Below are 56419 nucleotides of genomic sequence, written 5' to 3' on the forward strand. Positions count from 1 at the left end.
TCTGGTCGTAGACCTGCCTCAGGACCGGCGCCATCTTCTGGCTGACCCGGCCGGCGACGATCATCAGGTCGGCCTGGCGCGGTGAGCCGCGGAAGACCTCCATGCCGAAGCGGGCCAGGTCGTAGCGGCCGGCGCCGGTGGTCATCATCTCGATGGCGCAGCAGGCGAGGCCGAAGGTGGCCGGGAAGACGGACGCCTTGCGCACCCAGCCCGCGGCCTGCTCGACGGTGGTGAGCAGGAATCCGCTCGGCAGCTTTTCTTCGAGTCCCATGTCTTTAAAGGCCCCTCAGTCCCATTCCAGGCCGCCGCGCCGCCATACGTACGCGTACGCGACGAAGACGGTGAGCACGAAGAGCAGCATCTCCACGAGCCCGAAGATCCCCAGGGCGTCGAAGGTGACGGCCCAGGGGTAGAGGAAGACGATCTCGATGTCGAAGACGATGAAGAGCATCGCCGTCAGGTAGTACTTGATGGGGAAGCGCCCGCCGCCGGCCGGCGTGGGGGTCGGCTCGATGCCGCACTCGTAGGCGTCGAGCTTGGCGCGGTTGTACCGCTTCGGACCGATCAGCGTGGCCATGACCACGGAGAAGATCGCAAAGCCTGCCCCGAGGGCTCCCAGTACGAGGATGGGCGCATACGCGTTCACCGCTCCTCGCTCCTCTCAGTCGGCGCTGACTGCTGGCGGTTGCACGGGGCTCACGTCCGCCTCATCCGGTCCCACGAGCCCCGCTCGTCCCGGGCGAAGATCGAGAACATGTGAAGCAGGTCACAAGCCCAACTGCCTCGCATCTTATGCCTGCCGCTCTGTGATCTGCGACACGGGGTATTCCACAAGCTTTGTGATCTCCACCACCTGACGAAGGATCATGAAGCCGGATGAGGGGTGATCTTCGTACGCGAAGCGTTCAGTTGATCACCAGAAGTGACATTTTCGCTCGTCGTCGCAGGCCGGAGGGGTCGTCTCCATATCAAGAGGCTTCCGACACATGCAAATTGGTGCTGAGCGGGCGGGGCTGATAGAGGGGCGCGTTCACACATCAGAGGGAGGGGTGGGGCGGGGTGTGGACGGGGGCCCGAGCGTGTGCGCGCGTTCACCGGTCGCGCACGTGCGGGACGCCGCGGTTCCGGTGACCGTTCCGTGACCTCCGCCACACCCACGAAGGTGTCGTGAGAACCGGGCTTGGCCAACGACCCTCACCGGTGGTACGTGCGGGGCAATCCGGACGTAATGATCAAAGGCCGTGATCAAGGGCTTGATCACGACAGTCCGCAATGTCCGTTAGGGCGTCAATAAAGAGCGACACGCCCGGGATTACGGGGTTCGGTTGAGCAACTGTGGCGCACCACACGTTTCTTGAAGATATGAAGGAGTCCCTGGTACCGGTTGTTCCCATGTCCCACACCGCTCACATACGCAGCCACCGGAAGCCCCGCCGCAGCGCGTCGACCCTCGCGATGCGGGCCGGAGTCGCCGGTGGTGTCCTCGGCACCCTGGCGGTCGCCGGGGCGTCCGGCTCGGCGAACGCGGCCGAGCCGGTGACGCAGACGCTCGAACTGCCCACCCTGACGGCCGACCTGGCCGTCCAGGCCGCCCAGTCCGCGGACGCCACCCAGCAGGCCGCCGCGAACTACCAGTTGCAGGCCGAGCGTGACGCGGCTGCCGCAAAGGCCGCGAAGCAGGCCAAGGCGGACCTCGCCGATGCCAGGCAGAAGGCGGCCGAGGCCAAGAAGAAGGCCGACGAGACCGCCCGCAAGGAGGCCGCCGCACGCGCCTCGCGCACCGCGGAGCGGACGACGCTGTCCACCACGGCGGGCAGCGGCACCACGACCACCTCCACCTCCACCTCCACCTCCACGTCCACCGGCACCTCGACCTCCACCGGCACGTCCACGGCCACCGGTTCGGCCGCGTCCGTCATCGACTTCGTCCGGGCGCAGGTCGGCAAGGCGTACGTCTCCGGCGCCACCGGCCCGTCCGCCTACGACTGCTCCGGCCTGGTCCAGACTGCCTTCCGGCAGGTCGGCATCAGCCTGCCGCGCGTCTCCCAGGACCAGTCGACCGCCGGCACCCAGGTCTCGCTGGACAGCCTGCAGCCGGGCGACATCCTGTACTGGGGCAGCGCGGGCAGCGCGTACCACGTCGGGGTGTACGTCGGCGGCGGCATGTTCGTCGGCGCGCAGAACCCCTCCACCGGCGTCGTGGAGCGCCCGCTGTCGTACGACCCGCCCACCGGCGCGGTGCGGGTGCTCTGAGCGCCTCCCGCACCTCTCACCACGCGCGTGAGGGCCGCAGCCCCTTCCCGGGGGCTGCGGCCCTCACGTCGTCCCCGGGTCCCCCCGGGGCGGGCCCAGGGACGGCTCACGCCTTGGGGGCCACCCTGCTCAGGCCGTTGATGATGCGGTCCATCGCGTCGCCGCCCGTCGGGTCGGTGAGGTTCGCCAGGAGCTTCAGGGTGAACTTCATCAGCATCGGGTGCGTCAGGCCGCGCTGGGCGGCGATCTGCATGACCTTCGGGTTGCCGATGAGCTTCACGAAGGCGCGGCCCAGGGTGTAGTAGCCGCCGTAGGTGTCCTTCAGGACGCGCGGGTAGCGGGTCAGGGCGATCTCGCGCTGGGCGGGCGTGGCCCGCGCGTGGGCCTGGACGATGACGTCGGCGGCGATCTGGCCAGATTCCATGGCGTAGGCGATGCCCTCGCCGTTGAAGGGGTTCACCAGGCCGCCGGCGTCGCCCACGAGCAGCAGCCCGCGCGTGTAGTGCGGCTGGCGGTTGAAGGCCATGGGGAGGGCGGCGCCCCGGATCGGGCCGGTCATGTTCTCGGGGGTGTAGCCCCAGTCCCGCGGCATGGACGCGCACCACGCCTTGAGGACCTCGCGCCAGTCCAGCTCCTTGAAGGAGGCGGAGGTGTTGAGGACGCCGAGGCCGACGTTGGAGGTGCCGTCGCCCATGCCGAAGATCCAGCCGTAGCCGGGCAGCAGGCGGTCCTGGGCGCCGCGCCGGTCCCACAGCTCCAGCCAGGACTCCAGGTAGTCGTTGTCGTGGCGCGGCGAGGTGAAGTACGTGCGCACGGCGACGCCCATGGGGCGGTCCTCGCGGCGGTGCAGGCCCATCGCGAGGGACAGGCGGGTGGAGTTGCCGTCGGCGGCGACGACGAGCGGCGCGCGGAAGGTGACCTCGCGCTTCTCCTCGCCGAGCTTGGCGGTGACGCCGGTGATGCGCCCGGTGCGGTCGTCGAGGACCGGCTCGCTCACGTTGCAGCGCTCGTACAGGCGGGCGCCGGCCTTCTGGGCGTTGCGGGCGAGCTGCTCGTCGAAGTCGTCGCGCTTGCGGACGAGTCCGTAGTCCGGGAAGGAGGCGAGATCCGGCCAGTCGAGCTGGAGGCGGGAGCCGCCGCCGATGATGCGCAGGCCCTTGTTGCGCATCCAGCCGGCCTCCTCGGAGATGTCGATCCCCATGGTGACGAGCTGCTTGACCGCGCGCGGGGTGAGGCCGTCGCCGCACACCTTCTCGCGCGGGAACGCGGTCTTCTCCAGCAGCAGGACGTCGAGGCCGGCCTTGGCGAGGTGGTACGCGGTCGTGGAGCCGGCTGGCCCCGCGCCCACGACGATCACATCGGCGGTGTGGTCGGAGAGGGGCTCGGTCACGGCGGGATCTCCCCCAGAGGTTGGAATCTGCGTGCCGACCGGCACTGGACACGGGCAGTCTATTCAGCAGAATTGATCACCCGGCCGAAGGGCTGCCCTGTGAACCGGCCTCTCCCCGCGGTACGGCTGCGCGTCCCCACGCACGAGGACGCGGTCGCCTGGCACCGGGTGTTCGACGACCCGGAGGTCATGGAGTTCCACGGCGGCGGGCCGGCGGCGCTGTCGGTCTACGAGGACTGACCGCGCGCCAGCGGCGGCACGACGCCGAGCGCGAGCCGGTGCTCTGCTTCCGACTCGCCCTCGGTGACATTCAGTAGTCATTTGTCACGGAAAGACACCGAACCCTTCCGGGTGGGCCGGGCGGGAGTTACCCTTCCAGTACCGCAGGGGGTGACATCTGTGCGTATACCACCCGAAACACCCGACGTGCGCGTCCCGCGTCTGGTCGGTCTGATGGCCGTGGACGCGCGTGAGGCGGCCCGGGCGCACGGCCTGTCGCTCACCGCGCCGGACCGCCCGGACTTCCACCGCGCCGTCGTCGACTACGTCGTACGCCAGTATCCGCAGCCCGGCGCCGTAGTACCGCCGGACTCGATGGTGTACGTGTACTTCGACTTCGGGGAGGGCGAAGGCGGCGGAGGGATGCGGGAACCACGCGTTCCGCGGCCCCCGGCGGGCGGTCCGCCCCGCGAACTCGGCGAGCCGGGGGACGCGTTCGAGATGATCGGGCGCTGAGCCGCGCGGGAGCGGCTCAGGCCTCCTTGAAGCCCCGGTGCAGCGCGACGACACCGCCGGTGAGGTTGCGCCACGCCACCTTCGACCAGCCGGCGTCGCGCAGCCGACCGGCGAGGGCGGGCTGGTCGGGCCAGGCGCGGATGGACTCGGCGAGGTAGACGTAGGCGTCCGGGCTGGAGGACACCGCGCGCGCGGCCGGCGGCAGCGCCCGCATCAGGTACTCGGTGTAGACGGTACGGAAGGGCGCCCAGGTCGGGTGCGAGAACTCGCAGATGACGACGCGTCCGCCGGGCCGGGTCACCCGGTACATCTCCCGCAGGGCGGCGTCCGTGTCCTGGACGTTGCGCAGGCCGAAGGAGATCGTCACGGCGTCGAAGGTGTCGTCCTTGAAGGGCAGCTTCGTCGCGTCGCCCGCGGTGAACGGCAGCCAGGTGTGCCGGCGCTTGCCGACCTGGAGCATGCCGGTCGAGAAGTCGCAGGGGACGACGTACGCGCCGGTCCGAGCGAAGGGCAGCGAGGAGGTCGCCGTGCCGGCGGCGAGGTCCAGGACCTTCTGCGCGGGGCGCGCGTCGACCGCCTTCGCGACCTCCCTGCGCCAGCGCCGGTCCTGGCCGAGCGACAGCACGTCGTTCGTCAGGTCGTACCGTTCCGCCACGTCGTCGAACATCGAGGCGACTTCGTGCGGCTGCTTGTTCAGGGAGGCGCGGGTCACCCGCCCATTCTTGCAGCCCGGTCCCACGGCGGGAGCCCCGGCTCGCGCCGGAGGCCCCGGCGGCGGGCCCCGGTCCGGCGCGGGTCAGCGGCGGCGGTACAGCAGCCGGCCCTCGATGACGGTCGCCACGCAGGTGGCGGCCCCGCGGGCGGCGAGGGCGGTCTCGTCCGGCACGTCGAACACGGCGAAGGTCGCGGCCCTGCCCTCGTACGGCAGGAGGGGCGTGAGGACGGCCCCGGCGAGGGGACGCCGTCCGGCCAGCGGGTCGAGGGTCGGCGGCCCCGGCGGCTCGGCGGTCCGCTCCCGGCTCGCCAGCCCCGCCCGGCGTACGGCGTCCGCCACGGCCGGGCGCCGCAGCGGCCCGGCCACGGCCACGGTCCCGTGGGCGAGCATCCGCTGCACCCCGCGCCGGGCGCTCGCGCCCCACCGCGCGTCGGTCATGCCGAGCGCGGCCAGGGCCGCTTCGCCGGTGAGCGGCTCGGTACCGAGCGTGCCGGCCTCGCGCGGGTCGGGGTGGTAGGCCCGCTCCAGCAGTTCGGGCCCGTACGGGTTGAGCAGGCCGGGCGTGATCAGGCCCGGCCAGCGGCGTACCCGCGCGGCCGGGTGTGCGGCGGCCAGCTCGTCGTACGGGCCGACGGCCGCGATCGTCCGGCCGTCGGCGAGCAGCGCGCCCCCGGGCAGGGGGGCGCGGTGGGGGTCGCCGGTGACGAGGAGGTCCGCGGTGTGGAGGGTCAGCACGGCAGGCTCAGTTGGACGCCAGCAGCTTCAGCTCGGGGTGGGCGGTGCCGCCCTCGATGGCCGTGGAGGAGATGTGGGAGGCCACGCGGTCGTCGGCGGGGTCGTTCGCCGGGTCGTCGTGGACGACGAGGTGCTCGTAGGTGGTGGCGCGCTGGGCCGGCACCCGCCCGGCCTTGCGGATCAGGTCGATGATCTCCAGCCGGTTGGAGCGGTGCTTGGCACCGGCCGAGGAGACCACGTTCTCCTCCAGCATGATCGAGCCGAGGTCGTCGGCGCCGTAGTGCAGGGACAGCTGGCCGACCTCCTTGCCGGTGGTGAGCCAGGAGCCCTGGATGTGGCGGACGTTGTCCAGGAAGAGGCGGGCGATCGCGATCATCCGCAGGTACTCGAAGAGGGTCGCCTGGGTGCGGCCCTTCAGGTGGTTGTTCTCGGGCTGGTAGGTGTACGGGATGAACGCGCGGAAGCCGCCCGTGCGGTCCTGCACGTCGCGGATCATCCGCAGGTGCTCGATGCGCTCGGCGTTGGTCTCGCCGGTGCCCATGAGCATCGTCGACGTCGACTCCACGCCCAGCCGGTGCGCGGTCTCCATGATCTCCAGCCAGCGTTCGCCGCTCTCCTTGAGCGGGGCGATGGCCTTGCGCGGCCGTGCGGGCAGGAGTTCGGCACCGGCGCCCGCGAAGGAGTCGAGGCCGGCCTCGTGGATCCGGGTGATGGCCTCCTCGACGGAGACGCCGGAGATCCTGGCCATGTGCTCGACCTCGGACGCGCCCAGCGAGTGGATCACCAGCTGCGGGAAGGCGTCCTTGATGGCCTTGAAGTGCTTCTCGTAGTACTCGACGCCGTAGTCCGGGTGGTGGCCGCCCTGGAACATGATCTGGGTGCCGCCGAGTTCGACGGTCTCCGCGCAGCGGCGCAGGATGTCGTCGAGGTCGCGGGTCCAGCCCTTGGCGGTGTCCTTGGGGGCCGCGTAGAACGCGCAGAACTTGCACGCCGTGACGCACACGTTCGTGTAGTTGATGTTCCGCTCGATGATGTACGTGGCGATGTGCTCGGTGCCGGCGTACATGCGGCGGCGCACGGCGTCGGCGGCGGCGCCGAGGGCGTGCAGGGGCGCGTCGCGGTACAGCTCCAGCGCCTCTTCGGGGGTGATCCGCCCACCGGCGGCGGCACGGTCGAGGACGGACTGGAGGTCGGCCTTCTCGGTCACCGGCGTCCCTTTCGCAAGGTTTTCGTCAGGGTTGTGGACGGACCGAACCAGCCTACGCCAGCGGGTTTCCCGCGCTGACCTCAGGCCGCGTACGCGCCGATCAGCGCTCCGGCGAGGGTGCCGGCCAGGAGGAACGGGCCGAACGGTACGGCGGTCTTGCGGTCCGCGCGCCGGGCCAGGACCAGGGCGCCGCCGTAGAGGGCGCCGAGCAGGAAGCCCGCGAAGGTGCCGAGCAGCACGGTGGGCCAGCCGTACCAGCCCAGTACGGCGCCCGACCCCACGGCCAGTTTCACGTCGCCGAAGCCCATGCCGGCGGGATTGATCAGGTACAGCACGCAGTAGCCGGCGCCGAGAGCGAGGGCGCCGTAGAGGGCGGTGGGCCAGTGGCCGGCGTGTTCGGGGAGCAGGGCGGCGAGGCCCAGCAGGGCGAGGGCGGCGGCGGCGAGCGGCAGGGTCAGCGGGTCGGGCAGCCGCCGCACCCGCAGGTCGACGGCCGCCAGCAGCACGCCGACGGGCGCGAGCAGCAGCCAGACCGCCAGTTCGGGCCGGGTGCCGGTGGCGGCGGCGAGGGAGGCGCAGACGAGGGCGACGGCGGTGGCGAGGCGCGGCGCGGAGGGGGCGCCGGCGTACGGCCCCTCGCCCGCGCCCTGTTCGGCGCACCTCGCGCGGCCCAGCCAGCCGCGCAGGGGGTGGCCGGCGGGGCAGTGGGTGCGCCAGGGGTCGCCGGGCGGGACGGCGAAGCGGTAGGCCGCGCGGGGCAGCAGCGTGCCCGTCAGCGCGCCCCACCCCCCGGCGCCGAGCACCAGCGCCCCCGTGGCCAGCTCCACGTCACCCTCCCCCGTCGCCCTGCCTGCCCCGGTCCCTACCCGGTTCGGGCGGCCGGCACCGCTCGCGCGACCGGGGACCCGGTGGGTCCTACGGCTGGAGCAGCTCGACCTTCACGTCGGCGGGGAAGCCCGTCGTGGGGCCGACCCGGCGGGCGAACTCGGCGACGGCCGCCAGCTGCGGGGCGCCGAAGCTGAAGTCGAGGGTGGTGAAGTACTGGGCCAGGGTCTCCTCGTCGAAGGCCTCCCAGCGCGCGGCCTGTTCGGCGACCTTGCCGACCTCTTCCAGGGAGAGATTGCGGGAGTCGAGGAAGGCCTCGTGGACCCGGCGGGTGATGAACGGCTCGCGCTCCAGGTAGTCCCGGCGGGCCGCCCACACCGCGAAGACGAACGGCAGTCCCGTCCATTCCTTCCACAGCGCGCCGAGGTCGTGCACCTCCAGGCCGTAGCGGGGGCCGTCGAGGAGGTTGGCGCGCAGCGCGGCGTCGCCGATGAGCACGGCGGCCTCGGCCTCCTGCATCATCAGGCTCAGGTCGGGCGGGCAGGTGTAGTACTCGGGCTCGACGCCGTACCGCTCCGACAGCAGCAGCTGCGCGAGCCGGACGGAGGTGCGTGAGGTGGAGCCGAGGGCGACGCGGGCGCCGTCCAGCCGGTCCAGCGGGACCTGGGAGACGATCACGCAGGACATCACCGGGCCGTCGCAGCCGACGGCGATGTCGGGGAAGGCGACCAGCTGGTCGGCGTGCTTGAGGAACTCGACCAGGGTGACGGGGCCGATGTCGAGGTCGCCGCGCACGAGTTGTTCGCTGAGCTTCTCCGGCGTGTCCTTCGTCAGGTCGAAGTCGAGGAGGGTGCCGGTTCTCGCGAGCCCCCAGTAGAGGGGCAGGCAGTTCAGGAACTGGATGTGGCCGACGCGCGGCCGGGTGCGAGAATTGTCCACATCGCGACACTAGACCCCGTGCGTCACGGTGCCGGGACCGACCCCACCGCCGAACGGCGGACCGCCCGTTCAAACCTCCGGGTGAAGTGATCTTGGCCTCTATTGCTTTCGGCGGCCCGCGTGCTAGGCTCGCCGCAAGTTGCAGTTTGGTTTCCCTTGCAGTACAGAGCCTGCGGAGCATGTGACCGCGGGCTCTCGTCGTATTCAGACGAATGCAGTTGTGCAGCACCGTTTCGCACGTGCAGGTTCTGGAGCAGGGCAACCCTTTTGAGCCCAGGGAGGGCTTATGGCTACCGGAACCGTGAAGTGGTTCAACGCCGAAAAGGGCTTTGGCTTCATCGCCCAGGAGGGCGGCGGCCCCGACGTCTTCGTCCACTACTCCGCGATCAACGCGCAGGGTTTCCGTTCGCTGGAGGAGAACCAGGCGGTCTCCTTCGACGTGACGCAGGGCCCGAAGGGTCCGCAGGCGGAGAACGTCACCCCCGTCTGATCGCTCCCTGATCGCAGAACCTGAGTGCAGTACCCAAGGAGCCCCGCGCCTTCCGGCAACGGGGCTCCTGCCTTTTCCCGTTCATTCCCGGTTCACCTTCGCCGGGGCCCTGGCGCGTGCCGCTGGAACACGCGGTCCGGAATCCGGGCTCTTCGGTGCACCGTCAGCCGGCATCGACCCGCGACCGGGCCGAGTCGACCACGAAGACGTACGCCGGCCACCTCATCGCCGACCGGAGCCGCCCGCACATGGGTCGGTCAGTCGGGCAGGCGGTCCAGGAGCCAGGTGCAGAGTTCCTCGGTGACCTTGGTGTGGCGTTCGTTCTGTGACGCGCAGAGGAATTCGTCGACCGGGGCCTGCTCCGGGTCGAGGGAGCCGATGTCCGCGTACAGGTCGTCGTGGGTCTCCAGCCCGCGGATCCCGATCGCGCTCACCGCCGGGACGAAGCAGTGGTCCTTGATCGGGTTGTCGACTCCGAGACCGATGATCTTGTTGAGCGCGTCGGCGAGGATCTGGAAGCTTTCCAGGGTGCCGCCGGGGGCGCCGTCGATGTCCGGGAGTCGCTCGGCGATGACGTCGCTCTTCTGCAGCGTGATGACGCGCAGTGTCGCCGCGAGCGTGTCGCTGCCGGTCGGCGTTGTGCGCAGATCGGTGCCGGTGATGCCCAGGCCCTTGCCCTTGACCGCGGTCGTGCCGGGCTTGATGCCGTTGCCCGTGCCGTTGCCGGTGCCGTTGGCGACCGCGAGGATCCGCGGGATCCGCGGCCAGCCACCGACCTTCTCCAGTTCGTCGAGGAACTGGGTGCGCAGCGGGCTGACGCCGGGCTTGTCCGACCAGTTCTCGATGTGCCGCCACAGCAGCTGCTGCGCGGCCGGGCTGTTCATCTGCTGGGAGAAGCGGCTGTCCAGCTTGCGGATGTAGTGCGCGAACGCCTGCAGAGAGATCGGGATGTGGGCGCCGTTGTGCGGGCTGTCGTAGGAGAAGTACACGCCGACCTGGTGGTCGATCCGCTGCATCTCCATCTTGGCGAGCGCATAGCGGGTCACCAGCCCACCCATGCTGAAACCGCCGACCATCAGACGGGTGCCGCCCAGTCGTTCGGCCATAGCCCGGTGGATCGCCGCCGTGGCCGTTTGCGCGTTGTCGAGGATCGACGCGCTGCGCTCGTCGAAGCCGATCAGGACGACATCCCTTCCGCGACGGCGCAGTTCGCCGATCAGCGGGAACTCGGCGTTCTCCAGGCCCGCCCAGAGGTCGTCCAGCGAGCTCGGGCCGCTGTTGAAGCCGTCGGCCATGATCACCGGCCGGACGAGGCCCCGGTTGCGCTCGCCGTAGTACACCCAGGCCGTGCCGCCCGGGAGCGGCCATGTGTCGTCGGGCTTGGGCGCGGGCGCGACCTGCTCCTTGGGCGGAGTGGCGGCCAGCGCGATCGGCGCGGCGGCCTTGAACGCGTCAGTGATTTCGCGCTCGGTGGGTTCGGGCATGCGTTTCCCCTGACCTGGGACAGAGATTGGGACACGGCGCCGCCCCGCGGCACCACAACCATCCTGAACCAAGCGAACACTGACATGTCAAGACATGACCGGGCATATCACTCGCAGGGGTGGCGCCCGCGTGGTTCACCAGGGGTAATCCACAGACGAATGACGGACCTTCGCCGGCGGCAGCCCGATCATCCACGCGCTCGCACGCTCCTGACACGCCTGCCTGCGGGCGGGCGACCGCCGCCACGGTCAGCTCGCCGGACAGTCCGCGATGCAGGCTGACACGGCGCCGACCCGCTCGTCGGCCCAGGCGTGCTCCAGCAGCGTGCGGAAGGTGGCGGGCTCTCGACCGATCAATTCGGCCAGGGTCGGGTCGACGGCGGTGAACTCACCATTCCGCGCCGCCGCGAAGATGCTCAGCATCAGGTCGGCGATCGGGGCGGGGGCGCCGTGCGCCAGGGCCTGCTCGCGGAAGGCATCGCCGGGAACGACGGTGCGGGTGAAGGGCCGACCGGTGGCCTGGGCCGCTATCTCGGCGACGGCGTCGAAGTCGAGCGCCGCCGGACCAGTGAGCGGCGGGGTGGGCCCCTCGAAGCGGCCCTCCTCGGTAAGGATCGCCGCGGCGGCCTCGGCGAGATCGTCGTGGCCGGTCCAGGCGACGGGGCCGTCGGCGGGGAGGGCGATGTCGCCGGTGTGGCGGGCGGACTCCAGGAACTGCAGGGCGCTGGCGGCGTAGAAGCCGTTGCGCAGCGCGGTCCAGGGCAGGCCGGTGGCGCGCAGCAGGTCCTCGGTCCGGGCGTGGTCACGGCATGCCTGGAAGCGGGAGTCGTGGGCGGCACCCATCTGGCTGGTGTACAGGATGCGGCCGACTCCGGCCTTCACGGCGGCGTCGATCGCGGCGCGGTGGCCGGTGACGCACTCCTCGCCCGTGCGGTCGAGGGAGACGAGCAGCAACTGCTCGGCGCCCTCGAAGGCGTGGACGAGTGAGGCCGGGTCGTCGAAGCTGCCCTGCCGGACGCGGACGCCGCGGTCGGCGAGGTCCCGGGCCTTGCGGGGATCGCGGACGCTGACGCCGACGCGGCCGGCGGGGAGGCGCTCCAGGAGGCGCTCGACGGTGCGGCGGCCGAGTTTTCCGGTGGCTCCGGTGATGATGATCACGGGGTTCTCCAAGTGATGTTTCCAATGGAATCAATTCAACGATAACATCGAAACTAACACTGGAATCAAACTTCCGGTACCATCGATACATGCCTATCCGCGACACCACCGACAGCCCCCGCCGGCGCATCATCGAGGCGGCCATCGAGCTGCTGGAGAGCGGCGGCCCCGACGTGGTGAGCACCCGCGCCGTCGCCGCCGCGGCCGGGATGCAGCCGCCGGCCATCTACCGCCACTTCGGCGACAAGGACGGGCTGCTGGAGGCGGTTGCCGAGCACGGCTATGCGCAGTTCCTGGAGAGCAAGCGCGCGCAGCTCGACCCCGCGCCGGAGGACCCGGTGGAGGAGCTGCGCCGCGGCTGGGACATGGTGGTGGAGTTCGGGATCTCGCGCCCCGAACTGTTCGCCGTGATGAACAGGGCCACCGGCTCGGCGTCGGACGCGGCGCACCGCGCGGGCCTGGAGATCCTCCGCGGCCGGGTGCGTCGGCTGGCGGCCGCGGGATGGCTGCGGGTCGACGAGGAACTGGCCGTCCAGATCATCCAGGCCACCGGCCAAGGCGGGGTCACCACCTGGCACTCCACCCCCGCGGAACGCCGCAATCCGGCGCTGCTGACCGTCCTTCGCGAGTCAATGGTCGCCGCAGTCACCCGCGCCGAGCCGACGGTCCCTGCCGCGGAGTCCGGCCCCGCCCCAGCGGCCCGCGCGCTGCGCGCCGCCCTCCCCGACGACGCCGACGTCCTGAGCGACGCCGAGCAGCGCCTGCTGCGCGAGTGGCTCACCCGCCTGGCGGCGGACGGTGGCATGCCGCATGCCTGACCCTCCGTCAGTCGACCTCGTGCAGGTCGAGGAGCGCGAGCATAGATCATTCACCAAGCGGCGTCCGCTGAGATGAGGCCGTGGGAGATCACACGGCTCCGGCTGACATCCCCCTATCCACGACGCGCCGCCAACCTCGACCACCTCTTCACCGCCCACCGTCGACAACGCTTGCGGTCACTACATCTAGGACGCCCGCCAGACCGTCAGGTCCCCCTCGACGTAGCCGATCTCCGGTACAGCGGTCGACTTCGTCTGGATCACGAACAGGGCGATGTCCCCGGAGGGCTGCTTGACGCAGATCTCGCTGCCGGCCGTCGCCCCGGCCAGCGGGAGGCGGTGGCTCGTGGCGTGCTTGAGGATGACACGGCACTCATCGAGGGTGGTGCCGTGCGCACCGAACATCTGGACGAGCACGCTGGTGCCGCTCTCCAGCTCACAGCCGGCCATCTCGCAGTCGAAGCGGAGGTCGCCCTTGCGGTGGTCCAGTTCGGCGGCCGGGTCGTCGAAGCTCAGCGAGTTCTTCCGGGTCAGGTCCCGCAGGGGGTAGGAGTGGGCCACCGGCGCCGTGGCCGAGGCCGCCGCCCCACCGCCGCCGCCCTTCGCGCCCGGCGAGGGCCCTGACGGTGACTTCGGTGACACCGACGGGGACGGCCTGGTCGACTCGACCGAGTCCGACGTCGACCAGGGCCCGGAGCCTGACCCGGATTCGGCGGCCGTCCCGGGGCCGTACCGGTCGGCCACCGCGTCCCTGACCGCCCACACCAGACCCGTCAGCGTCAGGGCCCCCGCCACCACCGCGGCGGCCGTGACCAGCGCGGTGCGCCGCCCGCGCGCCTTCCGCTCCCCTGGCGCCGGCCGCGGCGTCCCGGCCAGCGGCAGCGTGCGCACCGCGGTCGGCTCCGGCACCGGAGCCGGGACCTCGACCTGCGGTCCGGTGACGTCCCGCCACACGGCGGGCCCGCCACCCCCGTCGGCGTCCGCCCTCAGCCGCCGCCGGCACCACTCCAGCACCTCCGCCGTCGTGGCCCGCCGAGCCGGATCGGCGGCCAGGCACCGGGCGAGCAGCGGACGCAGCGGTTCCGGCAGCAGCGACAGGTCGGGCTCGGAGTGCACGATCCGGTACAGGATGTTGACCGCGGAGCCGTCGCCGTACAGCGGCCTGCCCAGCGCCGCGAACGCCGCGGTCTGCCCGAGCGCGAAAACATCGGTCGCCGCCGTGACCTCGCCCCCGGACGCCTGTTCCGGGGCCATGAACGACGGCGTGCCGATCGCGCCTCCCGTCGCCGTGTACGCGGTCCCGTCCGCGGCCAGCGCGATGCCGAAGTCGATCACCCGCGGCCCGTCGGCGGCCAGCAGCACGTTCGACGGCTTCAGGTCCCGGTGCACGATCCCCGCCCCATGGATCGCCTGGAGGGCCTCCGCCACGCCCGCCATCAGCCACAGCACCGCCGGTACGGGCAGCGGCCCGCGCCGGGACACGGCCTCGGTCAGGGAGGGTCCCGGCACGTACAGCGTGGCCAGCCAGGGAGGTGTGCCGTCCGCGTCCGCGTCGATCAGCTCGGCCGTGTAGGCGCCCCGCACCCGCCGGGCCGCGCCGATCTCCCTGCCGAACCGCCGCCGGAACTCCGGGTCGTCGGCCAGCTCCGGCCGTACGACCTTGATCGCGACCGGACGGCCGCCCCGGCTGTGCGACAGGTAGACCCGGCCCATACCGCCCGCGCCGAGCCGCGCGGCGAGCCGGTAACCCGCCACCACGGGTGGGTCGTCCGCCTGGAGTGGCTGGAAATCCTCCGTCGCGTGGCTCATTCGCCGCACTCCCCCCGTCCCGACGCCCCCTGCCGATCGACAGAAGCCTAAGGGCGGTGTCAGCGGAGCCCGCTACGGTCCCTCCCCATGACCGGTACCGACTTCCTCACCGCCACCCGCACCTTCTACGACGCCGTCGCCGAGGACTACGCCGCCCACTTCCGCGACCCGCTCGCCGACCGGCCGCTGGAGCGGGCGCTGCTCGCCGCGTACGCCGAACAGGTCGGCCCCGGCGGCACGGTCGCCGACCTCGGCTGCGGCCCCGGCGCGGTCACCGCGCACCTGGCCGAGCTGGGGCTGTCCGTCTTCGGCCTGGACCTCTCCGAGTGCATGGTCGCCGTCGCCCGCCGCGACTTCCCCGGGCTGCGGTTCGAGCAGGGCTCCATGCTGGACCTCCCCGTGGCCGACGGCACGCTGGCCGGGGCCGTCTCCTGGTACTCCAGCATCCACACGCCGGCGGCAGAACTCCGCGCGCTGTTCGCCGAGTTCCACCGCGTACTGGCCCCCGGCGGCCTGCTCCTGCTCGCCTTCCAGACGGGCGAGGCCCCGCTGCGGCTCGACCGGCCCTGGGGGCGGCCCGTGGTACTCGACTTCCACCGACGCCACCCCGACCGGATGGCCGAGCTGCTGACCGACGCCGGGTTCGACCTCCGCTCCAGCACCGTGCGGCAACGCGAGGAGGCTCTCGCCGAGTCAGCCCCTCAGGCGTTCCTGCTCACCCAGAAGAAAGGCTGACCAGGCGGCGGGCGTGACGGTGAGGTGAGCAGCGGCGGGCCGCTTCGAGTCACGGATGTGGATGGCGGTGGGGTGGGGGGCGACCTCCACGCACTGGCCGCCTTCGCCGTCGCTGTGGCTGGACTTGCGCCAGTTGTAGGCGAGTTCGAGGCACTGGCCGCCCTCGCCGCTGCTGTAACTGCTCTTGAACCAGCCCAAGTTTTCTATGATCATCACTCTCCCAGCATCTCCTCGATCAGGGCCAGGGACTCATCCGGGGTGAGAGCCTGCGCCCGGATGATCCCATAGCGAGCGCCGAGAACACGGACCTCTTCCCTGTCGGTAATCAAACGTGGGTAGCCGTGACTCTCCATGTAACCCACCTGCTCCTTCCCCTTGGGCGTCAGCAGGCTGAACGAGTTGTCCAGAGAGGGGTGTTCATGTCGATTTGTTGGCATCACCTGGAGCTGCACATTGCGCATACGCCCGATCCGCAGCAACTGACGGAGCTGCTCGGCGTGCACCTCTGGGCCGCCGATCGGGCGCTCCAGCACGGCCTGCTCCATGATGAAGCTGAATTCCGTCAGCGGCCACTGCTCGAAGGCTTGTTGACGTGAGAGCCGGTCCGCTACCCGCCTCTCGATCGTCTCCTCATCCAGAGGCGGGTGTCGCTGAGTGAAGACCGCGCGTGAATACTCCTCGGTCTGGAGAAGGCCCAGCACACCCATGGTGCTGTAGTCGTGCAGGGAGACCGCCTGCGCTTCCAGCGCGGCATACCCCCTGTACCACTCAGGGTGTCGCGTCCGCGCCTTGGTCATCGCCTCCTCGACCTGCGGAATGACCTCCTTCAGCAGTCCCCCGGCGCCCAGGACCTCGTCCGCCCGCTGCAAGAACTCCGGCCGAGGTGTCCGCACCCCTCGCTCCATCGCGGAGATCTGGTCGGGACCGAAGTTCACCAGGCTGCCGAACTCCCGTTGGCTGAGCCCTGCCCGCTCCCGCATCAGCCGCAACTGCTTGCCCAGCACGACGAACACCGCAGTCGCCCCGTTCTCCTCCGCGGGTGTCTCCGGCCTCCGCTCCTGTTCCTCCAACGCGCCACCTCCGACGAGCCGTACACCAACAAGCCGCACCCGTACGACTACGTACAGTCGCCGAGTCACCCCTGGTCAGCGTAGGGAGAACCGGCCACGCTCGGTGAGGTGAACGCAGAAATCTCCACCCCCGCGACCGAACTCGCGCAACGGCTCAGCGCGACCCCCCGAGGGGCCCGGCTCGCACGCCGGCTGACCGGTGGTCAGCTCGCCGCCTGGGGATACCCGTACGACGGCGACCTGAGCCACACCGCCCAGCTCGTCGTGGCCGAGCTGGCCGCCAACGCCGTCACCCACGGTCGTGTCCCCGGACGGGACTTCGAGCTGCGGCTCGGACTGCTGGCCGAGAGGGGCACCCTGCGTATCGAGGTGAGCGACACGCGGGGGGACCGCACCCTGCGCTTCCTGGACGGGGGCCCGCTGGACGAGTCGGGGCGGGGGCTAGTGGTCGTGCAGGTACTGGCGACGCTCTGGGGCGTCACGGAGCGGGAGGTGGGCAAGACGGTCTGGGTGGAGCTGGCGCTCAGCGCGCGTACAGCTCCTCCACCTCGGCCGCGAAGTCGGACAGGACGCGGTCCCGGCGGAGTTTCATCGACGGGGTCAGGTGGCCCGCCTCCTCGGTGAAGTCCACCGGGAGTATGGCGAAGCGGCGGATGGACTCGGGGCGGGAGACCATGCGGTTCGCCTCGTCGACCGCCCGCTGGAGGACCTCGGTCAGCTCCGGGTCGCCGACGAGGAGTTCCGGGGGCACCGGGTGTTTGCCGATCATCTGGCGCCAGTGCGTAACGCCGTCCGGGTCGAGGGTGATCAGGGCGGCCACGTACGGGCGGGCGTCGCCGACCAGCATCACCTGGGAGATCAGCGGGTGCTGGCGCAGCCAGTTCTCCAGCGGGGCCGGGGCCACCGACTTGCCGCCCGAGGTGATGAGGAGTTCCTTCTTGCGGCCGGTGATGGTGAGGTAGCCCTCGTCGTCCAGCTCGCCGATGTCGCCCGTGGGCAGCCAGCCGTCGCGGGTCGCGGGGACCACGCCGCCCGCCTGCGGGTCCCAGTAGCCGCGCAGCACGTGGCCGCCGGCGAGCAGGACCTCGCCATCGGCCGCGATCCGTACCCGGGTGCCTGGCAGCGGCCAGCCGACCGTGCCCAGGCGGGGTTTGAGGGGCGGGGTGACCGTGGAGGCGCCGGTCGTCTCCGTCAGGCCGTACCCCTCGAAGATCTCGATGCCGGCGCCCGCGTAGAACGCGGCCAGGCGCCGGCCGAGCGGGGAGCCGCCGCAGATGGCGTACCGGACGCGGCCTCCCATCGCGGCGCGGATGCGGCGGTAGACGAGGGGGTCGTAGAAGGTGCGTTGCGTCTTGAGGGCTCGGCCCGGACCGCCGCCGGTGCCGGTCCGGCGGGCCTCCAGCGCCTCCCCGTAGCGCCGGGCCACGTCCGCCGCCCGGTCGAACACCGCCGCTCGGCCGGTGGCCTCCGACTTGGCCCGCGCGGAGTTGTAGATCTTCTCCAGCATGTACGGGATCGTCAGCAGGCACGTCGGCCGGAACGCGGCCAGGTCCGGCAGGAGGTCCCCCGGGGTCAGGCTGGGGCTGTGGCCGAGGCGGACGCGGGCGCGGACGCAGGCGACGGCCACCATCCGGCCGAAGACGTGCGACATGGGCAGGAAGAGCAGGACCGAGGGTTCCTCGTCCGGGGACTTGAAGACCGGGTGGAGGAGTTCGATGGCGTTGTCGACCTCGGTGAGGAAGTTGCCGTGCGAGAGGGCGCAGCCCTTGGGGCGGCCGGTGGTGCCGGATGTGTAGATGAGCGTGGCGAGGGTGTCGGGGCCGAGCATGCCCCGGCGCACGGCCACCTCCCCGTCCGGTACCGCCTCGCCCGTTCCGGCGAGCCGGGCCACGTCGTCCCGGTCCATCACCCACACATGGCGCAGGTCGGGCAGGTGCGGGCGTTCGGGGCCGATGGCGGCGGCCTGCGCGGCGGTCTCCGTGACCAGGGCGACCGCGCCGGAGTCGTGCAGGATCCAGCGGGTCTGGAAGACGGAGGAGGTGGGGTACACCGGGACCGTGACCAGGCCGGCCGCCCAGGCGGCGAAGTCCAGCAGGGTCCAGTCGTAGGTCGTCCGGGCCATGACCGCGATCCGGTCGCCCGGCACGAGGCCCTGGGCGATCAGGCCCCGGGCGACCGCCTGCACCTCGGCGGCGAACCGGGCCGCCGTCACGTCCGTCCAGCCGCCGCCGGCCTGTCTGCGGCTGAGGACGACCGCGTCGGGGGCCGCTTCCGCGTTGTCGTACGGCAGGTCGGCGAGGGAGCCGTGGGTGACCGGGGGCGCGAACGGGGGGACGGACGCCTCGCGTACGGCGCCGTCCAGCCGGCGTATCTCCGGTGCCACGAGGACCGGGTGGCCGTCGTAGTCGACGGCGTGGACGGGGGTGCCGGAGGAGGCGGGGGCGTGCGGGTACGGCGTGGACACGAGCGGCTCCTCTGGCGTGCGTGCACCTGCGGTCGCCCCGGACAGCAAGGCGTTACCGCTGGTTAGGCAGGTGATCGTACGGGCCTGCTGTGAGGGGGTTGTGCGGGTCCGGGGAGAATCCGGGGCCGGGAATGTGCAGCACCGGGGGTTATGTGAGGCGCGTTCAACTTCGCGCATGCGCGGCTCGGGGAGCGGGTGGCCCAGCTCTCCTTACCTCCGGTAACCTTACTCTCGAGTAAGGATCAGGACCGAGACGGAGCCCGCTGGAGGCCTGTTGAGCGCCGTCACCCTCACCACCGCCCCCGCACTCGGCCCGCTGCTCGCCCGCGGTGCCCTGCACTCCCCCTTCAAGCGCCCCGCCGCCGACGCGGCCTTCCCGCGCACCCGGCTCGTCCTGCCCGGCCAGCGCGTGGACCTGGTCAGGCTGACCGCGTACGAGCGGGTCTGCGGCTTCCCCACCGGCGAGCCCGACCTCCCGATCACCTACCCGCACGTCCTCGGCTTTCCGCTCGCCATGCGGCTGATGAGCGGCCGGGACTTCCCGCTGCCGCTGCTGGGGCTGGTCCACACCTCGATCGAGATCGTCCGCACCGGTGCGCTGCCGGCCGGCGGGGAGTACGAACTCGCCGTGTGGATCCAGGGACTGGCTCCGCACCGGCGTGGCACCGAGGCGACCGTGGTGACCGCGCTGCGGTCCGGCGGGGCCCTGCTCTGGGAGTCCCGCAGCACGTACCTCGCCCGGCATCCGGCCCGGCCGGGCCTCCCCTCCGGTGCCGCTCACCCGGCTCCCCTCCCCGAGGGCGGGGCGCTGCCCGTCCTCGCCGAGTGGCGGCTCGCCGAGGATGTGGGACGGCGGTACGGTGCCGCGTCCGGTGACCGCAACCCCATCCACCTCCACCCCCTCACCGCCCGGCTCTTCGGCTTCCCCCGCGCCATCGCCCACGGCATGTGGACCGCCGCGCGGTGCCTGGCCGCCCACGGCACGCCCGACGCGGCCGTCGTCCGGGTCCGCTTCCGGGCGCCGGTACCGCTGCCGGGCACGGTGGCCTACGGCGCCGACGGCACCGGCCGCTTCGCCCTCCGGGCTCCGAGCGGCGAACCCCACCTCACCGGCGAGGTCCAACCCCTCCCCTGACCCCCGGGGGCGCACACCACCATCGCCGGGTGCGGGCACGCTGTGGCCGTTCGCGCAGTCCCCCGCCCCTGAGGCACGCTGCACCCGACCCACCCGAGGGGCGCGGGGAACCGCGCGACGAGCCACGACGCACCCGCACCCGACAACGGGGCGCCACTAGGAGTCGGCCGGGGGCGGACTCCAGGGGTGGCCCCGCATCAGGTTGGACAGGCCCGCCCAGGCGAAGTTCATCAGGGTCGCCGCCGACTGCCGCGCGCTCACCCCGGGTGTCGCGTTCGCCCACGCGGCGAGCGACTCCGCCGCGCCGACCAGCGCCTCCGCGATCCCGGCCACCTCCCGCTCGGGCAGATCCGGATCCCGGTGCGCCTCCCGCGCCGCGACCACGACCAGCCGGGTCACGAACGCGACGATCTCCGCACGCATCGCGGCGACCTCGGCCGCGAAGGGCTCACCGTGCGTGCGGGCCTGGAGGTGCAGCACGGACCAGCCGTCGGGATGCTCGGCGGTGTGTGCGAAGAACGCCCGCAGCCCGTCCCAGAGCTGCCGGTCGGCGGGCAGGTCCGGCCGGACCCCCGCGCGGACGGCCGCCGTGAGCGCGGCGGCCTCACGGCGGATGCAGGCGGTGAAGAGGCATTCCTTCGAGGTCAGGTACAGATAGACCAACGGCTTGGACACGCCGGCGAGTTCGGCGATCTCGTCCATCGAGGCGGCCATGTACCCGCGTTGCCCGAAGATCCGTACGGCCGCGTCGAGCATCTGCTGCTCCCGCACCGCCCTCGGCATCCGTTTGGTCTTGACGCCACCCATGAGCGCAAGACTAGTTGGGCGCGGCTGCCCCGCCCTGTGCCCGGGACGCGTCGTCGGCCAGATCCTCCTGGCTGCGGTTGGCGTCCAGGTTGGCCTTCATCCGGTCGACCTTGTGCACGATCTGCACCGAGGCCCGCTCGCGCTCCTTGCGCAGCACGACCCAGCTGACCGGCGCGGAGACGACGAGGGCGAGAAGCAGGACCCACAGGACGTTGGAGTCGCCGAAGCCGCGCGGGAAGATGCCCGAGTAGACGGCTCCCCAGACGACCAGGAGGCAGCCCGCGAAGATACCGAGGCGCATCAGCGTGTAGCGGAGCATCTCAATCCACTCGTCCGATTCCAAAAGGGGTCAGCGTCCAGTGAAGCACGACGCGTGGGCGGTGCCGCACGGGGGTCGCTGTCAGCCGAGCGGCAGCAGCATGATGACGTCGTCCCGGTCGTCGCCGGGCGCGACCCGGATGGCGTCGGGCACGCGGCCGACCTCCTTGTAGCCGCAGGAGGCGTAGAACCGTTCCAGGCCGAGGCCGCCCCGGCAGGTCAGCTGTACCGCCTCGATGCCCTCCATGCCCCGGGCCGCGTCCGCGGCGGCGGCCAGCAGCTCGCGGCCGTGGCCCCGGCCCTGGTGCCGGGGGTGGACCATCACCGTGTACAGCCACAGCCAGTGGGTCATCAGCCGGTGCGTGTTGCGGGTGAGGAAGGCGGTCGCGGCCACCTCGCCGGTCCCGTCGTGACCGACGAGCAGTCGGGTGCGGCCCTCGGCCATCTGCACGAAGTGCCGTACCAGCTCGGGCCGTACCTCCTCGGGGGTCACCGGGGCGACGAAGCCGACGGCCCCGCCCGCGTTCGTGACGTCCGTCCACAGGCCGAGGATGCCGTCACGGAGGGCGGGGGTGACCGGCGGGTCCAGGGTGAAGGTAAGGGGCATGAGGCAATGGTAGTCATTACTTGGTCCCCGCCCGGGGGCGGGGACCCGGTACCGCGGGGGTCAGAGCCGCATCGGCTGGGGGGACTCGCGGCGCGCCGGGTCCGGGCCCTCGTACTCGCGGATGATCTCGTAGCGGGTGTTGCGCTCCACCGGGCGGAAGCCCGCGTCCCGGATCAGGTCCAGGAGGTCCTCGCGGGTCAGCTTGTTCGGCGTGCCGTAGTTGTCCGCGTCGTGCGTGATCTTGTACTCGACGACCGAGCCGTCCATGTCGTCGGCCCCGTGCTGGAGGGCGAGCTGCGCGGTCTGCACCCCGTGCATGACCCAGAACACCTTCACGTGCGGGACGTTGTCGAAGAGCAGCCGGGAGACCGCGAACGTCTTCAGGGCCTCCGCGCCCGTCGCCATCCGGGTGCGGGCCTGGAGGGTGTTCCTGACCTTTCCGTCCCGCACGTCCACGAAGTCGTGCTGGTAGCGCAGCGGGATGAAGACCTGGAAGCCGCCGGTCTCGTCCTGGAGCTCACGCAGCCGCAGCACGTGGTCGACGCGGTGGCGGGGCTCCTCGATGTGGCCGTACAGCATGGTGCACGGGGTCTTCAGACCCTTCTCGTGCGCCAGGCGGTGGATGCGGGACCAGTCCTCCCAGTGGGTGCGGTGGTCCACGATGTGCTGCCGGACCTCCCAGTCGAAGATCTCGGCGCCACCACCGGTGAGGGACTCCAGGCCCGCGTCGATCAGCTCGTCGAGGATCTCCGACGCCGACAGCCCGGAGATCGTCTCGAAGTGGTGGATCTCGGTGGCCGTGAACGCCTTCAGCGAGACGTGCGGGAGGGCCGCCTTCAGCTCCCGCAGCGACCGCGGGTAGTACCGCCACGGCAGGTTGGGGTGCAGGCCGTTCACGATGTGCAGCTCGGTGAGGTTCTCCGACTCCATCGACTTGGCCAGCCGGACGGCCTCCTCGATGCGCATCGTGTACGCGTCCTTCTCGCCCGGCTTGCGCTGGAACGAGCAGTAGGCGCAGGACGCCGTGCACACGTTGGTCATGTTCAGGTGCCGGTTGACGTTGAAGTGCACCACGTCACCGTTCTTGCGGGTCCGCACCTCGTGCGCGAGCCCGCCCAGCCAGGCCAGGTCGTCCGACTCGTACAGCGCGATGCCGTCCTCGCGGGTCAGCCGCTCCCCGGAACGGACCTTCTCCTCCAGCTCGCGCTTGAGCCCGACGTCCATGCCCACACCTTTCTCCGACAACCCGGCCAACGGTATCCCTAGACCTCTTCCGGCAGCTCGCCGACCCGGTTCTCCCACTTCGTGGAGAGCACGATGGTGGTACGGGTGCGGGACACGCCCCTGGTGCCGCTCAGCCGCCGGATCGTCTTCTCCAGGCCGTCCACGTCCGGCGAACGCACCTTGAGCATGAAGGAGTCGTCACCGGCGATGAACCAGCAGTCCTCGATCTCCGGCAGGTCCCGCAGCCGCTGCGCCACGTCCTCGTGGTCGGCGGCGTCCGACAGCGAGATGCCGATCAGGGCGGTCACGCCGAGACCCAGCGAGGCCGAGTCCACCGTCGCGCGGTAACCGGTGATGACACCGGCCGCCTCCAGCCGGTTGATGCGGTCGGTGACGCTGGGGCCCGACAGGCCCACGAGGCGGCCCAGCTCCGCGTAGGAGGCCCGGCCGTTCTCCCGCAGAGCCTGGATGAGCTGCCTGTCCACCGCGTCCATGCGATCGAAGCCTTCCGGTGAATGTTCCTGAAGTGATGAGAGGTACGTACGTACTGCTACTTGTCCGCCGTGCCGCCGCCCAGCTCGCCCCGCCAGCGCCGGTACAGGCCGTGTCCCACTCCCGCCGCGTCCAGCACCCGGCCGCCGACGAAGTCCACCAGGTCCTGGATGTGGGTGGCGCCCGCGTAGAAGGCGGGCGAGGCCGGGACGACCACGGCGCCGGCGTCGTCCAGGGCCACCAGGTGCCGCAGCGTCTGCCCGTTCAGCGGGGTCTCCCGTACGGCCACGACGAGCGTCCGGCGCTCCTTCAACGTGACGCTCGCCGCGCGCTGGAGCAGATCCTTGGACAGCCCGAGCGCCACACCCGCCACACAGGCCGTGGAGGCGGGCACGATGAGCATGCCCTTCGCCGGGTACGACCCCGAGGACGGGCCGGCGGCGAGATCACCCGCGTTCCAGTACCGCACCCCGCTGACGTCCACGTCGAACGTCTCCGGCTTGCCGTCCGCGCCGCGCGCCAGCCAGGCGCGCAGGTCGTCCTGCCAGTGGGCGTCCCGGAACGAGATCCCCGTCTCGTCCAGGAGCGTCAGCCGCGAGGCCCGGCTGACCACCAGGTCCACCGCTTCCCCCGCGGCCAGCAGCGCGCGCAGCACGGCCGCCGCGTACGGCGTCCCGGAAGCTCCGGACACCCCCACGATCCAAGGCGCGCGCTGCGTTTGTCCTGCGTTCACACCTTGAGCGTACCGGCGGACGCGAAAGGGCTCAGGACCGGTGGTCCCCAGGCCCCTCAGACCGTGAGTCCACGCACCAGCAGATCCAGCAGCGCGCACACGAACAGGGCAATGCCGATGAAGCCGTTGACCGAGAAGAACGCCCGGTTCAGCCGGGACAGGTCGTGGGGGCGCACGATGCGGTGCTCGTAGACGAACGCGGCGGCGACGATCAGCAGGCCCAGCCAGAAGAAGGCACCGGCGTGGGTGGCGACGCCGTACCAGGCGAACAGGGCCGTCGTCACCGTGTGGCAGGCGCGCGCGCCCCAGATCGCGGCCGGGACGCCGAAGCGGGCCGGCACCGACCGGACGCCGATCTCACGGTCGGTCTCGACGTCCTGGCAGGCGTAGATCAGGTCGAAGCCGCCGATCCAGATGCCCACCGCCAGACCGAGGACGACCGCGTCCCAGGACCACGAACCGGAGACGGCCAGCCAGCCGCCGATCGGGCCCATGGCCTGGGCGAGGCCCAGGATGGCCTGCGGGAAGTCGGTGAACCGCTTCCCGTAGGGGTAGACCACCATCGGGATCACCGCGACCGGCGCCAGGGCCAGGCACAGCGGGTTGAGCAGGGCCGCCGCGCCGAGGAACACCACCAGGGCGACCAGGGCGCCCGTCCAGGCGTGCTTCACCGACATCGCGCCGGTCACCAGCTCGCGGTGGGCCGTGCGCGGGTTGCGGGCGTCGATCTCGCGGTCGATGATCCGGTTGACGGCCATGGCGAAGGTGCGCAGGCCGACCATGCAGACCGTGACCAGGAGCAGGCGGACCCAGTGGATGTTCCTGTCCCACGCGTACATCGCCGTCAGGGTGGCGATGTACGCGAAGGGCAGTGCGAAGACCGAGTGCTCGATCATCACCAGGCGCAGGAACGCCTTGGTGCGCCCCGGCCGGGGCATGGCGGCGGACATCGACGTCACAGTCCGTACTCCTTCCAGCGGCGGTCCACCAGGGCCGCCGTTCCCGGGTCCGACAGGACCATCTCCGGCCACCCGCCGTCACGGGTGTAGCCCTCTTCAGGCCACTTCCGCGTGGCGTCGATGCCCGCCTTGCCGCCCCAGAACTGCTGGTAGGAAGCGTGGTCGAGATGGTCGACGGGGCCCTCGACGACCGTGAGGTCACGGCCGTAGTCCGTGTTGCCGAGCGCCCGCCAGGCGACCTCGTGCAGGTCGTGGACGTCGCAGTCGGCGTCCACGACCACGATCAGCTTGGTGAGGGACATCATGTGCGCCCCCCAGACGGCGTGCATCACCTTCTGCGCGTGCTTCGGGTACTTCTTGTCGATCGAGACGATCGCGCAGTTGTGGAAACCGCCGGCCTCCGGCAGGTGGTAGTCCACGATGTCCGGGACGATGATCTTCAGCAGGGGTAGGAAGAAGCGTTCCGTGGCCCGGCCGAGGGGCCCGTCCTCGGTCGGGGGGCGGCCGACCACGATCGACTGGAGCAGGGGGCGCCTGCGCATCGTCACCGTGTCGATCGTCAGCGCCGGGAAGGGCTCCTGCGGGGTGTAGAAACCGGTGTGGTCGCCGAACGGGCCCTCGGGCCGCATCTCACCGGGCTCCAGCCACCCTTCCAGAACCACCTCGGCCTGCGCGGGTACCTGGAGCGGAACCGTCTTGCAGTCGACCATCTCGATCCGCTTGCCGGCGAGGAACCCGGCGAACAGGTACTCGTCGATGTCGCCGGGGAGCGGGGCGGTCGAGGCGTAGGTGACGGCCGGGGGGCAGCCGAAGGCGATGGCCACCGGCAGGCGCTCGCCCCGGCGGGCCGCCACCTGGTAGTGGTTGCGGCTGTCCTTGTGGATCTGCCAGTGCATGCCGATGGTGCGCTTGTCATGGCGCTGGAGGCGGTAGAGCCCGAGGTTGCGGATCCCCGTCTCCGGGTCCTTGGTGTGCGTCAGGCCCAGGTTGAAGAAGGACCCGCCGTCCTCGGGCCAGGTGAACAGCGCCGGCAGCCGGTCCAGGTCGACGTCGTCACCGTGCAGGACGACCTCCTGCACCGGGGCGTCCTTCACCTTCTTCGGCGGCACGTGCGCCATCGCACCGAGCTTGCCGAACGCCTCGCGCACCCCGACGAAGCCGTGCGGCAGCTCCGGCCGCAGCAGGCCGCCGATCCGCTCGGAGATCTCGGCGTACGACGTGAGGCCCAGCGCCTTCAGCAGGCGGCGGTCGGTGCCGTACACGTTCATGGCGAGCGGCATGTCCGAGCCGCGCACGTTCTCGAAGAGCAGCGCCGGGCCGCCGGACTTCTGCACCCGGTCGACGATCTCCCCGACTTCCAGATGAGGATCGACCTCGGCCTTGATGCGCCTGAGGTCCCCCTCGCGCTCCAGTGCCCGCAGCAGGGAGCGAAGATCGTCGTAAGCCATGTGTCCCAGTATCGGCCACCCGCTACGCTGACCGGGTCACCAGGGTCGTCTCACGGGGTGGGGAGTACGCGCGGCCATGCTCAGGTATCTGCCGTTCCTGCTCGTCCTCGCCCTGTGGATCTACGCCTTCGTGGACTGTCTGAACACCCCCGACGACGAGGTCCGCCACCTGCCGAAGGCGGCCTGGCTGGTCATCGTCCTGCTGTTCGGGGAGGTACTGGTCGGACCGGTCGCCTGGCTGCTCACCGGCCGGGTGCGACCGGGTTCCGCCGGCGGTTCGGCCGCGGCACGCCACGGCGGCACCGCCGCGCGCTGGGTCGCCCCGGACGACAACCCCGAGTTCCTGAGGTCCCTGGGCGAACGGGGCGAGCTGGACAAGGACGACGACCCCCGGCACGACTAGCAAAGGACGGCCGCCGACCGGGCGGCCCCGCCGCGCCGGTCACCGTCGGTTATTCACTTCCGCGTTCGGCCTGCCACCCGTTCCGCTGAATTGAACCCGGCGGGCATGTCCCGGCCGCGTCCCACGGCATTGCCTTGCAGGGGAGCCCGCACCCAGGGGTCCTTTGCGATGGGAGACGCGTGCGAATCACTGACATCCAGCGCTGCGAGGTCCGGCCGGGACGGCTCGTCGAGTGGACGCTGAGCCCGGCGACCGTCGAGGCGGCGACGGCACTCCCGGACGACTCCCGGCCGCCCGCCTACATCCAGGAATCACACATCAGAACGGCCAAGTGCGTACGGGACGACGGGCTGTTCGTGCCGACCTGGCTCGGCATCGCCTTCGACCTGCCGGGTCCGGTCGACCTGGACGTGCTCCAGGAGGCGCTGCGCACCTGGACCGTGCGGCACGAGACGCTGCGCAGCGGCTTCCGCTGGGCCGGCGGCACGGGCGACGAACTGCGCCGGTTCACGCTCGACGCGGCCGACGTGACGCTGCGCCGGGAGGTGGTCGGCGACTTCCCCGACCCCGGCCGGCTCGTGCGGCACCTCCAGGACCGCTTCGACAGCGTCGCGGACGCGCTGCGCTGGCCGAACCTCATCTACACGGCGGTCCTGCGGGACGACGCCGCCAGCGTGTACATGGCCTTCGACCACAGCAACGTCGACGCCTACTCCGTGCAGCGGATCGCCGCGGAGATCCACGAGCTGTACACGGCCGGTGCCACGGGCGGCGCACCCGAGATCTCCGCCCCCGTCGCGAGCTACGTCGACTTCTGCGAGATCGAGCGGGCGGACGCCGACCGGCTGGACGGCGGACACGACATCGTCGCGCGCTGGCGGGATTTCATCCGCCGCTGCGACGGGACGCTGCCCTGCTTCCCCGTCGACCTCGGTCTGGACCCGGAACGGCCGCTGCCGCCCCAGCAGATGCTGTGCGAGCCACTGGCGGACGCGGACGACGCGGCGGCGTTCGAGGCGTACTGCCGGCCCCACGGCGGCAGCATGGTCGGGCTGCTGGCCGCGACCGGGCTCATCGTCCACGAGCTGGGCGGGCAACCGGTGTACCGGACGGTGGTGCCCTTCCACACCCGGGTGAAGTCGCGGTGGAGCGACTCGGTGGGCTGGTACGTGGGCGGCGCCCCCATCGAGGTGCCCGTGAGCAGGACCCGCGGCTTCCCGGAGACCGTGCGGGCGGTGCGGGCCGAACTCCAGGCGAACCGGCCGCTGGCCCGGATGCCGCTGGCCCGGGTGCTGGCCCTGCTCGGCACGGACTTCCGGCCGACCTCCCCCGACCTGTACTCGATCGTCTCCTACCTCGACGCCCGCACCATCCCCGGCGCCGAGCGGTGGCCCGAGCAGCGGGCGCACGCACTGCTGCGGGTGTCGTACGGGGACCAGGTGTGCGTGTGGGTGAACCGGCTGCACGAGGGGCTGTGGCTGGCGAGCCGCTACCCGGACACGGACATCGCGGCCAAGAACATGCGGCTCTACGTCGAGCGGCTGCGGGACCGGATCGCCTCGGTGGCCCACGGACGCCTGCCGGCGGTTTCGTGACCCAACGGTCACCACGGACCCTGGTATGGATCAACTATCCCTTTCTACACTGGTGTTGAGGGGGAGATGCGGTGCACAGACGGTTGCACGGGCGCGGGGCGCTGTTCGATGTGGATCCGGCCGGCCTCGCGCCGCGGCTCGTGGGCCTGCGCCCGCACCAGCACCGCGGCCATCCGTACGAGCACCCGGACGAACCGCCGTTCGTGGTGCTCACCGGGGCGCGCGGGCTCGGCAAGAGCGCGGTCCTCGCCGAACTGCGGGACGCCTACCGGGGGCACACACCGGTCGCCCTGGCCGACTGCGCGGAGGCCCAGTTCGCGGCGCCGCCCGCGGACCGGCCCGCCGCGTCCTGGTCGCCGCTCGCGCAGGCGCTGCTGGTGATCGCCGAGCAGCTCGCGGCGCCGGTGACGGGCGCCGGCCGGATCACGTTCCCGCGGCTGATGCCGGGCCTGGTCGCGGTGGCCGCGGGCGGCTGGGGCGACGCCGACTCGGAGCGGATCCGCCGGGAGGTCGAGCGGATCCTGCTGCTGAACGAGAGCGGCACGTGGATCAGCGGACTGGCCGGGCGCTGGGCCGGGAAGGTGGCGGCCAAGGTGGTCGCCGCGGCCACCGGCACCGGGCCGCTGGTGTCGGGCGCCATCGAGGCAACCCTGGAGTCCGTCGCCGAGGGGTTCACCAGCCGCCGGCAGCAGAAGGCGTCGGTGTGGTACCGCACGTATCCCAACGCGGGCGACAACGCCCAGCGCGGCCTGATGCTGCTGTCCGGGCACTTCCGGGACGGCGGCGGCTCGCGGGAGCACGCCGAGCGGTACCTGGTGCGGGCGCTGCTGGCCGACCTGACGGAGGCGTACGCGGGGATGCTGCCGCGGATGCAGCGGCTGGGCCGGCCGCTGGTGCTGCTGGACAACGCGCAGTCGGCGCCGGGCCCCGGGCTGATGGCGGCCGTGCTGCGGGACCGTACCGAGGGCATCGGGGACCGGGTGGCGTTCGTCGCCGCCCGGCGCGGCGAGGCCCGCGAGGAGCTGCCGGGCGCGGCACGGCGGGAGCTGGCGGAGGCGGCCCGGCGCTGCGACTGGACGCCCGACGCGGCCCCCTCCTCGCGTGCGCTCGTGCTCGCGCTGCCGCCGCTGAGCCAGGACGACGCCCTGCACATCGTCGGCGCGGTCCGTGCCGACCTCACCGTCCCGGCGCAGCTGCCGCCCGCCGTGCACAGGCTGACCGGCGGCAACCCGCTGGGCATCACGCTGCTCGCCGAGTCCGCCGCGCAGGCCCTGCCCGGCGTGAGCTCGCTGGGCGGACTCCTCACGGCCGGCCTGCGGCCCGCCGAGGACCGGCCCGCCGTACCCGCCTACGAGGCGCTGCTGGACCGGCTGGTGCCGGGCGAGCACCTGGACGAGCTGACCGTGCTGGCCGCCGCCCACGACCACGGCTCGGCCTGCGCGCTGGCCGCGGCGCTGCTGCCGGACACCTTCGGACCGGCGAGCGTGCGGGCGCTCCAGACGCTGCTCGTCGAGGAGGGGCTGCCCGCCGTGCCGGGCCGCTTCGTCGGCGACCCGTTCGTGCGCACGCTGCTGCTGCTCCGGCTGCACCTGCGCGACGCCGACCACGCGTCCTGGCGGACCGCCCACGAGACGCTGGCCGCCCACTACCCCGGCCCCGAGCACGCCCGGTACCGGCTGCACCATGAACTCGCCCTCGGGGACACCGGGCCGGCGGTCGCCCACCTGCGCGACACCTTCGCCACCGCCGACCCCCGGGCCTGGCTGCGCACCCTGCGCTTCATCGCGTCCGCGCCCTACTTCCACGCGCACGACGCCGAGGGCCGTGACTTCACCGGACGCGACGACCGGCGGGCCGCGGTCGCGCTCGGCCGCACGGACGCCGGGCACACCGTGCCGGAGGGCGCGGACGCCGCACTGCACCTGCGGATACGGCGGCTGCTGCACGCCGTGTGGCTGCTGGCGGACCCGCTGGTCCTGCCCGATCCGCGGGTGTGCGACCGGCTCCGCTTCGAGCTGGAGCAGCTGTCCAACCTGCGGCCGGCGGGCAACGCGCTGCTGTGGCGGGCCTCCCGGGACTGGCCGGCGGCGGCACTGGCCGGACGCCCGCTGGACGGCCCCGCCCCCGGCGGCGAAGGCCCGGAGGACGTCGGCGACCCGGACGGCGCGGACGACCCGGACGGCGCCGACGACGGCCCGGACCACGGACGCGGGGAGGCGTGATGGCGCGCAGAGGTGCGGGCACGTGGCTGCGGGAGGGCGTGTGGGAGATCCCGCTGCGCCGCTACACGGCCCTGCTGGTGACGCTGGCCCTGCTGGCCGGCCTGGGGTTCGCGGTGCGGGCCCTGCTGCACGAGGACCTGTCCTGCGCGCCCGGGGTGTCCCGGCCGGCCGGCGGTGACGAGTGCGTGGGGGTGGCGACCACGCCGTACGACTTCGGGCAGCCCAGGCTGCGGGACGTGGTGCGGGCCATCGGCCGGGAGAACGACCGCCTGCGCCCCGGCGGTTATGTGACGGTGGCGCTGATGCTGCCGTACACCTCGACGTCGCCGACCAACCAGAACGACATCCGCCACCAGCTCCAGGGCGCCTACCTGGCGCAGTACCAGGCCAACCACGACGCCAACGGCGAACGCCCGCTGATCCGGCTGGTCCTCGCCAACCCGGGGGCGACCGGCACGCACTGGCGGCGGACCGTCGACCGGCTGGTCGCGATGACGACGAGCCAGGACCGGCTGCGGGTGGTCGCCGGCATCGGGCAGAGCACCGACCCCAACAAGCAGGCCGTCAGGGAACTGACCCGGCACCACATCCCGGTGATCGGCTCCTCCATCACCGCCGACGACCTCGCCAACGGGCAGCGGGGCGCGGACCCCTACCCCGGGCTGGCCCGGGTGGCACCGACCAACACCGACGAGGCCCGCGCGCTCGCCTCCTTCGCGAAGGTCAGCGCGGGCAAGGCACTGCTGGTGTACGACCGGCCCGGCGACCCCTACACGCGCACCCTCCAGCAGTCGTTCGCGGCGCTGATCAAGGGCTCGCCGTTCGAGTCGCAGCCGTTCACCCCGCCCGCCGACCGCAGCGAGGAGGGCACGACCGCGAACACGTTCCGGCAGATCACCCACCTGGTGTGCGACACCCCGCGGGAGACGGACACGCTGCTGTTCGCGGGCCGGCACACCCAGCTGCGTCAGTTCATCAACGCCCTGGGCGGGCGCGGCTGCCAGGACCGGCGATTCACGGTGCTGACCGGCGACGAGGCGTCGTACCTGACCCACGAGAAGGACCTGGACCGCAGCGCGCTGGGACGCAACCTCGCCGTCCGCTACACCTCCCTCGCCCACCCGGACGCCTGGACGAAGGACCCGGCGCGGACGGGCGGCTCGGCGGCCGACTTCGCGGCGCTGCGGAAGCTGCTGACGGCCGCGGACCGCGGGCCGATGGGCCCGGTCGGCCCTCTCGCCCTGGACGACGGGCAGCTGATCATCGGCTACGACACCCTGCGGCTCGCCGTGCACGGCGTCCGGGAGGCCGTACCGGACGGCCGGACCGTCCCGGCGCTCACGGACGTCGGGTTGCAGTGGCCGCAGGTCAAGGGCTCGCTGCGGGTGGACGGGGCGAGTGGCTGGATCTGCCTGGACGTGCACGGCAATCCGTACGACAAGGCGGTGCCGATCGTGGAGCTGACCCCCGCGGGCGGCTCGCGGTTCGTCCGGATCGCCTGGCCGGAGGGGAAGCCGCCGGGGAAGGAGTGCCTGCCGCCGTCGTAGTCCCGGGCGGCCCGGCCGGAGCCGGGAAGGCTACGGCAACGGCTGCGCGGGGCGGGGCGCGGCGGGCCGCGAAGGCTACGGCTGCGCGGGGCGGGAAGGCTCCAGATTGGCGATCAGCCGTTCGAAATGGGCTCGCCAGCCCCGCTCCGACGCCTCCTCGCCCTGGAACTCGTGCGTGAACCGCAGGGCGGTGCCGCCCTCCCCGTCCCGCTCCAGATGGAACCGGATCCGGCCACCGCCCCTGACCGTGTACTCCGCGACCCGGTCCACGTCCCACGCGGTGATCTCCCCGCTGCCCAGGTCGCGCAGGGTGACGGCACCACCGAGCCGGGGTTCGAGCACATCGGCGGGGGTGAGCCAGGCCCCGAGCCCCTCGGGTGTGGCCAGCGTGGCCCAGACGTCCTCCATGCGCCGCGGGAGCCGCACCGTGAAGTGCAGGATGTGCGTGTTCCCGTGCGTCTGGCTGATGCCCTGTGCGATGGAACCGCTCATGACACCAGCCTGCCCCCGGCACCTGGGATGCGCACGCGGTCACGGGCCCTCGGCCGGCCGCGTCACACGCCCGCGTACGAGTGCTTGCCGGTGACGAAGATGTTGACGCCGTAGTAGTTGAACAGCCAGCAGCCGAAGGCGATCATCGCCAGGTAGGCGGCCTTTCGGCCCTTCCAGCCGGCCGTGGCCCGCGCGTGCAGGTAGCAGGCGTAGCCGATCCAGGTGATGAAGGACCAGGTCTCCTTCGGGTCCCAGTTCCAGTACCGGCCCCAGGCGTCGCCCGCCCAGATCGCGCCCGCGATGATCGTGAACGTCCACAGCGGGAAGACGGCCGCGTTCACCCGGTAGGCGAACTTGTCCAGGGACGCGGAGGCGGGCAGCCGCTCCAGCACCGAGGTCGCGAACCGGCCGGGCCGGCCGCCGCTCTCGAGCTTGTTCTCGTACGAGTCCTTGAACAGGTACAGGATCGTGGCGACCGCGCCGACGTAGAACACCGCGCCGCAGAAGATCGCGGTGGAGACGTGGATGTACAGCCAGTAGGAGTGCAGGGCGGGCACCAGCTGGTCGCTGGCCGTGTACAGGACGGTGACCGCGAGGCCCAGGTCGAGCAGGACCGTCGTGATGAGGAACAGGCCGAGCCAGCGCACGTTCTTCCTCAGCGCCAGCAGCGCGAGGTACACGCCGACGGCGACCGTGGAGAAGGTGATGTTGAACTCGTACATGTTGCCCCACGGCGCCCGCTGCACGGAGGCCGCGCGAGCGACGACGCCGACCAGCTCCACGAGGAAGGCCAGCGCGGTGAGCGAGACGGCGATGCGGCCGTACAGGTCACCCTGGGCGTCCCCGCCGTGCGCGCCCGGCCCGTCCGGCACGTCCCGCGCGCCGGACGCCGAGCGCACGACGACCTTCGGCCGCTCCAGCACGGCGGTCCCGCCGGCCTGCCGCACGGTGACGGCCGGGCCCTGCGCGGTCCCCGCCGGCGCCGTCAGCGCGGCGGCCGTCCGGGCCACCTTGCTGCGGCTGCCCAGCAGCCACTCCGCGATGTACGCGAAGAACGCCAGGGTGTAGACGGCCATCGACGAGTAGATCAGCGTGTTGCTGATACTCGCGAGGTGTTCGTTCGTTGCGGCGGCGAGAGTCACTTCTCAGCCCCTTCGGCAGGTACGACTGGGGATTGTGCGGAGCCGTCGCCGGGGACGGGTGCCCCCGGCGCCTGGTCGTAGAGGACGCCGGCGAGGTCGCCCAGCTCCTCGGGCACCTTCGCGGACTCGCTGCGGCCGAGCCCGGCCATCTCCACCACCGTGACGCCGTCGGCGCCGCGCACCGCACGCACCCACACGCGGCGGCGCTGGATGAACAGGGAGGCGGCCAGACCGAAGATCGCGGCGAGGGCACCGCCGAGCGCCCAGCCGCCACCCGGCTCCTGGACGATCTCGAAGCCGGCCCACTCCTTCACGTCCTTCTCGAAGGTGACCGACCCGGCGCCGTTCGGCAGCTTCATGGTCTGGCCGGGCTTCAGGTTCATCCGCAGCTGCGCGCCCTTGGCGTCCTTGTAGTCCTTCATGTGCGTCTTGTCGAGCTGGTACACGCTCTGCGGGATGCCCGAGTCGACACCGAGGTCGCCGTGGTACGGCTCCAGGTTCAGCACCGGGTTCAGGAGTGCGGGGAACGCCGAGGCGATCTCCATGCCGGCCCCGCCGTAGGTGGGCAGGAAGAAGGCCTTGATGCCGAGCTGCTCCTCGGCGCCCCTGGCGTCGCGGTAGCCGTCCATGACCTTGATGACGCCCTGCGAGGTGACGTTCCCGTCGAGGGGCAGCAGCGGCACGGGGGCGCGGTAGACGACCTTGCCCTTGCCGTCGCGGACGGTGATGACGGGGGCGTAGCCGTGGCTGACGAGGTAGACCTTGGCGTCGTCGATCTTCAGCGGCTCGTTGACCTTGACGGTGGTCGTCCGCTCCTTGCCGTTCACGCCCTCGCTGTAGCGGATCCGCGCCTGGAAGGTCCGCGGAGTGCCGCGGTTGGGGCCGGTCAGCTCGTAGGTCCCCGTGAAGTCCTTCAGGTCGAAACTGAACGGCACGAGGTCGTCGTTGCGGAACAGGCTGCCGGACTTGAAGTCGTCGTACAGCGGCAGCGTGTTGGAGAAACCGTCGCCCTCCACCATCAGCTTGGTGCCGTCGGACTTGAACATCTGGCCCGAGGCGAAGGCGACCAGCAGCACGATCAGGGCGACGTGGAAGACCAGGTTGCCCACCTCGCGCAGATAGCCCTTCTCGGCGGCGACGGCGTCGCCGGCGGCATGGGCGCGGAAGCGGCGCTTCTTCAGCAGGGCCAGCGCGGCCCCGCGGACCTGCTCGGGGTCGGCCTCCGTACGCCACGTCGTGTAGGCGGGCAGCCGGTTCAGCCGCTTGGGCGCGCCCGGCGGACGGCCGCGCAGCTGGCCGACGAACTGCCAGGTGCGCGGGATGATGCAGCCGACGAGGGACACGAAGAGCAGGATGTAGATCGCGGAGAACCACACCGAGCTGTAGACGTGGAACAGGCCCAGCTTGTCGTAGACCGGCGCCAGCGTCCGGTGGGCGGCGCGGAAGTCGTCGACCTTGCTCACGTCGGCGCCGGTCTGCGGGATCAGCGAGCCGGGGATAGCGCCGAGCGAGAGCAGCAGGAGCAGCAGCAGCGCGACCCGCATGGAGGTCAGCTGCCGCCAGAACCAGCGCACCCAGCCGACGGCCCCGAAGCCGGCAGGGGCGGCCTGCTCCTCCTGCGGCGCGGTGGACAGCTGGGAGCCGGCGGCCCCCAGGTCCTCCTGCTCCGCACTCGTGCCGGTGTCGGTCTTGCTCATCGGTCAGATCCCCACATCGAAGCCGTCGGACCAGGTCTGCATCTGCTGGATGAGACCGCTCCAGGCGCCGGTCAGCAGCAGCACACCGGTCAGGATCATCATGGAGCCTCCGATGCGCATCACCCACACGTAGTGGCGTTTGACCCAGGCGAAGGCGCCGAGCGCCTTGCGGAAGGCGATCGCGGTGAGCACGAAGGGGACGCCGAGGCCGACGCAGTACACCAGCATCAGCAGGGACCCGCGCGCGGCGCTCGACTCCTGGAAGGACAGGGAGTTCACCGCGGAGAGGGTCGGGCCCATGCAGGGCGTCCATCCGACACCGAAGAGGGCGCCGAGGACGGGCGCGCCCAGCAGGCTGCCCGTCGGCCGCTTGTGGAAGCGGAACTCGCGCATGGTGAACCAGGGCAGCAGCCCCATGAAGAAGACGCCCATGACGATCATGAGCGCGCCGAGCACCTTGGACAGGGTGCCCTGGTAGTCGATCAGGCTGGCGCCGAAGAAGCCGAAGAGCGCACCGCTGGAGACGAACACGGCGCTGAAGCCGAGCACGAACAGGGAGGCGCCCGCCACCATCCGCCCCCGCCGGGCCTCGGCCAGGTCGGTGCCCGCGACCCCCGTCACGTAGGAGAGGTAGCCGGGGACCAGCGGCAGCACGCAGGGCGAGAAGAACGAGACCAGCCCGGCGAGCAGGGCGATCGGCAGGGAGACCAGCAGGGCGCCGTGCAGGACGGTCTGGTTGCGGCCCTGGCCCGTCTCCGCGGCCAGCGTCAGCAGTGCGCTCACGTCACTTCTCCGCGAGGACCGGCTTGACCATCTTCAGCAGCGTCGTGTCGTCGAGCGGCTCCAGGGCGCGCGCGGCGATCTTGCCGTGCCGGTCGATGATGAGCGTGGAGGGGACGAGCTGCGGGTTCAGGGTGCCCTTCTTGAAGCGGAGCATCAGCCGGCCGGTCGGGTCGTACAGGCTCGGGTAGGTGATGCCGCGCGCCTTCTCGAAGGCGAGCGCGGGGATGGTGCTGCCGTCGCGGGTGTTGATCCCGACGAACTGGACACCCTTGTCCTCGTACCGCTTCGAGACCTGGGCGAAGTACTTCGCCTCCTCCCGGCACGGTCCGCACCAGGAGCCCCACACGTTGATGACGACGACCTTGCCCCGGTAGTCGGCGACGTCGAGGGACTTGCCGTCGACGGTCTTGCCAGACAGGTCGGGGACGACGGCGCGCTTGCCGGCCGGGACGGTGTCGATGCCGTTGTTGCCGGTGACGAAGTTGGTGTCGCCGCCGCCACCGGAGATACCGCCCTTACCGCACGCGGACACGGTCAGGGCCGCGACGGCGGCCACAGCGCTGAGCAGGACGGCGCGGCTACGGGTACTCATGTGAAAAGTTTCGCATGCCTGTTCCGCGCGTCTCGCGCACCCCCCTGCCGGGCGGAAAACCGCATTTCAGGGCGTATTTACAAGGGACATTCCAGACAACAGCCGATACCGGCCCCCTCAGGCGGCGTCGGAGGAGGCGGCCTTGCCGCCCCGCAGGAACTGCTTCCACCCCCCGGCGGGCCGCTGCCCGACCTCCAGCGTCCGCAGCCGGGCGAGCACCTCGGGCTTCTGTACGTCCATCCAGTCCACGTACTGCCGGAAGGAGACCAGCCGGACGTCGGCGCCCTTCTCCTTCTCCCGCGCGATGTGCAGGAAGGCCTCCTCGACGGAGTCCATGTAGATGCCGCCGTTCCACTGCTCGAAGTGGTTGCCGATGAAGAACGGCGCCCGGTTCGTCTCGTACGCCCGCTGGAACCCCTGGATGTACGCCTGCGCGGACTGCTTGCGCCAGGCCGGGTAGTTGTAGGCGGGCGCCTTGGTCGAGTTCACGGACTGGTTGGCGAGCATGTTGTAGTCCATGGACAGGACCTCGAACGAGCGTCCGGGGAAAGGTATCTGCTGCAGGGGCAGGTCCCAGATCCCCAGCTTCTTCACCGGCCACACCTGGCGGCCGCCCGGCGAGGAGGCGTCGTAGCGCCAGCCCAGCTCACGCGCGGTGGGCAGCAGGTTGTTCTGGCCGAGCAGACAGGGCGTACGGCCGCCGGTCAGCTCCTTGTCGTAGTCGAAGGGGAGCGACGGCAGATCGGTCCACCCGGTGTTGGTCCGCCACTCCTTCACGAACGCCTTGGCCTGCCGGATCTCGCTCCCCCACTGCTGCGGGGTCCAGTTGCCGACCGTGCCGTGACCGGCGCAGAAGTGCCCGTTGAAGTGCGTGCCGATCTCGTGGCCCTCCAGCCAGGCCCGGCGCACGTTGGCCAGCGTGGCCTTGATGTGCGGGTCGGTGAGGTAGCCGATGTCCGAGGCACCGCGCGGGTTGTTCGGGGGCTCGTACAGCCGCCGCTTCGCCTCGGGCAGCAGATACAGCCCCGAGAGGAAGAAGGTCATGCTCGCGCCGTGCTCCTTGGCCAGGTCAAGGAAGCGGGGGAAGAGGCCGTTGCCGACCTCGCCGGCGCCGTCCCAGGAGAAGACCACGAACTGCGGCGGGGTCTGGCCCGGCTCCAGCGGCTCGGGCTTGGCCGGCTGGTGCGGCTGGCGGCCGGTGAAGGAGGTCGAGCCGTCGCCGATGGGGCGCGCCGGGCGCGTGCCGCCGTTGCTGCCCTGCTCCTTCTTCCCCGCTCCGGAACCGTTCGGGTGCCCGGTGCCGTCCGAGGACGTGGAGCTCCCGCACCCGGCCAGCGAGGCGGCGGCCGCCGCGCCGGCGCCGAGGCCGAGTGCTCCCCTCCGGGAGAGGGTGCGGGAGAAGGTGCGCATGGAGATCCCCGATCGTCACGCCTGCTGGTGTCACCCAGTCAGAGGGCGCGAAGATCGGGGAGGTTCCTGTGATTCTTATGTTTTTCGCAATATCCCTGGCGCAATACCGTAAGTCACACCAATCGGACTCTGTGTTCCCACGAGTCCGCGCGGGGGTCCGTGCGGTCAGGCGCCGAAGGCCTTGCCCTGGGCCGTGCCCCCGCCCTTCAGGGGCTTGGCGCCGGCGCGCAGATGGACCGGCACGAGATCGATGGCGGGCTCGCTGTAACCGACCGACACGATCCTGTCGCCCTGGTAGGTGAACGTCGTCAGGGACGCGAGCGTGCACTGCCGCTTGCGCGGATCGTGCCACAGCTTCCGCCGCTCGACGTACGACCGCACGATCCAGATCGGCAGCTGATGGCTGACCAGCACCGCCTCGTGTCCACGCGCCCGGTCCTTGGCCGCGTTCAGCGCGCCCATCATCCGCACGACCTGGTCGACGTACGGCTCGCCCCAGGACGGCCGGAACGGGTTGACGAGGTGCTTCCAGTTGTCCGGCTTGCGCAGCGCGCCGTCCCCGACACCGAAGGTCTTGCCCTGGAAGACGTTCTCGGCCTCGATCAGCCGCTCGTCGGTGTCCAGGTCCAGACCGTGCGCCTTGGCGATCGGCGTGGCCGTCTCCTGCGCCCGCTCCAGCGGCGAGGCGCAGACATGGGTGACGTCCCGCGGGGCGAGGTGCTCGGCGACCCGGTCGGCCATCTGCCGCCCCAGCTCCGAGAGGTGGTACCCGGGCAGCCGCCCGTACAGGATGCCGTCCGGGTTCTCGACCTCGCCGTGCCTCATGACGTGGACGACGGTGATGTCCTTGCTGTTGCTCATGCCGCTGTGGCCTCCGCAGCCGCCCGGGCCGCCGCCGGAAGGGCGTCGGCGATCTTCTGGATGGCCCGCTCGTCGTGGGCCGTGGACACGAACCAGGACTCGAAGGACGACGGCGGCAGGTAGACGCCGTTGGCCAGCAGCGAGTGGAAGAACGCGGTGAAGCGGAACGACTCCTGCCGCTTGGCGTCCTCGTAGGTGCGCACCTGCCGGTCCGTGAAGAACACCGAGAACATGTTGGAGGCGGTCTGGAGCCGGTGCGCGACCCCCTCCTTGGTGAGCGCCTCGCCGACGAGGGACCGGATCTGCGCCGAGACGGCGTCCACGGTCTCGTACGCCGCGTCGTCCAGCAGCCGCAGCTGGGCGAGCCCGGCGGCGGTGGCCACCGGGTTACCGGAGAGAGTGCCGGCCTGGTAGACGGGCCCCGCGGGGGCGAGGTGGGCCATGACGTCGGCCCGGCCGCCGAACGCCGCGGCGGGGAACCCGCCGCCCATGACCTTCCCGAACGTCATGAGGTCCGGCCTGACCCCGTCGATCCCGTACCACCCGGCGCGGCTGGTGCGGAACCCGGTCATGACCTCGTCGGAGATGTACAGGGCGCCGTTCTCCCGGCAGGCGTCCCGGAGCCCCTGGTTGAACCCGGGGTCCGGCGGCACGACGCCCATGTTGCCCGGCGAGGCCTCCGTGATCACGCAGGCGATCTCACCCGGGTGCCGGTGGAAGGCCTCCTGCACGGCCTCCAGGTCGTTGTACGGCAGCACGATCGTGTCGCCCGCCTGCGCACCGGTGACACCGGGCGTGTCGGGCAGGGCGAACGTGGCCACCCCGGACCCGGCGGCGGCGAGCAGCGAGTCGACGTGCCCGTGGTAGCACCCGGCGAACTTGATCACCTTCGACCGCCGGGTGAACCCGCGGGCGAGCCGGATGGCGGACATGGTGGCCTCGGTCCCGCTGCTCACGAGCCGGACCTGCTCGACGGGCTCGACGCGGGCGACGATCTCCTCGGCGAGCGCGACCTCACCCTCGCCGGGCGTGCCGAAGGACGTACCGCGGGCCACGGCATCCTGGACGGCGGCGATCACCTCGGGGTGGGAGTGCCCGAGGATCATCGGCCCCCAGGAACACACGAGGTCGACGTACTCGCGCCCGTCGGCGTCGGTCAGCCAGGCCCCCTTGCCCGACACCATGAAGCGGGGAGTGCCGCCGACGGCGCGAAAGGCGCGCACCGGGGAGTTCACCCCGCCCGGGGTGACGGCGGAGGCACGGTCGAAGAGCGCCTGTGAGGCGGGCGCGTCGTAGGGATAGGGCGTTTCGCTCAGGGCGCTCATGACGTGCGTCTTCTCCGGCTTCTCGGACTCCGGTTGCGGGGGGACCTCCTCAGGGTAGGCCGCGCCCCGGCCGGACCGCGGGCGGCCTCGGGATCGCGGCGCCGCCGTCCGGCGGCCATCTGCGAGACTGGCACCTGATACACACAGCTCCTGCGCACGTAATCATCAGAAGCCGGGTGATCAGGGGCCGGACGGATCCCGTGGACTGTTGTTCCACCGCACGTTTCGGCGGGCGGCCGTGGGGGAGGTCACTGACACGATGATCGGGTTGCGCGGCGGGGGCCGTGCGTCCTAGAAAAGCAGTCGGGTGGAGATATGCATCGCGGTGGCGGACTGGGCGAGGGGACTGACGACCTGGGTCCTCGACGTGCCCGGCGGGGAAGGCACCGGCGCGACGCGGAGGAAACGGCCGAAAGACGACAGGAAACACGCCAGGCCGACGCACGGCAGTCGGAGACGCGGCCGTCCGACACATGGCAGGCTGATGCCCGGCAGGCACAGGGTGTACCGAGCGAGCCCGAGCGGTACGACCGGCGGATCGACCGGGAGCTGGACCGCGAACTGGAGCGTGAACTGGATCGCGGGCGGGACCGCGGTCCGGACCTTGCCCCCGGCCGCGAACCGGACCGCGGACCGGAGCCGCGGCGGGACGGCAGTCCGGACCGGGCGGCCGACCGCCGGGTCGACCGCCTCCGGGCGGAGAGCAGGAATGGTGGTCGGGTGGGGGTGACATACAAATACTTCGGCGCGCCGGACGGTGCGACCGCGGCCCGCGTTCCCATCTCGATGCGTCCCGAGGAACTCGGCGGCGACGAGCTGGGCATGAACGGCATGTTCACCAAGATCAAGCCGGAGACGATGGCCGCGATGGTCCTGACCGGCATCGAGGGCGTCCCCCTGCACAAGGTGCCACCCCTCGAACTGGTGGTCCTGCACCCCGACTACGCGGTGGTCAAGCTCCCCATGACGGTCGTGGACCCCCTGCGGGGCATCGGCGAGGAAGCGGTGGGCGCGGCGGCGTTCATCTGGTCGACGGTCCCGGACCGAGGCGGCCCACGCGACGCGTTCAACGTGTACCAGCTGCTGCACGAGTGGCAGGACTTCAGCCACCGGCTGCATGAGGCGGGGCATCAGCCATACTGCTTGGTTTGGCCCTGAGCTGCGGTTACTGGTGGATGGGCGGGGTCTTCGGGCCTCGCAGGCCGAGATACTCGGAGAGCGCCTTGATGCTCTCCCCCGCGTCCAGGAGCACGGAGGCGTAGGCGTGCCGGAGGGCGTGCATGCCGTCTTCCGGGGCCGAGTGGAGGTAGGCGCGCCCCGCTCTCGGGGAGGGATCACGCCGGCGGCGGCCAGGGCGCGCTTCCAGCCGCCCATGTTGAAGACGCTGCGGTTGTAGGCCCGTCCCTTCGCGTCGACGAAGAGGAGACGGAAGGTCTTCGGATCACCGTCCGGCTTGGCCCAGGGCAGGGTGACCTCGGCGGGCGGGAACTCCTTCAGGTGGGCCTTGAGGGCGGCAGCAAGCGTGCCAGCGCTTGCCGATGCCGTGGTCGGCGGTGGGGACCATGGGCTTCGTACGGCTCTTGTGTTCGCCGCACTCGGCCTCGGTGGGCTTGGGATGGGACTTCCTCGACGCCCTGCCCGTCCTCGCCCCCAAGGAGATCCGCCCCCACCTGCGCCAGGCCGCCGCGGCCTTCGAACGCGCCACCCGATCCCGCGTCCAGGCCGAACACACTCACGCCCGCGTCCTGCGCGGCGCTATCCGAGCCATGCGCACACAGCGGGCACCGCGTGACGGAGCCCTGCTGGCCATGTTCCTCGACGCGGCCATCCTCGCGGTCATCGCAGCAAGTCGACGACGCCCGCTCCTCAGCACGCACGCTGACCTGGCGCATCGAACGCCTCACTCGACGCCCCATACCCGGCGACCGAGCACTACCCGCCGGAGCCCGGCCACCGGCAGGCATGCGAGAGACGCCCACACTGTCCCCAGCAGCCCGGCCGCGCCACCTGAACTACCCGAAGAGGTTCAGGACGTGAACAGGTGGTGTGTTCAGAGTCTGAGCGCAGGTGCCGTTCAGGCTCTGAACGGCACTGTCGATGATCACCGCTGCCCGCACCTCGTCAATGTTGCGGAGGCGGGCTTGCCTGGGCCTTCAACTCGTCGAACATCCGCTCCCACATGCCGTCATGCCCCACATCCGTAGCCGATGTCGCGACGCGAGCGGGCTCCGAATCAGACCTGCGACAGCTCAGTGATCTGGCGTCAAGTACCAGTAGTCGATGCCTCATCCGCAGACGTTGATTCGGTGGGCGCACCTTCGTTGTCGTCAGCCGCCGACGTGTCGAATTGACCGCCGACGAGCTGCAGGGCCATTTCGGCACGCACCCGATTACGGAGAGGCTCATCGCTGATGTTGTCGGACAGGACGCTCGCGGCCTTCAGCCTGCGGTCGAAGCGGCCGTCGTCGCGGAGCATCACGCCCTGCGCACCCATGTCTCGGCGAGTTCGGTTGGATTGTAGGAAGAAAACTCCGGCCAGGAGGTTGATGACCGCTCCAGCGGTTTGTGTCACGATCGCCGCGTATCGGCTCCCATTGCTGTCGGCGTGCCCGATCGCCAGGCCGACTCCGGTCAGGAGGACTGCCGACCCGACCATGCCGAAGACGATACTGACGAAGAAGCTGACCTTGGCTTGTGCGAGCCCATGGGAGTAAATCTGGGTCAGCATCGACGCCTGCGCGTCGGGCTCCAGGAGCGCTGCGGTTCCACCATGCTCGGAGCGCGATCCGCGGGGATGGATGTAGACCCGCGAACCACTGCCGTAGATGTGGACAGAGGAGTCGGGGTTCTCTACACGCTGACGTGCACTCTCGGCCTCGCTGGCGAAAGAACGGCTCGCCGCCCACAACACGGAGAAGATGACCCCGGACATGCCGAGGAGGACGGCGGCGGTCGTGGTCGCTGTTTCCAGCCAGGCACTGCGTTCGGGGTTGTCATAGGCGGGGCCATTGCCTTCCAGCAGTGCCCAGGCCGCGTAAGCAACTACCACCGATATGACGATGCCGAGGGAGGCGACCAGCGGTGTGCGCACTCGACGGACGAGCTGTTCTATGGTCGTAGGCGAAGGAGCGGTGGCCTCTTCGTCCGTCTCGTGATCTGTCCCGGCCAAGGTCTGCGCAGCCTTTCTTCACTCGGGGCGTTCACTCAGTGAACGCTTGCGGCATTTCCCCTGCTACTTCCGGACCAGCCGTGTTCCATTGCGGAACGGTCCTTGCTGTTCCGGAACGGAACGTGCCTTGGCGCTGATCGAGGCGTCCCACTCCTCGAGAAGGACGGTGTCACCGCACCATGTTGACGAATGGTCCCAGCAGCTCCAGGGCTTCCTCCCACCGGAAACGATCCGCCGCTCCGCCAACCCTCGGCCGGTGCGGCTCGCACGAACCGATCAGGACGCCCATCCCCTGCAGACGGTCCAGGCTCTGCTGATAGGCAGGGTGGGCGGCCTGGGCTGAGTTCAGGTAGGGCAGTGCCACGGTCGGGATGCCCATGCCGTACGCCTCGCACAGGATGCCCAAGGCGAGGGTGTCGGAGATCCCGGCGGCCCACTTGTTGATCGTGTTGAAGGTGGCGGGAGCCACGGCGATCGCGTCCGCCGGGGGCAGTGGGCGCGGGTCTCCCGGTGAACGCCAGGCGGAACGGATCGGGTAGCCGGTCTGTACCTCGATCGCCTTGTTGTCGATGAAGCCCAGCCCCTGCGGTGTGGCGATGACGCCGACATCCCAGTTCGCCTCCTGGGCGGCCGTGATCAGCTTGCCGACGTCACCGGCGACACCGCTCGCGCACACGACGACGTACAGGAAGGGCTTCTTGTCCGAGGCGGTCGGTTCGGTCACGCGGGGACTCCCAGTTGGCGGCTGAAGCGGTGCAGTTCCGGCAGGGTACGTCGGCGGTCGCGGGCTGCCATATCCGCGACCAGGTTGCGGACATCAGGACGGCGGATGTCCTGGGCAGCGCAGGTCTCGGCGATACGCAGGGCGTGGTAGCCGTCAGCCAGGCGGCCCTGCTGACTGTAGGCGCGGGCCGCCTCGACCATAGTGCGGCCCGGCGCTCGGGGACCGGGATGTGCCGGCGCATAAGGGGCCGGGCCGCCTGAAGGGCGAGGCCGGCGTCGCCGAAAGCCACCAGAGCACTCAGCTCATGCAGGGCGACGTTGGTCGGGCTGAAGGTGGCCCAGGCGTCGGGCCGGTCGAGAGTGACGCATCGCGAGACTTCTTTCGCCTCGGTGAGGAATTCCTTCGTGGCCGCGCAATCACCGCGGCTGCTGGCCGCGGTCACACCGCGCAGGAGCAACAGTCCAACGGCGGCACTTACTTGCCGCATGGCCCGGGCAGTGGTCTCAAGACGCCTTTCTGGTAGACGATCTCCAGGCCGCCCGTGAGGAGTTGGGCTGACTGACGGCCCCCTTCCGCTCATGGGCGAGCGGGCGGCTCGGCATTGTTGACGGCGACGATCAGATAAGGGTCGATCTGTGCCCAGAGGGCGTCGCCCTCGCGTTGCACCGCTCCGTCGAATCCCAGTCTGCGCAGACGCTCCCAAGCCGCTGGGGCATCGTCGATGGCAACCCGGAGTTGCACGCCCGGAACGCCCGTAGCGTCTTCTCTGGTGTGCACCTGCCTGATTACGAGGTTCTCGTAGGAGACCCAGTCGCTTCCGCGGCGGTGCGCGCTCAACCCGAGGGCGGACAGGGCCGCCGTCACGCGGCCGATGTCGGCGACGGGCAGGTAGGCACCTTGAAGCCGGATCTGGTTCGGTGGCCATCGGTGCTCGCCGGCCGGCGCCGCCTCGGTACGAGGGGCTTCGTAGACACCTTCCGCTTCCGCCCGCTGGATCCCGCGGATGAAGAAAAGGTTCTGACCATCTGTGGTGACCAGATGAGTACGTCGCGCCGTCCAGTTCCCGGACGTTAGGGTGCCTGCTGCGACCACACGTGCTTCGCGTCGGTCCGGGAGCGTCAGACCGGCTCGGGTGTCGGCCTTGTCGAGCTCCTCGATGAACCGCGACCGAGCTTCGCCAGCCGCGTCACGAGAAGGCAGGGATAGGGTCGGAGACACAGGACTAAGCAGACTCTCGGCCAGCGTGACGAGCAAGGCCGCATCCTGAACAGTTCGCCCTAACGAGCCCATCCATTCCTGGCCCAGACCTGCGCCGAGCAGGCTGGCGGCCATGGATGCCAGCGTGTCCGTGTCCGCGCCCTCCTGGCGCGCGGGTACACCGATGCCACGCTCCGGGCTGGCGGCCGAACGGGCCGCGAGGTAAATGGCTGCGACCGCGCACAACGTCCCCGAACCACGCGTCTTCGGCCGAGTGAGGCCGTGTTGTTCGAGAAAGGCGGAGGGCGCACTCAGCGCACCGCTGTCCAGCGAGGACCGTGCGCTATTGAGAAGATCCTCCACCTCCTGTACGGCATCGTCCCAGCCCGGCTCGTAGCCGCCGGGGAACGCTTTCGCAGCGGCATCCAACCAGTTCCGGTCCAGCCCTTGCCATACCGGTTCCCGCCAGTCCTTCAGACCGTCCAGTGTTGCTTCGACGAGCCAGCCGTAAGCCAATGGCGCGGGTTGTCGCAAGCTGGTCCACAGGGCGTACGCATGCACCAAGGCACCCAGCAGGGCCCGCGGGTGCCCGTGTGTCGTCGCGGCGTCACGAACCACGTCGGCGGCCAGGTCGCCGAAGGAACCCTCGCGGTGGACTATGACGTGCGGCGCGATGCGCATGGCCGCGCCGTTGGCCCCCGTACTGAAGTACTTCTCCTGGTCGCCGGCTCTCTTGCCCCAGGCCGATTCATGCTTCTCCCAGGCGCGGCAGGCACGCTTGACGCTGGCTCCGGCACCACGTTCGTAGTCGAGGAGGAAGGGCCACTCGACTCGTTGCAACCAGGTGAGCCAGTCGTCTCCTGCTGTGAGGCGAGCACGAGCCACGGCGATGAGCATCTGGGTGTCGTCGCTGTACTCGCCTGGCCCGATGTCCTCAAGGATCGGACGGAATCGGCTGCTGGCCATCCGCTGCCAGGCGAAGAATCGGCCCGAGACCTGGCTGAGTGGCGGAAGTGAGCGTGTCCGGTCCCGCCGCTCGTAAGGCCAGCCCATGGCGTCCCCGACGGCTGCCCCGAGGAGCATGCCACAGGCTCTGTCGGTCCATGGGTGAAGCTCAGCGTTCACGTGTTCACTCTGCCAGAGTTGTTCGGGGGATGTACGGGCTCTCCGGCGGTCGTTTCCCAGAGCGCACCGAGCGGCTCAGGACGTATTTGTCGAAGAGCAAGGGTGCGACAACCAGAGGTGGAAGCAGAGCCGCCATGCCGAACTGAGCATGTCTGAAGTGCTCCAGTTCGGCCTGCTCCTCGTCCCGGACGATGACGGAGCGAACGGCGGACAGGGGGATAGTTCCAGGTATCTGTACCTCTGCCTGGTCGTCAGTGGGCCACCAGGACGGATGCCCATGTTCTCGCCGCAGGGCCACCTTGCCGGTCACCGTGGACGCGAACATGGCGTTGAAGCCGTCGACACCAGGTCGGGCGCCGGCGCTCCTGTCCCGTGCGGAGTTGTAGGGGCAGAACCGCGCGCCGGAAGTAGCGAGCAGGTCAGCGTCCAGTGTGAGAACCACCCAGTCCTGGAAATGGCGGTCCCGGCTCGCCGCCTGGGCCAGGTACCAGGTGTTCGGATATTCCACGCTCAGGAAGGTGAACTCCAGTGCGCCGTCCAAGCGCTGGGTGTCGGCAGGCCGGAAGGCGTCGGCTGCCGTCTGCAGGGCGGCCACAGGACGTATCTGCCGGGTGTCGAGGATGTGGGACAGGTTGGTCGACTTGGTGAGATGACACAGACGGGTGATACCGCGGGCCTGGGCCTGTTCAAGGACGTCGCTCACGAGCCCACCCGCACATACAGGTCGGACATCTCATTCGGCAGCAGATCTGTCAGCTTGCTTGAGTGCAGCATGATGAGGTCCATGCGAGCCCGCGTGATGGCCACGTACAGCTGCCGGGCCTCACGCGCCTTGGCTTCGTCGAGGCCATGGGCCTCCACTTCACTCGGTTTCGGCAGCTCGTCCGCATCACAGAACGGAAGGATCACCGAATCGAACTCGAACCCCTTCGCCGCGGAGTAGGTCCCATAGAACACTCCTGGCTCGTCGGTCCAGCGTGCAAGATCACGGTGAAGGCGCCGAACGGGGACACGACCTCGGTCGAGGAGAGACCGGAGTTTGTCCTCGTGGTCCCGGGTACGCATGAGGATCGCTACCTGGCGGTCCACACCGAGCGCCAGGGCATTTCGCGCCGCCTGAACGAGCTGCTCTTCCTTGCCTGCAGTCTCCAGGACGGTGGGTTTCGGGCCGTCGGCCGCCGCTCCAGTCGGCTGGACCAGATCGACGTCATCCTTGAAGTGCGGCATGTCCGATAGAGACTGAGCGAGTTGGGCGACCTGACGACTGTTGCGATAGTTGTGGGCGAATTCCACGACATTTGACACATGAAGACCCAGGGAGCGCCATGACATTCGACTCCCGTAGATCTGCTGCGCGTAGTCCCCGAAGAAAGTCAGTGAACCGTCATCGGGAATTGCCGCCGCGAGGCTTCGAATCATCTCGGGCGTAAAGTCCTGACCCTCATCAACGACGACATGCCGGTAAAGCCGCTTGGTGGGGTCACCCTTGAGGGCGGCCAGGACAATCGACGCCATGTTTTCGAAGTCATACTCGTACCCGGCTTTGGCACGCAACAGTACGTACCGTTGGTAGACCTCGAAGACGACTTCGCGGTCAGGCTGTTGAAGTGGCCTGCCCCGGCCAACCCGGCGGGCGCGGCCTTCCACATACGTCTGCTGGTCGACTATGCCGTGCCCGACCATCCAATGCAGCTCGTCCAGGAAGAAATCGAGCGGGCGATGAACAACTGCCCGGGAGGTGTGGCGCTCACGCACCTCCGCCAGCGCCCGTTCAACCATCTGCTTCTTGGACTTGCATATGTGAACCGACGCTTTGGTGCGGTGAGCGAGATAACCACGTGCGAAGGTGTGGTAGGTCTCGATCTGCAGGTTCGGAGAAGCGGTGCCCATACCCCTGAGATAGGTAACGAGAGCCTTGTTGAAGGTGACCAACAGGGTACGGCCTCCGATACCGGGGGCCGTGGCCAAATAATGCGCCCGATGGACCGCCATCGTCGTCTTGCCGCTGCCCGCCGTGCCTAGAACTACGCAGTGACCGCGTTCGTTCAGGAAGACGACGTCCCGCTGGTGACCCTTCGGGTCAGGTAACGAAAGCCCCATCACGCCATTATGACGCGTCCATGGCCACTTGGTACAGGTGATCCACAATCTGTTCTCTCCAAATCGCCGCCCTCAACGAAGCCGCAGGACGCCCCTCTGCCGTAGTCCGTAGCCGCTGCGGTGGTGCGTAACGTAACTCGCACAGACTGCTGGCGGCCGCGCAACGCATCGGCACGAGCGCCGCGGGCCCCTGTCTAGACAGTCACCCCTAGGGCACGTCCAGGGCACATGAGCCCGGGAAACGGCGTTGACCCGTGAGAACTACCGAGAGGAGTCTCCGCAGGTCAACGCACACTTCACTGACAAACCCCAGGTCAGCGCCCTCCCACCCCCAATCGCTGCACGAGTGGCAGGACTTCAGCCACCGGCTGCATGAGGCGGGGCATCAGCCTTATTGCCTCGTCTGGCCCTGACCTGGGGTCTGACGGGGCTCGGAGGGGCCTTCGGACCTCGCCCTCTCGGTGTGCGGCGTTGGTTCACCGAGGTGCCGCCTACGCCCGTGTCGTCACTTGCGCGGGCTTCGTGAAGCGTTCCATACCGACGCGTCGCCAGCAGTGGACCGGGTCCGGCGGACGGCAGCTCGAAGTCCTCGGGGGGCGGCGGCCGGCACGATCATGGCGGCCCGGGTGGTCAGGCGGGTTCGGGGTGGGGGCTGGCGGGGGCCGGCCTCGGGGGCGTGGTCGTGCTCGCCAGCAGGCGCAGGGCCGCGTCGGACGGGGTGCCGGGTTCGGCCGTGTAGGTGATGAGGCGCTGGCCCGCCGGGCCGGGCAGGCACAGGTTCTCGAAGCTCAGGTGCAGCGCGCCGACCACCGGGTGGTGCAGGCACTTGCCGCCCGAGGTGCAGGTGCGGACCGGGTGCCGGGCCCAGAGGGCGGTGAACTCGTCGCTGTGTATGGAGAGCCCGCCGATCAGCTCGGCCAGGGCGCGGTCGTCGGGGTGGCGGCCCGACACCAGGCGCAGGGAGGCGACCGCGAGGTGGGCCTCCTCCTCGAGGTCGGCGTACAGGTTCCGGTACCGCTCGTCCAGGAACAGCATCCGTACCAGGTTGGGCCGGTCCGCCGCGGTGTGAGGGGCCTCGCGGGGCAGGTGGGCGGCGAGCAGCGCGTGGCCGAGCGGGTTCCAGGCGAGGACGTCGCCGCGCCGGTCGAGGATGAGCGCCGGTACGTCCGTCATGGCGGCGAGCAGCTGCCGGGCCGACGGGGTGGCGTGCTCGGCGCGGGATCCGCCGGGGCGGCGCCCGGTGACCGGGCGGGCCAGGTCCTTGAGGTGGGCGCTCTCGTCGTCGGTGAGCCGCAGGGTGCGGGCGATCGCCTCCAGCACGGAGTCGGAGACGCCGGCCGCGCGGCCCTGTTCGAGGCGGGTGTAGTGGGTGATGCTGACGCCCGCGAGCATGGCCAGTTCCTCGCGGCGCAGTCCGGCGACCCGGCGGCGGGCCGGCGCGGTCGCGATACCGACGTCCTCCGGCCGCAGCGCGCCACGGCGGGACCTGAGGAAGTCTCCCAGCTCGGACAGGGCGTCCATGTGTGCCTCCGGGTGTCGGGCGGTCGTGGTCCATCCTGCCCGCCGGGGCACGGCCGGGGGACATCCGTGGGTGGTCCTGTGATGACCACCCTCGCGACGGGTGGTCAGGAGGCGGTGCTGGCTGGGGCGGCCGGGGCGGACGAGTCTCGTACCGCGTGACTCCGCCCCGGCCGGGACGGACGAGCTCGTACCGCGCAACTCCGCCGCACAGAGGGGATCTCCTCGTCATGTCCGTCACCGTCGCACCGTCCGCGGGTACGCCCACTGCCCTCACCCCACGGCTCCGCCTGGTGCTCGTGCTGCTGCTCGCGGCCCAGTTCATGCTGGCCGTGGACTTCTCCATCCTGAACGTGGCCCTGCCGGTGATCGGCGCCGGCCTGGGCTTCTCCCTCGCCCACCTCCAGTGGATCGGCACGTCGTTCGCCCTGTGCGCCGCCGGGTTCACCCTGCTGTTCGGCCGGGTCGCCGACCTCTTCGGCCGCCGCAGGCTGTTCCTGGGTGGTCTCGTCGTCCTCGCAGCGGCCTCGCTGGCGGGCGGGTTGGCGCAGAGCCCCGGGGTGCTGATCGCGGCCCGGGTGTGCCAGGGGCTGGCCACCGCCGCGGTGACCCCCGCGGGGCTGTCGCTGCTGACGACGTCGTTCCCGGAGGGTCCGCTGCGGGAGAGGGCGCTCGGGCTCAACGGGGCGCTGATGTCGGCCGGTTTCACCACCGGGGCGGTCCTCGGCGGCCTGCTGACGGACCTGCTGTCGTGGCGCTGGGCGTTCTTCGTCAACGTGCCGGTCGCGCTCGCCGTCCTCCTCGTCGCGCCCGCGGTCGTCGCCGAGTCGCGGCCCGAGGAACGCCCGGAGCTGGACGTGCCGGGTGCGGTGACGGTCACGTTCGGGCTGCTCGCCGTCGTCCTCGGTCTGACACAGGCCGGCGAGCACGGGTGGGGCGCACCGGCCACGCTGATCCCCCTGGCGGCCGGGGCCGTCCTGCTGCTGGCGTTCCGGGCCGTCGAACGCCGGGTGCCCGCGCCCCTGGTGCCGATGGGCGTGCTCGGGAAGCGGTCGGTGGCATGGGGCAACGTCGTCGGGCTGGTCGCGTTCCTGACCGAGACGTCGCTGGTGTTCCTGCTGACCCTCTACCTGCAGCAGGTCCTCGGCTTCTCCCCGCTGGCCGCCGGGCTGTCGTTCGGTGTGCTGGGCGCGGGAACCGTCATCGGCGGGTCCGTCGCTCCCCGGGTGATCGGCCGGTTCGGCGCGCCCCGGGTGATCCTGGCCGGCGGTCTCGTGCAGGCTCTGTTCACGGCGGCCCTGCTCGGGCTCGGCACCGGCCACTCCTCGCTCTGGCTGCTCCTGGCGGCGACGTTCGCGGGCGGGGTGGGCAACATGCTGGTCATCGTCGGCTTCATGGTCACCGCCACGTCCGGGCTGGCCGACCACGAGCAGGGCCTGGCCACCGGCCTGGCGACGATGACCCAGCAGATCGGCATCACGATGGGCACCCCGGTGATGAGCGCCGTGGCCACCGCCGCGATGTCGGGTACGGGCGCGGTGGCGGTCCTCGGCGGGCTGCGGACCGCGATCGCGGTGAACGCGGCCGTCGCCCTCGCCGGCACGCTCACTGGCGGGCTCCTCCTGCGGCGCGGGACGCGGTGACCTGCCGGTCAGGCCGGCTGCGGCGCGGGACGCGGTGACCTGCCGGTCAGGCCGGCTGCGGTGCGGGACGCGGTGACCTGCCGATCAGGCCGGCTGCGGCGCGCGACGCGGTGACCTGCCGGTCAGGCCGGCTGCGGTGCGCGACACGGTGGCCTGCCGGTCAGGCCGGCTGGAGCACGTGCGCCAGTCCCGCCTCCTCGAACGCCCGCACCGCGTCGTCCCGGCTCTCGGTGAAGTGCGCCCAGCTGTCGCAGTGGGCCGCGACCACCCGGCGGCCCTGAAGGAGCTGGGCGGCGGTCGCGGTGCCCCTGCCGTCGAGTACGGCGGCCGACCGGTCAGCAGTACGGCGCCTGGCCGGTCAGCGACGCCGCCACCCGCGTCCACACCAAGAACTGCCGGTACAGCGCGGGCAGCCGGTCCGTCGCGCGGACCGTCCGCGCGTCGTCGGCCGTCACGCCGGGGATGCCGAGCAGGGTGGCGGCCACCGAGGTGGACTGCCAGCGGACGGTGAGCGTGGCCTCGGCCGTGGACGGCCCGGGGCGGGGCGGGGCCGCGGTCAGCGCCCCCGCGACGGTCTCCTCGATGGCCTTGCGGGCCTCCGCCTGGGGCCGCAGCTCGGCCGCGAACCGGTCGCGGGCGTACTTCACGGGCACGGTGGCGACCGACGCGTCCCACGCCGTCATCTCCGCGCACGCCGCGTCGTCACCCGTGAGGGCCACCACCGGCACCCCGAGGGCCGCCGCCGTGGCGTGGGCGAGGCCGATCTCGCCGACCGGGCGGCCGTCCAGCCACATGTCCTCGATCTCGTGCCCCATGAAGCTGTGACTGAGGACGCCCGGGGTGCCGGCCCGGGCGTGGTAGCCGACGCACAGCGCGGCGTCGTACTCCCCGGTCAGACCCTCCAGCATGCCGAGCCGCTTGGGCTTGCCGCGCACCAGCCGGGCCGCCGGGTGCAGGGCCTCGGGGAGCAGGTTGCGCATCGGTCCGTGGGCGTCGTTGACGAGGATGCCGGTGGCACCGGCCGCCAGCGCGCCCCGTACGGCGGCGTTCACATCCTCGGCCATCATGGAGCGGCCCCGCTCGTAGTCCCGGCCGCCCGGCTGGACGTCGTCGGCGTCGACGAGCCCGGTGATGCCTTCCATGTCCACGCTCAGGTAGATCAGCACGGCGTCGACCCTAACGCGCCCTACGTATTGTAGTTTCCCAACCGCCAGCGGCCACCGGGCTCTTCACACGTCTGTTCATCGGGGGATCCATGCAGGACATCACGGAAGCGGAGCCCGCCGGGGAGGTCTGTGTGCGCAGTCTCGCTCCGACGCTGACCGTTCTCGTCATCAGCCTCGCGATCGCCGCCGTCGGCGTGTACGAGCTGTGCGGCTTCGGCCTGCACAGCCTGGACCGGCGCCCGCACCTGTTCAGCGACGGCCTGGCGACCGGCGGGGTGATCGTCGCGACGGTGGCCGCCGGGGCGGCGGTGGGCAACCTGGCCTGGCTGCTGACGGCGGCCCGGCGCGGCGGCGGCGGCTGACGGCGGCCCGGTACGACGGCGGCGGCTGGGACGGCGGTCCGCGCGTCGGAACCGTCAGCCCCTGAACCCGCGGGCTCCCCTCCGGCCCATAAGTCCCGTAGCCCCGTAAGCGCTGAGAGCCCCGCAAGCCACCTGAGCCCGGGACCCCGTGTTGCCCCGTCGATCTCCCTGTCAGACCCCGCCCCCGCTCCGCGTGAACCCACCCCCGGCCGTGAAGCCGATGACGGCCCCGCCGCCCTCCCGCCGGAAGGCGAACGGTGCTCCCCCGTGTGCCGTCGCGACCTCACGCACGATGGACAGGCCGAGACCCGAACCCGGCAGGGAGCGCGCGTCGGCGGCGCGGTAGAAGCGGTCGAAGATGCGGACGAGGTCGCCCTCGGCGATCCCCGGCCCCCGGTCCCGCACCTCGACCCGGACCGTGCCCGGCCGCGCCGGCCCGGTGACGACGACCTCGATCGGCGCCCTGCCGCCCCGGTCGAACTTGGCCGCGTTCTCGACCAGGTTGGAGATGGCCCGCTGGAGCATCCCGGGCCGGCCGTCGGTCGTCGTGTCACCGCTGGCGTGCAGCAGGATGTCCCGGCCGGTACGGCGCCGGGCCAGGCCGACCACGTCCTCGGCCAGGTCGGCGAGGTCCACCCGCTGGGGCGGCTCGCCGTCGGACTGGCCGGCGGCGAGGTCGACCAGCTCGTTGACGAGGTCGGTGAGTTCGCGGGCCTCCTGGCCGAGGTCGGCGACCAGCTCCTCCCGCGCGTCGGGAGGCAGTTCGTCGATCCGCCGCAGCAGTGAGATGTTCGTCCGCAGCGAGGTGAGAGGGGTGCGCAGCTCGTGCCCGGCGTCCTGCACCAGGCGCCGCTGGTCCTCCTCGGACTGCGCGAGCCGCCCCAGCATGCGGTCGAAGGCCCGGCCGAGCCGTCCCACCTCGTCCAGACCGGCCACCGGCACCTGGATGCCGAGCTGGCGGGTGCGGGCCACGTCCTCGGCGGCCGAGGTGAGGATCACCAGGCGCCGGGTGATGCGCCGGGCCAGCCACCAGCCGAACAGCCCGGCCGCCACCACGACCGCCGCCATCAGGATCAGCGTCCGCTGCTGCAACGCCCGCAGCAGGTCCTCGGTGTCGCTGAACTCCTGCGCGACCTGGACCGCGCCCCGCCCGTCGCCGAGCGAGACGGTGGCGATGCGGAACAGGTCCTCGTCCACCCGTACGTCCTTGTGCTGGACCACTCTCCCGGCCGTCCGGGCGAGGGCCATGGCCCGGTCCCGGGAGGTGACCGGCAGCACCGGGTTGCCGTGGTCCATGATCTGCCCCCGATCGCCGAGCACCTGCACGTCGGTGCGGGCGGGGCGGACCAGGTCGTGCCCGGGGCGGGAGGAGGAGAAGTCCCCGGGGACCATTTCGTGCTGCCGCACCTCGTCCTGGACGTCCCGGACGACCTGCGTGAACACCGACTGCTGGTCGACGCGGACGAGCCGCGCGGCGGAGTTGTACGACAGGATGCCGACGAGGATCGTGACGGCGGCGGTGACGGCCGCGAAGGAGACCGCGAAGGTGGTGCGCAGGGAGACCAGCTTCGGCCGGGGCCGGGCCGGCAGCCGGAAGCGGCGTCCCACCTAGTCCTCCCGGAGCACGTAACCCACGCCGCGCACGGTGTGGATCAGCTGCGGGGAACCGGGCTCGTCCAGTTTGCGGCGCAGGTAGCCGACGTACACGGCGAGGTTCTTGGAGCCGGGACCGAAGTCGTACCCCCAGATCCGGTCGTAGATCGTGGAGTGGTCGAGCACGATGCCCGCGTTGCGCACGAGCAGTTCGAGCAGCTCGAACTCGGTGCGGGTCAGTTCCAGCTCGCGCCGGCCGCGCCAGGCCCGGCGGGCCTGGAGGTCCATGCGGAGGCCGGCGGCCTCCAGCTGCCGGTCGGAGGAGGCGGACGCCTCCCGTCCCGCGCCGTCCCGTCCGGCACCGTCCCGTCCGGCGCCTTCGCGTACGGCGCCTTCGGGAGTGCCGTCGGCGGTGGGCACCGGGCTGGTGCGGCGCAGCAGGGCGCGCAGCCGGGCGAAGACCTCCTCCACGTCGAACGGCTTGACCACGTAGTCGTCGGCGCCGGCGTCCAGGCCGGCGATGCGGTCGGCGGTCTCCACGAGGGCGGTCAGCATGAGGATCGGGGTGCGGTTGCCCTCCGTGCGCAGCACGCGGCAGACCTGGAGGCCGTCGATCCCGGGCATCATCACGTCGAGGACGAGGACGTCCGGCGGGTTCCGGTGGGCCTGGGCCAGCGCTTCCACGCCGTCGGCGACCGCCGTCACCTCGTACCCCTCCAGGGTCAGGGCCCGCTCCAGGGCGTGGCGGATGGCGCGGTCGTCTTCGGCGAGCAGCACAGTCGGGGGCACGCCCCCAGTCTGCCAAGGCCGCCGCCGGTTCAGCCGGGGGCGGCGGCCCCGCGATCACCCTTTTTACCGGCCTCTCACCGTCACAGCCGTTACCGCGTCCTGGCGCCACAGCCCGTTACCGGCGTCACAGCCGTTACCGGTGTCCCGGCGTCACATTCGACCGTCCCGTCCCGGAGGGGCGTCACATCGACCGTCCCGTCCCGGAGGTCCCGACCCTCCCGTCCCGATCCCGGCCGTCCCGGCCCTCCGAGGGGCCCGGCCGCCCCGGCCGCCCCCGGCCCCCCGGCCCCGCCGCGGTCAGGCGCTGAGCCGGGCGAGCTGGTCCGCGAAGGGGACGACCTCGAAACCGGCCGTGTCCGACCGCCCGGTCTCCTCCGCCCCACCCCGCCGGAACCCCGCGCGCTGCCGCCCGGG

The 56419-nt window shown here is 71.1% G+C and carries 54 protein-coding genes and 4 pseudogenes (2 of these 58 only partly in view); 16 read left to right on the forward strand and 42 right to left on the reverse strand.

The window, feature by feature from the left end; genetic code table 11:
* Together ACGFT1_RS13730 and ACGFT1_RS13735 are read right to left on the reverse strand one after the other, a co-directional pair.
* Positions 1 to 271, reverse strand: the 5' end (the start) of a protein-coding gene (locus ACGFT1_RS13730) for an NADH-quinone oxidoreductase subunit B family protein (RefSeq protein ID WP_318201968.1). Its footprint begins 284 nt before the window's first position; 271 of the gene's 555 nt are visible here — the first part of the coding sequence; the start codon lies at positions 269 to 271; the stop codon falls past the left edge of the window.
* Between the two features lie 15 nt (positions 272 to 286).
* Positions 287 to 646, reverse strand: a complete 360-nt coding sequence (locus ACGFT1_RS13735) for an NADH-quinone oxidoreductase subunit A (protein WP_053654533.1) — start codon at positions 644 to 646, stop codon at positions 287 to 289.
* A gap of 746 nt (positions 647 to 1392) precedes the next feature.
* Here ACGFT1_RS13735 and ACGFT1_RS13740 point away from each other — a divergent pair.
* Positions 1393 to 2253 (forward strand): C40 family peptidase, encoded by an 861-nt coding sequence (locus tag ACGFT1_RS13740; RefSeq protein WP_373909133.1) that lies wholly within the window; start codon positions 1393 to 1395, stop codon positions 2251 to 2253.
* Positions 2254 to 2359: 106 nt separating this feature from the next.
* Here ACGFT1_RS13740 and ACGFT1_RS13745 read toward each other — a convergent pair whose 3' ends face one another.
* Complete coding sequence (locus ACGFT1_RS13745; RefSeq protein WP_373909134.1) at positions 2360 to 3643, reverse strand: geranylgeranyl reductase family protein; 1284 nt, start codon at positions 3641 to 3643, stop codon at positions 2360 to 2362.
* A 99-nt stretch (positions 3644 to 3742) separates the two neighbouring features.
* Here ACGFT1_RS13745 and ACGFT1_RS13750 point away from each other — a divergent pair.
* Both ACGFT1_RS13750 and ACGFT1_RS13755 read left to right on the forward strand, forming a co-directional pair.
* A pseudogene (locus ACGFT1_RS13750) lies at positions 3743 to 3912 on the forward strand (GNAT family N-acetyltransferase); the annotation flags it as partial.
* A gap of 157 nt (positions 3913 to 4069) precedes the next feature.
* A complete protein-coding gene (locus ACGFT1_RS13755; RefSeq protein ID WP_373909135.1) occupies positions 4070 to 4378 on the forward strand; it encodes a PASTA domain-containing protein in 309 nt (102 codons plus the stop codon).
* 16 nt (positions 4379 to 4394) lie between these two features.
* Here the strand turns inward: ACGFT1_RS13755 and ACGFT1_RS13760 are convergent, their stop codons facing one another.
* From ACGFT1_RS13760 to ACGFT1_RS13780, 5 genes are all read right to left on the reverse strand, one after another.
* Positions 4395 to 5090, reverse strand: a complete 696-nt coding sequence (locus ACGFT1_RS13760) for a demethylmenaquinone methyltransferase (RefSeq protein WP_373909136.1) — start codon at positions 5088 to 5090, stop codon at positions 4395 to 4397.
* Between the two features lie 84 nt (positions 5091 to 5174).
* A complete protein-coding gene (locus ACGFT1_RS13765; protein WP_373909137.1) occupies positions 5175 to 5828 on the reverse strand; it encodes a hypothetical protein in 654 nt (217 codons plus the stop codon).
* A 7-nt stretch (positions 5829 to 5835) separates the two neighbouring features.
* A complete protein-coding gene (gene mqnC / locus ACGFT1_RS13770; protein ID WP_373909138.1) occupies positions 5836 to 7035 on the reverse strand; it encodes a cyclic dehypoxanthinyl futalosine synthase in 1200 nt (399 codons plus the stop codon).
* A gap of 80 nt (positions 7036 to 7115) precedes the next feature.
* On the reverse strand, positions 7116 to 7856 hold the full coding sequence (locus ACGFT1_RS13775) for an A24 family peptidase (RefSeq protein ID WP_373909235.1): 741 nt from the start codon (positions 7854 to 7856) through the stop codon (positions 7116 to 7118).
* Between the two features lie 94 nt (positions 7857 to 7950).
* The gene (locus tag ACGFT1_RS13780) at positions 7951 to 8799 is read right to left on the reverse strand and encodes a menaquinone biosynthetic enzyme MqnA/MqnD family protein (protein WP_373909139.1); all 849 of its coding nucleotides are present in this window, start codon (positions 8797 to 8799) and stop codon (positions 7951 to 7953) included.
* A 286-nt stretch (positions 8800 to 9085) separates the two neighbouring features.
* Here ACGFT1_RS13780 and ACGFT1_RS13785 point away from each other — a divergent pair, with 286 nt between their 5' ends.
* Complete coding sequence (locus tag ACGFT1_RS13785; protein WP_073499902.1) at positions 9086 to 9289, forward strand: cold-shock protein; 204 nt, start codon at positions 9086 to 9088, stop codon at positions 9287 to 9289.
* A gap of 257 nt (positions 9290 to 9546) precedes the next feature.
* Here the strand turns inward: ACGFT1_RS13785 and ACGFT1_RS13790 are convergent, their stop codons facing one another.
* Together ACGFT1_RS13790 and ACGFT1_RS13795 are read right to left on the reverse strand one after the other, a co-directional pair.
* Positions 9547 to 10773, reverse strand: coding sequence for an esterase/lipase family protein (locus tag ACGFT1_RS13790; RefSeq protein ID WP_373909140.1), 1227 nt, complete (start codon positions 10771 to 10773; stop codon positions 9547 to 9549).
* 249 nt (positions 10774 to 11022) lie between these two features.
* Positions 11023 to 11931, reverse strand: coding sequence for an SDR family oxidoreductase (locus ACGFT1_RS13795; RefSeq protein ID WP_373909141.1), 909 nt, complete (start codon positions 11929 to 11931; stop codon positions 11023 to 11025).
* 89 nt (positions 11932 to 12020) lie between these two features.
* Between ACGFT1_RS13795 and ACGFT1_RS13800 the strand changes: the two genes are divergently transcribed.
* The gene (locus ACGFT1_RS13800) at positions 12021 to 12749 is read left to right on the forward strand and encodes a TetR/AcrR family transcriptional regulator (RefSeq protein ID WP_373909142.1); all 729 of its coding nucleotides are present in this window, start codon (positions 12021 to 12023) and stop codon (positions 12747 to 12749) included.
* 186 nt (positions 12750 to 12935) lie between these two features.
* On the opposite strand, the gene ACGFT1_RS13805 is transcribed toward ACGFT1_RS13800, so the two are convergent.
* Positions 12936 to 14558 (reverse strand): serine/threonine-protein kinase, encoded by a 1623-nt coding sequence (locus ACGFT1_RS13805; RefSeq protein ID WP_373909143.1) that lies wholly within the window; start codon positions 14556 to 14558, stop codon positions 12936 to 12938.
* Positions 14559 to 14645: 87 nt separating this feature from the next.
* On the opposite strand from ACGFT1_RS13805, the gene ACGFT1_RS13810 reads away from it, so the two are divergent.
* Positions 14646 to 15293: a class I SAM-dependent methyltransferase gene (locus tag ACGFT1_RS13810; protein ID WP_373909144.1), complete on the forward strand. Its 648-nt coding sequence runs from the start codon at positions 14646 to 14648 to the stop codon at positions 15291 to 15293.
* Here ACGFT1_RS13810 and ACGFT1_RS13815 read toward each other — a convergent pair.
* Positions 15252 to 15506 (reverse strand): DUF397 domain-containing protein, encoded by a 255-nt coding sequence (locus tag ACGFT1_RS13815; RefSeq protein WP_373909145.1) that lies wholly within the window; start codon positions 15504 to 15506, stop codon positions 15252 to 15254. The genes ACGFT1_RS13810 and ACGFT1_RS13815 overlap by 42 nt on opposite strands.
* Positions 15506 to 16363 carry a helix-turn-helix domain-containing protein gene (locus ACGFT1_RS13820; protein WP_373909146.1) on the reverse strand — a complete coding sequence of 286 codons (858 nt, stop codon included), beginning with the start codon at positions 16361 to 16363 and terminating at the stop codon, positions 15506 to 15508. Before ACGFT1_RS13820 ends, ACGFT1_RS13815 begins: the two co-directional genes overlap by 1 nt.
* Before the next feature lie 108 nt (positions 16364 to 16471).
* Between ACGFT1_RS13820 and ACGFT1_RS13825 the strand changes: the two genes are divergently transcribed.
* Positions 16472 to 16987 (forward strand): ATP-binding protein, encoded by a 516-nt coding sequence (locus ACGFT1_RS13825; RefSeq protein WP_373909147.1) that lies wholly within the window; start codon positions 16472 to 16474, stop codon positions 16985 to 16987.
* Here the strand turns inward: ACGFT1_RS13825 and ACGFT1_RS13830 are convergent.
* Positions 16887 to 18827, reverse strand: a complete 1941-nt coding sequence (locus tag ACGFT1_RS13830; RefSeq protein WP_373909148.1) for a long-chain fatty acid--CoA ligase — start codon at positions 18825 to 18827, stop codon at positions 16887 to 16889. The two genes, ACGFT1_RS13825 and ACGFT1_RS13830, sit on opposite strands and share 101 nt — an antisense overlap.
* Before the next feature lie 274 nt (positions 18828 to 19101).
* On the opposite strand from ACGFT1_RS13830, the gene ACGFT1_RS13835 reads away from it, so the two are divergent.
* Positions 19102 to 19962: a MaoC/PaaZ C-terminal domain-containing protein gene (locus ACGFT1_RS13835; protein WP_373909149.1), complete on the forward strand. Its 861-nt coding sequence runs from the start codon at positions 19102 to 19104 to the stop codon at positions 19960 to 19962.
* 156 nt (positions 19963 to 20118) lie between these two features.
* Here ACGFT1_RS13835 and ACGFT1_RS13840 read toward each other — a convergent pair whose 3' ends face one another.
* From ACGFT1_RS13840 to ACGFT1_RS13875, 8 genes are all read right to left on the reverse strand, one after another.
* On the reverse strand, positions 20119 to 20769 hold the full coding sequence (locus ACGFT1_RS13840; protein ID WP_373909150.1) for a TetR/AcrR family transcriptional regulator: 651 nt from the start codon (positions 20767 to 20769) through the stop codon (positions 20119 to 20121).
* 10 nt (positions 20770 to 20779) lie between these two features.
* Entirely contained in the window at positions 20780 to 21088 is a 309-nt protein-coding gene (locus ACGFT1_RS13845; RefSeq protein WP_356823996.1) for a DUF4229 domain-containing protein, read from the reverse strand.
* A gap of 81 nt (positions 21089 to 21169) precedes the next feature.
* Entirely contained in the window at positions 21170 to 21694 is a 525-nt protein-coding gene (locus tag ACGFT1_RS13850; protein ID WP_373909151.1) for an N-acetyltransferase family protein, read from the reverse strand.
* 60 nt (positions 21695 to 21754) lie between these two features.
* Entirely contained in the window at positions 21755 to 22918 is a 1164-nt protein-coding gene (gene mqnE / locus ACGFT1_RS13855; protein ID WP_373909152.1) for an aminofutalosine synthase MqnE, read from the reverse strand.
* 38 nt (positions 22919 to 22956) lie between these two features.
* On the reverse strand, positions 22957 to 23412 hold the full coding sequence (locus ACGFT1_RS13860) for an Lrp/AsnC family transcriptional regulator (RefSeq protein ID WP_356823992.1): 456 nt from the start codon (positions 23410 to 23412) through the stop codon (positions 22957 to 22959).
* Between the two features lie 56 nt (positions 23413 to 23468).
* Complete coding sequence (locus ACGFT1_RS13865) at positions 23469 to 24143, reverse strand: UbiX family flavin prenyltransferase (protein ID WP_373909153.1); 675 nt, start codon at positions 24141 to 24143, stop codon at positions 23469 to 23471.
* Positions 24144 to 24199: 56 nt separating this feature from the next.
* Positions 24200 to 25102, reverse strand: coding sequence for a menaquinone biosynthesis prenyltransferase MqnP (gene mqnP, locus ACGFT1_RS13870; RefSeq protein WP_373909154.1), 903 nt, complete (start codon positions 25100 to 25102; stop codon positions 24200 to 24202).
* The gene (locus ACGFT1_RS13875; protein ID WP_373909155.1) at positions 25099 to 26550 is read right to left on the reverse strand and encodes a menaquinone biosynthesis decarboxylase; all 1452 of its coding nucleotides are present in this window, start codon (positions 26548 to 26550) and stop codon (positions 25099 to 25101) included. Before ACGFT1_RS13875 ends, mqnP begins: the two co-directional genes overlap by 4 nt.
* 76 nt (positions 26551 to 26626) lie before the next feature.
* Between ACGFT1_RS13875 and ACGFT1_RS13880 the strand changes: the two genes are divergently transcribed.
* From ACGFT1_RS13880 to ACGFT1_RS13895, 4 genes are all read left to right on the forward strand, one after another.
* Positions 26627 to 26953 carry a PLD nuclease N-terminal domain-containing protein gene (locus ACGFT1_RS13880; protein ID WP_373909156.1) on the forward strand — a complete coding sequence of 109 codons (327 nt, stop codon included), beginning with the start codon at positions 26627 to 26629 and terminating at the stop codon, positions 26951 to 26953.
* A gap of 179 nt (positions 26954 to 27132) precedes the next feature.
* Positions 27133 to 28548, forward strand: a complete 1416-nt coding sequence (locus ACGFT1_RS13885; protein WP_373909157.1) for a condensation domain-containing protein — start codon at positions 27133 to 27135, stop codon at positions 28546 to 28548.
* A gap of 71 nt (positions 28549 to 28619) precedes the next feature.
* A complete protein-coding gene (locus tag ACGFT1_RS13890; RefSeq protein WP_373909158.1) occupies positions 28620 to 30770 on the forward strand; it encodes a hypothetical protein in 2151 nt (716 codons plus the stop codon).
* Entirely contained in the window at positions 30770 to 32317 is a 1548-nt protein-coding gene (locus ACGFT1_RS13895; protein WP_373909159.1) for an ABC transporter substrate-binding protein, read from the forward strand. Before ACGFT1_RS13890 ends, ACGFT1_RS13895 begins: the two co-directional genes overlap by 1 nt.
* Before the next feature lie 75 nt (positions 32318 to 32392).
* Here the strand turns inward: ACGFT1_RS13895 and ACGFT1_RS13900 are convergent, their stop codons facing one another.
* From ACGFT1_RS13900 to hemL, 8 genes are all read right to left on the reverse strand, one after another.
* Positions 32393 to 32809, reverse strand: coding sequence for an SRPBCC domain-containing protein (locus ACGFT1_RS13900; protein WP_373909160.1), 417 nt, complete (start codon positions 32807 to 32809; stop codon positions 32393 to 32395).
* A gap of 62 nt (positions 32810 to 32871) precedes the next feature.
* Positions 32872 to 33951, reverse strand: a complete 1080-nt coding sequence (gene ccsB / locus ACGFT1_RS13905; protein WP_373909161.1) for a c-type cytochrome biogenesis protein CcsB — start codon at positions 33949 to 33951, stop codon at positions 32872 to 32874.
* Complete coding sequence (locus ACGFT1_RS13910; protein ID WP_373909162.1) at positions 33948 to 35648, reverse strand: cytochrome c biogenesis protein ResB; 1701 nt, start codon at positions 35646 to 35648, stop codon at positions 33948 to 33950. Before ACGFT1_RS13910 ends, ccsB begins: the two co-directional genes overlap by 4 nt.
* A gap of 3 nt (positions 35649 to 35651) precedes the next feature.
* Positions 35652 to 36431, reverse strand: coding sequence for a cytochrome c biogenesis CcdA family protein (locus ACGFT1_RS13915; protein WP_373909163.1), 780 nt, complete (start codon positions 36429 to 36431; stop codon positions 35652 to 35654).
* A gap of 1 nt (position 36432) precedes the next feature.
* On the reverse strand, positions 36433 to 37023 hold the full coding sequence (locus tag ACGFT1_RS13920) for a TlpA family protein disulfide reductase (RefSeq protein ID WP_373909164.1): 591 nt from the start codon (positions 37021 to 37023) through the stop codon (positions 36433 to 36435).
* A gap of 117 nt (positions 37024 to 37140) precedes the next feature.
* Entirely contained in the window at positions 37141 to 38433 is a 1293-nt protein-coding gene (locus ACGFT1_RS13925; protein ID WP_373909165.1) for a hypothetical protein, read from the reverse strand.
* A gap of 165 nt (positions 38434 to 38598) precedes the next feature.
* A complete protein-coding gene (locus tag ACGFT1_RS13930; protein ID WP_373909166.1) occupies positions 38599 to 39294 on the reverse strand; it encodes a histidine phosphatase family protein in 696 nt (231 codons plus the stop codon).
* A complete protein-coding gene (gene hemL, locus ACGFT1_RS13935) occupies positions 39291 to 40610 on the reverse strand; it encodes a glutamate-1-semialdehyde 2,1-aminomutase (RefSeq protein ID WP_373909236.1) in 1320 nt (439 codons plus the stop codon). Before hemL ends, ACGFT1_RS13930 begins: the two co-directional genes overlap by 4 nt.
* A 729-nt stretch (positions 40611 to 41339) precedes the next feature.
* Between hemL and ACGFT1_RS13940 the strand changes: the two genes are divergently transcribed.
* Positions 41340 to 41777: a hypothetical protein gene (locus tag ACGFT1_RS13940; RefSeq protein ID WP_003974483.1), complete on the forward strand. Its 438-nt coding sequence runs from the start codon at positions 41340 to 41342 to the stop codon at positions 41775 to 41777.
* 31 nt (positions 41778 to 41808) lie between these two features.
* On the opposite strand, the pseudogene ACGFT1_RS13945 reads toward ACGFT1_RS13940, so the two are convergent.
* Positions 41809 to 42140 (reverse strand): annotated as a pseudogene (locus ACGFT1_RS13945) (site-specific integrase); the annotation flags it as partial.
* Between the two features lie 71 nt (positions 42141 to 42211).
* On the opposite strand from ACGFT1_RS13945, the pseudogene ACGFT1_RS13950 reads away from it, so the two are divergent.
* A pseudogene (locus ACGFT1_RS13950) lies at positions 42212 to 42472 on the forward strand (mobilization protein); the annotation flags it as partial.
* Positions 42473 to 42882: 410 nt separating this feature from the next.
* On the opposite strand, the gene ACGFT1_RS13955 reads toward ACGFT1_RS13950, so the two are convergent.
* From ACGFT1_RS13955 to ACGFT1_RS13985, 7 genes and pseudogenes are all read right to left on the reverse strand, one after another.
* Positions 42883 to 43710: a hypothetical protein gene (locus tag ACGFT1_RS13955; RefSeq protein ID WP_373909167.1), complete on the reverse strand. Its 828-nt coding sequence runs from the start codon at positions 43708 to 43710 to the stop codon at positions 42883 to 42885.
* A 247-nt stretch (positions 43711 to 43957) separates the two neighbouring features.
* A complete protein-coding gene (locus tag ACGFT1_RS13960; protein ID WP_373909168.1) occupies positions 43958 to 44512 on the reverse strand; it encodes a flavoprotein in 555 nt (184 codons plus the stop codon).
* Positions 44509 to 44984 (reverse strand): annotated as a pseudogene (locus tag ACGFT1_RS13965) (transcriptional regulator); the annotation flags it as partial. The pseudogene ACGFT1_RS13965 and the gene ACGFT1_RS13960, both read right to left, overlap by 4 nt.
* A 104-nt stretch (positions 44985 to 45088) precedes the next feature.
* Positions 45089 to 46792, reverse strand: a complete 1704-nt coding sequence (locus ACGFT1_RS13970; protein ID WP_373909237.1) for an ADP-ribosylglycohydrolase family protein — start codon at positions 46790 to 46792, stop codon at positions 45089 to 45091.
* A gap of 46 nt (positions 46793 to 46838) precedes the next feature.
* Positions 46839 to 47537: a DarT ssDNA thymidine ADP-ribosyltransferase family protein gene (locus tag ACGFT1_RS13975; RefSeq protein ID WP_373909169.1), complete on the reverse strand. Its 699-nt coding sequence runs from the start codon at positions 47535 to 47537 to the stop codon at positions 46839 to 46841.
* Entirely contained in the window at positions 47534 to 48934 is a 1401-nt protein-coding gene (locus tag ACGFT1_RS13980) for a UvrD-helicase domain-containing protein (RefSeq protein ID WP_373909170.1), read from the reverse strand. The genes ACGFT1_RS13975 and ACGFT1_RS13980 overlap by 4 nt, the downstream gene beginning before the upstream one ends.
* A gap of 630 nt (positions 48935 to 49564) precedes the next feature.
* Positions 49565 to 50455: a helix-turn-helix transcriptional regulator gene (locus tag ACGFT1_RS13985; protein WP_373909171.1), complete on the reverse strand. Its 891-nt coding sequence runs from the start codon at positions 50453 to 50455 to the stop codon at positions 49565 to 49567.
* Between the two features lie 227 nt (positions 50456 to 50682).
* Between ACGFT1_RS13985 and ACGFT1_RS13990 the strand changes: the two genes are divergently transcribed.
* Positions 50683 to 52095, forward strand: coding sequence for an MFS transporter (locus tag ACGFT1_RS13990; protein WP_373909172.1), 1413 nt, complete (start codon positions 50683 to 50685; stop codon positions 52093 to 52095).
* Between the two features lie 335 nt (positions 52096 to 52430).
* On the opposite strand, the gene ACGFT1_RS13995 is transcribed toward ACGFT1_RS13990, so the two are convergent.
* The gene (locus ACGFT1_RS13995; protein WP_373909173.1) at positions 52431 to 53261 is read right to left on the reverse strand and encodes a M55 family metallopeptidase; all 831 of its coding nucleotides are present in this window, start codon (positions 53259 to 53261) and stop codon (positions 52431 to 52433) included.
* Between the two features lie 131 nt (positions 53262 to 53392).
* On the opposite strand from ACGFT1_RS13995, the gene ACGFT1_RS14000 reads away from it, so the two are divergent.
* Complete coding sequence (locus ACGFT1_RS14000) at positions 53393 to 53623, forward strand: hypothetical protein (RefSeq protein WP_373909174.1); 231 nt, start codon at positions 53393 to 53395, stop codon at positions 53621 to 53623.
* 171 nt (positions 53624 to 53794) lie between these two features.
* Here the strand turns inward: ACGFT1_RS14000 and ACGFT1_RS14005 are convergent, their stop codons facing one another.
* The 3 genes from ACGFT1_RS14005 to ACGFT1_RS14015 form a co-directional block, all read right to left on the reverse strand.
* Positions 53795 to 55231 carry an ATP-binding protein gene (locus tag ACGFT1_RS14005; protein WP_373909175.1) on the reverse strand — a complete coding sequence of 479 codons (1437 nt, stop codon included), beginning with the start codon at positions 55229 to 55231 and terminating at the stop codon, positions 53795 to 53797.
* Positions 55232 to 56005, reverse strand: coding sequence for a response regulator transcription factor (locus tag ACGFT1_RS14010; RefSeq protein WP_373909176.1), 774 nt, complete (start codon positions 56003 to 56005; stop codon positions 55232 to 55234).
* 297 nt (positions 56006 to 56302) lie between these two features.
* Positions 56303 to 56419, reverse strand: partial view of an FMN reductase gene (locus ACGFT1_RS14015; protein ID WP_373909177.1) — the 3' end only. The gene runs 519 nt beyond the window's last position; the window shows 117 of its 636 coding nt (coding positions 520–636); its start codon lies off the right edge, out of view; the stop codon is at positions 56303 to 56305.

The organism is Streptomyces sp. Y20, assembly GCF_043195475.1.
GTDB lineage: Bacteria > Actinomycetota > Actinomycetes > Streptomycetales > Streptomycetaceae > Streptomyces.

Bases quoted from the DNA above. Each gene is read 5' to 3' on its own strand.
- ACGFT1_RS13740 (WP_373909133.1), top strand. From the start codon at position 1,393: ATGTCCCACACCGCTCACATACGCAGCCACCGGAAGCCCCGCCGCAGC.
- ACGFT1_RS13785 (WP_073499902.1), top strand. From the start codon at position 9,086: ATGGCTACCGGAACCGTGAAGTGGTTCAACGCCGAAAAGGGCTTTGGC.
- ACGFT1_RS13790 (WP_373909140.1), bottom strand. From the start codon at position 10,773: ATGCCCGAACCCACCGAGCGCGAAATCACTGACGCGTTCAAGGCCGCC.
- ACGFT1_RS13800 (WP_373909142.1), top strand. From the start codon at position 12,021: ATGCCTATCCGCGACACCACCGACAGCCCCCGCCGGCGCATCATCGAG.
- ACGFT1_RS13805 (WP_373909143.1), bottom strand. From the start codon at position 14,558: ATGAGCCACGCGACGGAGGATTTCCAGCCACTCCAGGCGGACGACCCA.
- ACGFT1_RS13810 (WP_373909144.1), top strand. From the start codon at position 14,646: ATGACCGGTACCGACTTCCTCACCGCCACCCGCACCTTCTACGACGCC.
- ACGFT1_RS13815 (WP_373909145.1), bottom strand. From the start codon at position 15,506: ATGATCATAGAAAACTTGGGCTGGTTCAAGAGCAGTTACAGCAGCGGC.
- ACGFT1_RS13840 (WP_373909150.1), bottom strand. From the start codon at position 20,769: ATGGGTGGCGTCAAGACCAAACGGATGCCGAGGGCGGTGCGGGAGCAG.
- ACGFT1_RS13845 (WP_356823996.1), bottom strand. From the start codon at position 21,088: ATGCTCCGCTACACGCTGATGCGCCTCGGTATCTTCGCGGGCTGCCTC.
- ACGFT1_RS13850 (WP_373909151.1), bottom strand. From the start codon at position 21,694: ATGCCCCTTACCTTCACCCTGGACCCGCCGGTCACCCCCGCCCTCCGT.
- mqnE (WP_373909152.1), bottom strand. From the start codon at position 22,918: ATGGACGTCGGGCTCAAGCGCGAGCTGGAGGAGAAGGTCCGTTCCGGG.
- ACGFT1_RS13860 (WP_356823992.1), bottom strand. From the start codon at position 23,412: ATGGACGCGGTGGACAGGCAGCTCATCCAGGCTCTGCGGGAGAACGGC.
- ACGFT1_RS13875 (WP_373909155.1), bottom strand. From the start codon at position 26,550: ATGGCTTACGACGATCTTCGCTCCCTGCTGCGGGCACTGGAGCGCGAG.
- ACGFT1_RS13880 (WP_373909156.1), top strand. From the start codon at position 26,627: ATGCTCAGGTATCTGCCGTTCCTGCTCGTCCTCGCCCTGTGGATCTAC.
- ACGFT1_RS13895 (WP_373909159.1), top strand. From the start codon at position 30,770: ATGGCGCGCAGAGGTGCGGGCACGTGGCTGCGGGAGGGCGTGTGGGAG.
- ACGFT1_RS13900 (WP_373909160.1), bottom strand. From the start codon at position 32,809: ATGAGCGGTTCCATCGCACAGGGCATCAGCCAGACGCACGGGAACACG.
- ACGFT1_RS13910 (WP_373909162.1), bottom strand. From the start codon at position 35,648: ATGAGCAAGACCGACACCGGCACGAGTGCGGAGCAGGAGGACCTGGGG.
- ACGFT1_RS13920 (WP_373909164.1), bottom strand. From the start codon at position 37,023: ATGAGTACCCGTAGCCGCGCCGTCCTGCTCAGCGCTGTGGCCGCCGTC.
- ACGFT1_RS13925 (WP_373909165.1), bottom strand. From the start codon at position 38,433: ATGCGCACCTTCTCCCGCACCCTCTCCCGGAGGGGAGCACTCGGCCTC.
- ACGFT1_RS13930 (WP_373909166.1), bottom strand. From the start codon at position 39,294: ATGAGCAACAGCAAGGACATCACCGTCGTCCACGTCATGAGGCACGGC.
- ACGFT1_RS13970 (WP_373909237.1), bottom strand. From the start codon at position 46,792: ATGCTCCTCGGGGCAGCCGTCGGGGACGCCATGGGCTGGCCTTACGAG.
- ACGFT1_RS13980 (WP_373909170.1), bottom strand. From the start codon at position 48,934: ATGGGGCTTTCGTTACCTGACCCGAAGGGTCACCAGCGGGACGTCGTC.
- ACGFT1_RS13985 (WP_373909171.1), bottom strand. From the start codon at position 50,455: ATGGACGCCCTGTCCGAGCTGGGAGACTTCCTCAGGTCCCGCCGTGGC.
- ACGFT1_RS13990 (WP_373909172.1), top strand. From the start codon at position 50,683: ATGTCCGTCACCGTCGCACCGTCCGCGGGTACGCCCACTGCCCTCACC.